This is a genomic window from Streptomyces sp. NEAU-W12, from assembly GCF_026242095.1.
Classification (GTDB): domain Bacteria; phylum Actinomycetota; class Actinomycetes; order Streptomycetales; family Streptomycetaceae; genus Streptomyces.
The window spans coordinates 288,069-329,685 of the sequence record NZ_JAPJDM010000004.1; the positions used below are offsets into that span (position 1 = coordinate 288,069).

At 72.5% G+C, this 41,617-nt stretch carries 35 protein-coding genes, 1 tRNA gene and 4 pseudogenes (1 of these 40 running past the window's edge); 24 read left to right on the plus strand and 16 right to left on the minus strand.

What is annotated here, in order from left to right:
* Nucleotides 1-1,195, minus strand: the 5' portion of a protein-coding gene (gene egtA, locus ORI94_RS07290) for an ergothioneine biosynthesis glutamate--cysteine ligase EgtA (RefSeq protein WP_266073539.1). The gene continues 194 nt to the left of window position 1, outside the view; the window shows 1,195 of its 1,389 coding nt (coding positions 1-1,195); the start codon lies at nt 1,193-1,195; the stop codon falls past the left edge of the window.
* A 335-nt stretch (nt 1,196-1,530) separates the two neighbouring features.
* Between egtA and ORI94_RS07295 the strand changes: the two are divergent.
* Nucleotides 1,531-2,386, plus strand: a pseudogene (locus ORI94_RS07295) (TIGR02452 family protein).
* A gap of 4 nt (nt 2,387-2,390) precedes the next feature.
* Here ORI94_RS07295 and ORI94_RS07300 read toward each other — a convergent pair.
* Together ORI94_RS07300 and ORI94_RS07305 are read right to left on the minus strand one after the other, a co-directional pair.
* The gene (locus ORI94_RS07300) at nt 2,391-2,837 is read right to left on the minus strand and encodes a type II toxin-antitoxin system PemK/MazF family toxin (protein WP_266073540.1); all 447 of its coding nucleotides are present in this window, start codon (nt 2,835-2,837) and stop codon (nt 2,391-2,393) included.
* Nucleotides 2,838-2,923: 86 nt separating this feature from the next.
* Entirely contained in the window at nt 2,924-3,352 is a 429-nt protein-coding gene (locus ORI94_RS07305; protein WP_266073541.1) for a pyridoxamine 5'-phosphate oxidase family protein, read from the minus strand.
* A 172-nt stretch (nt 3,353-3,524) separates the two neighbouring features.
* On the opposite strand from ORI94_RS07305, the gene ORI94_RS07310 reads away from it, so the two are divergent.
* The gene (locus tag ORI94_RS07310) at nt 3,525-4,064 is read left to right on the plus strand and encodes an isochorismatase family cysteine hydrolase (RefSeq protein ID WP_266073542.1); all 540 of its coding nucleotides are present in this window, start codon (nt 3,525-3,527) and stop codon (nt 4,062-4,064) included.
* A gap of 94 nt (nt 4,065-4,158) precedes the next feature.
* Nucleotides 4,159-4,953: pseudogene (locus ORI94_RS07315) on the plus strand (serine/threonine protein kinase); the annotation flags it as partial.
* A gap of 470 nt (nt 4,954-5,423) precedes the next feature.
* Here ORI94_RS07315 and ORI94_RS07320 read toward each other — a convergent pair.
* Nucleotides 5,424-5,819, minus strand: coding sequence for a peptidase M23 (locus ORI94_RS07320; RefSeq protein WP_266073543.1), 396 nt, complete (start codon nt 5,817-5,819; stop codon nt 5,424-5,426).
* Nucleotides 5,820-6,100: 281 nt separating this feature from the next.
* Here ORI94_RS07320 and ORI94_RS07325 point away from each other — a divergent pair, with 281 nt between their 5' ends.
* Together ORI94_RS07325 and ORI94_RS07335 are read left to right on the plus strand one after the other, a co-directional pair.
* Complete coding sequence (locus tag ORI94_RS07325) at nt 6,101-6,529, plus strand: VOC family protein (protein WP_266073609.1); 429 nt, start codon at nt 6,101-6,103, stop codon at nt 6,527-6,529.
* A 213-nt stretch (nt 6,530-6,742) separates the two neighbouring features.
* Nucleotides 6,743-6,937: pseudogene (locus tag ORI94_RS07335) on the plus strand (LysR family transcriptional regulator); the annotation flags it as partial.
* A gap of 334 nt (nt 6,938-7,271) precedes the next feature.
* Here ORI94_RS07335 and ORI94_RS07340 read toward each other — a convergent pair.
* Both ORI94_RS07340 and ORI94_RS07345 read right to left on the minus strand, forming a co-directional pair.
* Entirely contained in the window at nt 7,272-8,792 is a 1,521-nt protein-coding gene (locus tag ORI94_RS07340; protein ID WP_266073544.1) for a catalase, read from the minus strand.
* A gap of 655 nt (nt 8,793-9,447) precedes the next feature.
* Nucleotides 9,448-10,086, minus strand: a complete 639-nt coding sequence (locus ORI94_RS07345; protein ID WP_266073545.1) for a TetR/AcrR family transcriptional regulator — start codon at nt 10,084-10,086, stop codon at nt 9,448-9,450.
* 273 nt (nt 10,087-10,359) lie between these two features.
* Here ORI94_RS07345 and ORI94_RS07350 point away from each other — a divergent pair, with 273 nt between their 5' ends.
* The 4 genes from ORI94_RS07350 to ORI94_RS07365 are packed head-to-tail and all read left to right on the plus strand — an operon-like array spanning nt 10,360 to nt 15,206.
* A complete protein-coding gene (locus ORI94_RS07350) occupies nt 10,360-10,953 on the plus strand; it encodes a 2Fe-2S iron-sulfur cluster-binding protein (protein WP_266073546.1) in 594 nt (197 codons plus the stop codon).
* A complete protein-coding gene (locus ORI94_RS07355; protein WP_266073547.1) occupies nt 10,950-11,936 on the plus strand; it encodes an FAD binding domain-containing protein in 987 nt (328 codons plus the stop codon). Before ORI94_RS07350 ends, ORI94_RS07355 begins: the two co-directional genes overlap by 4 nt.
* Nucleotides 11,933-14,080, plus strand: a complete 2,148-nt coding sequence (locus ORI94_RS07360; protein ID WP_266073548.1) for a xanthine dehydrogenase family protein molybdopterin-binding subunit — start codon at nt 11,933-11,935, stop codon at nt 14,078-14,080. The genes ORI94_RS07355 and ORI94_RS07360 overlap by 4 nt, the downstream gene beginning before the upstream one ends.
* Complete coding sequence (locus tag ORI94_RS07365) at nt 14,073-15,206, plus strand: XdhC family protein (protein ID WP_266073549.1); 1,134 nt, start codon at nt 14,073-14,075, stop codon at nt 15,204-15,206. Before ORI94_RS07360 ends, ORI94_RS07365 begins: the two co-directional genes overlap by 8 nt.
* A 106-nt stretch (nt 15,207-15,312) precedes the next feature.
* Here the strand turns inward: ORI94_RS07365 and ORI94_RS07370 are convergent, their stop codons facing one another.
* A complete protein-coding gene (locus tag ORI94_RS07370) occupies nt 15,313-15,876 on the minus strand; it encodes an NADPH-dependent FMN reductase (protein ID WP_266073550.1) in 564 nt (187 codons plus the stop codon).
* Nucleotides 15,877-16,062: 186 nt separating this feature from the next.
* On the opposite strand from ORI94_RS07370, the gene ORI94_RS07375 reads away from it, so the two are divergent.
* The 3 genes from ORI94_RS07375 to ORI94_RS07385 all read left to right on the plus strand — a co-directional run bounded on the left by ORI94_RS07375 (nt 16,063) and on the right by ORI94_RS07385 (nt 19,647).
* Entirely contained in the window at nt 16,063-16,728 is a 666-nt protein-coding gene (locus ORI94_RS07375; RefSeq protein ID WP_266073551.1) for a TetR/AcrR family transcriptional regulator, read from the plus strand.
* A gap of 136 nt (nt 16,729-16,864) precedes the next feature.
* Nucleotides 16,865-17,959 (plus strand): LacI family DNA-binding transcriptional regulator, encoded by a 1,095-nt coding sequence (locus ORI94_RS07380; RefSeq protein WP_416237787.1) that lies wholly within the window; start codon nt 16,865-16,867, stop codon nt 17,957-17,959.
* A gap of 251 nt (nt 17,960-18,210) precedes the next feature.
* Nucleotides 18,211-19,647 (plus strand): benzaldehyde dehydrogenase, encoded by a 1,437-nt coding sequence (locus ORI94_RS07385; RefSeq protein WP_266073553.1) that lies wholly within the window; start codon nt 18,211-18,213, stop codon nt 19,645-19,647.
* Between the two features lie 32 nt (nt 19,648-19,679).
* Here the strand turns inward: ORI94_RS07385 and trxA are convergent, their stop codons facing one another.
* Entirely contained in the window at nt 19,680-20,072 is a 393-nt protein-coding gene (trxA, locus tag ORI94_RS07390; RefSeq protein ID WP_266073554.1) for a thioredoxin, read from the minus strand.
* A 120-nt stretch (nt 20,073-20,192) separates the two neighbouring features.
* Between trxA and ORI94_RS07395 the strand changes: the two genes are divergently transcribed.
* On the plus strand, nt 20,193-21,644 hold the full coding sequence (locus ORI94_RS07395; RefSeq protein WP_266073555.1) for a dihydrolipoyl dehydrogenase family protein: 1,452 nt from the start codon (nt 20,193-20,195) through the stop codon (nt 21,642-21,644).
* 97 nt (nt 21,645-21,741) lie between these two features.
* Here ORI94_RS07395 and ORI94_RS07400 read toward each other — a convergent pair whose 3' ends face one another.
* A complete protein-coding gene (locus ORI94_RS07400) occupies nt 21,742-22,386 on the minus strand; it encodes a peptide deformylase (RefSeq protein ID WP_266073556.1) in 645 nt (214 codons plus the stop codon).
* Between the two features lie 144 nt (nt 22,387-22,530).
* On the opposite strand from ORI94_RS07400, the gene ORI94_RS07405 reads away from it, so the two are divergent.
* On the plus strand, nt 22,531-23,997 hold the full coding sequence (locus ORI94_RS07405; RefSeq protein WP_266073557.1) for a PepSY-associated TM helix domain-containing protein: 1,467 nt from the start codon (nt 22,531-22,533) through the stop codon (nt 23,995-23,997).
* A 91-nt stretch (nt 23,998-24,088) separates the two neighbouring features.
* Here the strand turns inward: ORI94_RS07405 and ORI94_RS07410 are convergent, their stop codons facing one another.
* Both ORI94_RS07410 and ORI94_RS07415 read right to left on the minus strand, forming a co-directional pair.
* Nucleotides 24,089-24,463, minus strand: coding sequence for a tetratricopeptide repeat protein (locus ORI94_RS07410; RefSeq protein WP_266073558.1), 375 nt, complete (start codon nt 24,461-24,463; stop codon nt 24,089-24,091).
* 50 nt (nt 24,464-24,513) lie between these two features.
* On the minus strand, nt 24,514-24,870 hold the full coding sequence (locus ORI94_RS07415) for a MarR family transcriptional regulator (RefSeq protein WP_266073559.1): 357 nt from the start codon (nt 24,868-24,870) through the stop codon (nt 24,514-24,516).
* Between the two features lie 71 nt (nt 24,871-24,941).
* On the opposite strand from ORI94_RS07415, the gene ORI94_RS07420 reads away from it, so the two are divergent.
* Both ORI94_RS07420 and ORI94_RS07425 read left to right on the plus strand, forming a co-directional pair.
* Nucleotides 24,942-25,907: a pirin family protein gene (locus tag ORI94_RS07420; RefSeq protein ID WP_266073561.1), complete on the plus strand. Its 966-nt coding sequence runs from the start codon at nt 24,942-24,944 to the stop codon at nt 25,905-25,907.
* A 269-nt stretch (nt 25,908-26,176) separates the two neighbouring features.
* Nucleotides 26,177-26,491: pseudogene (locus ORI94_RS07425) on the plus strand (helix-turn-helix domain-containing protein); the annotation flags it as partial.
* Between the two features lie 8 nt (nt 26,492-26,499).
* Here ORI94_RS07425 and ORI94_RS07430 read toward each other — a convergent pair.
* Nucleotides 26,500-28,104 (minus strand): fatty acid--CoA ligase, encoded by a 1,605-nt coding sequence (locus ORI94_RS07430; protein WP_416237790.1) that lies wholly within the window; start codon nt 28,102-28,104, stop codon nt 26,500-26,502.
* Nucleotides 28,105-28,800: 696 nt separating this feature from the next.
* On the opposite strand from ORI94_RS07430, the gene ORI94_RS07435 reads away from it, so the two are divergent.
* Nucleotides 28,801-29,355, plus strand: a complete 555-nt coding sequence (locus ORI94_RS07435; protein ID WP_266073563.1) for a flavin reductase family protein — start codon at nt 28,801-28,803, stop codon at nt 29,353-29,355.
* 188 nt (nt 29,356-29,543) lie between these two features.
* Complete coding sequence (gene serS / locus ORI94_RS07440; RefSeq protein ID WP_266073564.1) at nt 29,544-30,821, plus strand: serine--tRNA ligase; 1,278 nt, start codon at nt 29,544-29,546, stop codon at nt 30,819-30,821.
* Between the two features lie 85 nt (nt 30,822-30,906).
* Here serS and ORI94_RS07445 read toward each other — a convergent pair whose 3' ends face one another.
* Together ORI94_RS07445 and ORI94_RS07450 are read right to left on the minus strand one after the other, a co-directional pair.
* The gene (locus ORI94_RS07445) at nt 30,907-31,077 is read right to left on the minus strand and encodes a hypothetical protein (protein WP_266073565.1); all 171 of its coding nucleotides are present in this window, start codon (nt 31,075-31,077) and stop codon (nt 30,907-30,909) included.
* A gap of 57 nt (nt 31,078-31,134) precedes the next feature.
* Nucleotides 31,135-32,130, minus strand: coding sequence for a DUF2156 domain-containing protein (locus ORI94_RS07450; protein WP_266073566.1), 996 nt, complete (start codon nt 32,128-32,130; stop codon nt 31,135-31,137).
* Between the two features lie 174 nt (nt 32,131-32,304).
* On the opposite strand from ORI94_RS07450, the gene ORI94_RS07455 reads away from it, so the two are divergent.
* Nucleotides 32,305-32,396, plus strand: a tRNA-OTHER gene (locus ORI94_RS07455).
* Nucleotides 32,397-32,487: 91 nt separating this feature from the next.
* Here ORI94_RS07455 and ORI94_RS07460 read toward each other — a convergent pair.
* Nucleotides 32,488-33,045 (minus strand): carboxymuconolactone decarboxylase family protein, encoded by a 558-nt coding sequence (locus ORI94_RS07460; protein ID WP_266073567.1) that lies wholly within the window; start codon nt 33,043-33,045, stop codon nt 32,488-32,490.
* A gap of 227 nt (nt 33,046-33,272) precedes the next feature.
* On the opposite strand from ORI94_RS07460, the gene ORI94_RS07465 reads away from it, so the two are divergent.
* From ORI94_RS07465 to ORI94_RS07475, 3 genes are all read left to right on the plus strand, one after another.
* The gene (locus tag ORI94_RS07465; protein WP_266073568.1) at nt 33,273-33,518 is read left to right on the plus strand and encodes an acyl carrier protein; all 246 of its coding nucleotides are present in this window, start codon (nt 33,273-33,275) and stop codon (nt 33,516-33,518) included.
* Nucleotides 33,519-33,550: 32 nt separating this feature from the next.
* Complete coding sequence (locus ORI94_RS07470; protein ID WP_266073569.1) at nt 33,551-38,065, plus strand: type I polyketide synthase; 4,515 nt, start codon at nt 33,551-33,553, stop codon at nt 38,063-38,065.
* Between the two features lie 191 nt (nt 38,066-38,256).
* Nucleotides 38,257-39,126 (plus strand): maleylpyruvate isomerase N-terminal domain-containing protein, encoded by an 870-nt coding sequence (locus tag ORI94_RS07475; RefSeq protein ID WP_266073570.1) that lies wholly within the window; start codon nt 38,257-38,259, stop codon nt 39,124-39,126.
* A 61-nt stretch (nt 39,127-39,187) separates the two neighbouring features.
* Here the strand turns inward: ORI94_RS07475 and ORI94_RS07480 are convergent, their stop codons facing one another.
* Nucleotides 39,188-39,553 (minus strand): PaaI family thioesterase, encoded by a 366-nt coding sequence (locus tag ORI94_RS07480; RefSeq protein ID WP_266073611.1) that lies wholly within the window; start codon nt 39,551-39,553, stop codon nt 39,188-39,190.
* A gap of 199 nt (nt 39,554-39,752) precedes the next feature.
* Here ORI94_RS07480 and ORI94_RS07485 point away from each other — a divergent pair, with 199 nt between their 5' ends.
* Together ORI94_RS07485 and ORI94_RS07490 are read left to right on the plus strand one after the other, a co-directional pair.
* A complete protein-coding gene (locus ORI94_RS07485; RefSeq protein ID WP_266073571.1) occupies nt 39,753-40,748 on the plus strand; it encodes an LLM class flavin-dependent oxidoreductase in 996 nt (331 codons plus the stop codon).
* A complete protein-coding gene (locus ORI94_RS07490) occupies nt 40,745-41,521 on the plus strand; it encodes a thioesterase II family protein (protein ID WP_266073572.1) in 777 nt (258 codons plus the stop codon). Before ORI94_RS07485 ends, ORI94_RS07490 begins: the two co-directional genes overlap by 4 nt.
* Nucleotides 41,522-41,617: the final 96 nt, after the last annotated feature.

Here is a 41,617-nt window from a genome sequence, read left to right on the forward strand (position 1 = left end):
CGGCCACCGCTTCCACGACGTCGGTGGTGGCACCCAGTCCGGGCAGGGCCCGCAGCGCCGCCGCGAAGCAGACGGCGGCCACCTCGCGCAGCTCCGGGTCGGCCAGACCGCCGCGGGCCGCGTCCCGCCACAGCGGGTTGTGCGGCGCGGGCCTGCCGCAGGTCCGTTCGGCCAGCGGCTTCACCGCACGGTAGGCCGTCTCGGCGGCCTCCGGATCGTCGAACAGCGCCCCCGCCACGGCCAGCGGCACGATCCAGCCGTCGTCGCCGGGCTGCGCGTCGATCATCCGCAGCTCCAGGTGACCACGCGGCCTGACCGGCGGGAACAGCGTGCTGACGTGGTAGTCGAGGTCCTCCCGGGTGGGCGCCCGCGGCACCCCGGACCTGGTCCACCCGCGGAAGGTCAGCCCCTCCGGCACGTCCCACGGTCCGCTGTCCTGCCGCACGCACATCACCGGCGCGTCCAGGACGTGCCGGGCCCAGGCGCCGCGCGGATCGGAGTCCAGCACGGGGCCCCCCGCGCGGCCGGTGCCGATCTGCGTCCAGCGCAGCTGCCGCGTGGACAGCCAGCCGGTGGGCCGGTGGCCGGCCAGCGGGGAGTTGGCGAACGCGGCCACGAGTACCGCGCCCAGCTGGTGCGCCAGCCACCAGCGCCGTACATGACCGAGGGTGCCGGGTTCCTCGTACCCGGCGTCCAGGCACACCTGCACGGACGCCGACGCGCACATCATGGCGCGGCCGGCGGGGCCGGTGCGGTCGAGACAGGTCTCCATGGCGTCGTAGCGGGGTTCGCGCAGGAACCGGCGCGGAGTGTGCCAGGGGTCATGGCCGAGGCCGACGAGGCCGAGCCCGTCCTCGCGCAGAACCGCGCGGACGGCGTCGAGGTCGGCGCGGACGGTGCCGACGCACTCCATGAGGGAGGCGGCGGGCTGCGAGCTGAGCTCCAGCTGGCCTCCGGGTTCGACGGTGAGCGCCGAATCCAGGTGCACGGTCCGCAGAGCGGCGTAGGCCGCTTCGAGTCGTTCGGGTGTCACAGGGAGCCGCGGGGTGCGCAGTTCGTGGACGAGCCATTCCACCTCCACACCGAGGCGACGTGGTGGTCCCGTCTTGAAGCAGATGCCTCGCACGAGAGCCTCCACCTCGGCCTCGGTGACGGCTGGGCGTGGCTCGGTACAGCCCTGTGTCGAATCGGACATGGGGGAATCCTCCTGAGATGCCATCATGTCGCCCGCCCGGCGTCCTTCGGCCGGTCGGGCATCAACCCGTCCACCCAAAACCCTCCCCGGGCTCAGCACAAGAGCGCCTGGCGAGGCCTTCCGGGTCGGTGACCTGTCCGTCCCGTCCGTCTTCGAGGGCTCTTCCAGGGGCCCTTCCACCGCCTCCCCCGGACCTTCCGGGGGAGGGAAACTCCGTTGCGTCGCCTCCTCAGCATCGCTCACGATGCCCGTATGGGCACGACGAGGGAAAAGCCGGCGCGCCCCACGGGGGAGAGCGCGGGGCACGCGGTCACGGCGCGTACGGGGGGCGCGGCGTGAGCGCGCGCCTGCGCGGCGTCGCCCGCGCGACCGAGCGGATCGTGGTGGCAGGGCTCTACCGGGCCCCGGCCGACGGCCGCGAGGTGCACCTGGCGGCGGCGATCGGAGCCGCACGGGAGGGTACGCGGACGTACGGGCCGGAGCCGCTGCGGGTGCCGTCCTCGGCGTTCCGGCGGGCGGGGGTCCGGATCGAGGCCACCGGGGAGAGCAGCCTGGAGGCCGCGCGCCGGCCGGCGGCAGACCGGTACGGCTCGCCCGGCGGGCCCGCCGTGCTGAACTTCGCCTCCGCCCGGAATCCGGGGGGAGGCTACCTCAAGGGGGCCCAGGCCCAGGAAGAGGCGTTGTGCCGCGCCTCCGCCCTGTACGTCTGCCTGCTGCGGGCGGCCGAGTTCTACGGACCACCACCGGAGCCGCCGCGACCCGCTCCACAGCGACCGGGTGATCCACTCACCCGCCGTGCCCGTCTTCCGCGACGACCGCGGCCGGCTCCTCGACGAGCCGTTCACGGCCGGCTTCCTCACCTCGGCCGCCCCGAACGCCGGCGTGATCCTGCGGACGGCACCGGATCGCGCGGCCGAGCTGCCCCGCGCCCTGGCCGTCCGGGCGGAGCGGGTGCTGGAGACCGCCGCGGCCCACGGCTACCGGCGGCTGGTGCTGGGCGCGTGGGGCTGCGGGGTGTTCCGCAACGACCCGGCGCAGGTGGCGGCCGCGTTCCGGGAGCTCCTGGAGCCGGACGGACGGTTCGCCGGGGCGTTCGAGCACGTGGTGTTCGGAATTCTGGACCGCACACGCGAAAGGGAGGTCCGCACGGCGTTCGAGCGGACCTTCACCGGTCCGGCGACGCCCCCGTGAGGAGTCAGTTCCAGCCGTACCGCTCCCGCAGCCGGTGACGCACCAGATTGAACCGCATCCGGTCCAGGGCGCACGCCTCGCGGCGCATGCCGTCCTCGTGCAGCCGCAGCACCCGGTCGACGGCGACCCACGAATCGCGGCCCGAGCGGTCCCACGGTCCGCTGCCGATCGGCACCCAGTCCCGGTCCCCGTCGCGCTGCCTGCTCGACAGCTGCACCGCGAGGAACGTTCCGGTCGGCTCCCGTGCGACGACGAGCACGGGACGGTCCTTGCCCCGGCCGTCGTTCTCCTCATAGGGCACCCAGGTCCAGACGATCTCCCCGGGGTCGGGGTCGCCGTCGTACTCGGGCGAGTACTCCGTGCGCACCCGGCCCACCTCACCGGCTTCGGTCTCGACGGTGGCGGTGGAGCCGAAGCGTCCCGGGACGTCCTCAGTGCAGTACTCGGTCACAGGCGTACGGTACGGGACGCCCCGGGACCGTGATCAACCGCCGTGCGGCAGCGGTGGCCCCGCGCCGTTCGAACCGTTCGGGCCGTTCACGCGGTGCCGCGGACGCGCAGACCCGTGAGTTCCCGTCCCGAGACCATCCCGGCCTCGATCCGCACGAACACCCCGTCCCGCATCGGCCTCCAGGTGTCGGGGCCGGTCCGCAGCAGCCGCTCGTGCTCGGCGGGGCCGGTCACCACGGCCGCCCGGCCCGTGATCACCACACTCCAGCCGGACCGGCGTCCGGGCTGGAAGTCGTCGGCCTCGAAGGCCACCACGACACCGTCGATCGCGCGCACCAGGTCGGAGTCCCGCGAGGTGCACAGCAGCACGGAGCCGTCCGTGTCCAGGGAGAAGTTGACCGGGAGGACGGCGGGCAGGGCCTGCCGGGTGTACACGACGCGGCCGACCGGCACCTCGGCCAGCAGGCGCAGGCACTCCTGGCGGTCGAGCGCGCGGAAACCATCGCTGGGGAACATCAGTCCATCGTCGACGGCGCAAACCCACCGGACTAGGGCCGGACGGCCCTGATGAGGCATACCTGCGCTTGAAGGCGCTCCCAGCGGGTACTCCGGTTCCGGTGGGGTCCGGCAGGGACGGCCGGGCCCTGCCGTGAGACCCGATCGAGTTCCGTCCGAGAGGGCCCCGCAGATGGGCAAGACCGCACTGATCGTCATCGACATGATCAACACCTATGATCATGCGGACGCCGAGCTGCTGATACCGGCCGCACGATCGGTGGTCCCCGTCATCTCCGGGCTGTTGCGGCGGGCCCGGGAGCGGGGCGTGCCGGTGATCTACGTCAACGACAACTTCGGAGAGTGGCGGTCGCACCACGGCGAACTGCTCGACAAGGCCCTGTCGGGACCGCACGCGGATCTCGTCGAACCGCTGCGACCGACGGATTCCGCCCTCTTCGTGGTCAAGGCCCGTCACTCGATCTTCTTCGAGACCCCGCTGCACTACCTGCTCCACGAGCAGGGCGTCGACCGGCTCGTGCTGTGCGGCCAGGTGACCGAACAGTGCGTGCTGTACTCCTCGCTCGATGCCCACATCCGCGCCATCGAGGTGACCGTCCCACGTGACGCCGTCGCCCACATCCACGCCGACCTGGCGGACGCCGCCCTGCGGATGATGGAGCGCAACATGAACGCGGACGTGTGCGACAGCGCAGAACTGTGGACGGACTGACGGCGCCGGCCCGATACCGGCGCGCGCCTCGGCTGCCGCGCGTCTCCCGCCCCTGCAATTCCGGTGATTCCGGCGACCGATCGGGGGAGACGCAGTGGAAACGATCATCGTCCAGTTGCCGGAACCCGCGCAGCCGCCGGAGCACGGGCCGGGCCCGGCGGGCCGTTCGGGCAAGCCCGAACTGCTCCACCTCGGGCCGGGCGACGTCGTCGACCTCGGGCGGGGGCCGGCCGTCGGCGGGGGAGTGTCCATCACGCTGGACGATCCCGGAATCTCCCGCCGGGCCGGACAGCTGGAGGCGGCCGGTGACTACTGGCGGCTGTCCAACTTCAGCCGCAGCGTGTCCTACGTGGTGGAGAACCTGGAGGGCGCCGGCGAGTACATCACCGTGGCCCCGGGCCGGCTCGGCGCACCCGTGCCCTTCGAGTTCTCCCGGGTGGTGCTGCCCGCCCTGACCAAAACCGCCGCCTTCAAGGTGTTCGCCCCCCAGCACGCCTACCTCGGCGAGCGGTCCGCGCAGGGCCTCGGCGAACAGACGGTCCACCCCTTCGCGCTGGATCCGACGGCGAAGTACTTCCTCGTCCTCGTCGCCCTCTGCGAACCGCTGCTGCGCGATCCGTCCGACGCGGCGCTGCCCGGTGTCGGGGAGATCGCCCAGCGGCTGCGCCCCCTGGAGTCCTGCCGTGATCTGACCCGCTCCGCGGTGAACTACCACATCGACTACCTCGCCTTCGCCAAGCTGCGGCTCGACCCCGGCGAGGACACCGGAACCCCGGCCGACGGCGGCCGCACCGGGGCCAAGCGCGCCCGCCTGGCCTCGGTCGCCCTGCGCTTCGGCCTGGTGCGAGAGGAGCACCTCGCCCTGCTCCCCCGCAGGGGACAGCCGCGACCGGCCGACGCCGCGGACGCGCGCGGCGACGGCCGGCGCCCAGGGGACGTCGCCGGATCCCGGCACCGGTACCCGGCAGGCGCGGTCCCGGGGAGGCCACTTCCTCGGTGACGGCGTCAGCGTCCGCAGCAGGCCCGTCGACGGCACCACCCCGGGCCAGGCTCCTTCCGGTACACCTTCACTGCGCCCTGCCGGAACTCGGACGCAGACCGGATCCACCTGACGGCCCACCGGGGGAACGCCACCGGGTGGGTCAGCGTCACCTACGTCCTCCACACGGACAGCGGCCCGGTGGGCCACTGCTGACAGCGCGAAGCCTGTGGCGGGGCGCCGGTCCCCGGGGCCCCCCCCCCCCCAGGGCCGGCGCCGGGGGTGGGCCGGGCCCCGGGGGGCCCCGGGCGCCCCGCGCGCCGGGGGGGGGGGCCCCCCGGCCCGGGGCCCCCGCCACAGGCATGTCACGGCGCGGCGGTTCAGCAGCCGGGCACGCCCGCGATCTTCTGGCCGCCCCGCAGGTACAGGTTGTTCACCCAGGCGACGTCGCTGCCGGAGAGTTCCATGACCTGGGTCCACCAGTGGTTGGTGCCCACGGCCGGGTCGGTGACCGTCTCGCCCCGGGTCTGGCACACGGCGTCCAGCCAGTACTGCGAGCGGACCGCCAGGATGTTGGACCGGGTGTTCGGCCACTCGCGCAGGTTGACGTTGGTGGCCCAGACGTACACGTTGGTGAGCGCCGGGTCGTCCGCGGCCGGTGCGGCCACGACGAAGTCGCGCTCCGCGGGCGAGGCCAGGGCGGTGCCGGCGAGGCCACCGACGGTCAGGGCGGTCGCGGCAAGCACGGTGACGGTGCGGCGCGTCAGGCTCTTCATGCTGTCCCCCGGACATGTGATGGTGATGGTGTGGGTTCGCACGGTCCGGATCGGCGGTCGGCCGACGCGGTCCGTGCTCAGCACCCTAGGGAGACGCGCGGCCGACGGGTCCCTGACAGATGTCAGGACGGTGTGGCAGGGCGACGCCCCGTCACCGCCCGCGGAAAACGCCTCGACGAGCTTCGGCGCAGGTGTCTACCATGCCGGTGCGGCATCGCGTGTCGGTCATCGGTCGGGTGAGGCATGGAGGCGCCGCGGATGCCCGTGGAGGCATGGAAAGAATGCCAGTCGAGTTCGACCACACCATCGTTCTCACCCGCGACCGGGAGAAGTCCGCCCGTTTCCTCGCCCGGATCCTGGGCCTGGAGGTCGGCGAGCCGGCCGGGATGTTCCTGCCGGTGACGACGGCCAACGGCGTCACCCTGGACTTCGCGACCATCAACACCGACATCCCCATGCAGCACTACGCGTTCCTCGTCTCCGAGGACGAGTTCGGCCCCGTCCTCGCCCGGCTCGTGGACGACGGGATCCCCATCCAGGCCGATCCGCACGGCCGTCACCCGCGGCGGATCAACCGCAACGACGGCGGCCACGGCGTGTACTTCCTCGACCCGGCGGGCCACGGCCTGGAAGTGATCACCCGCCCCTACGGCACCGACCCCGACTCCCCCCTCAACGGCGTCACGGAGGAAGTCCCCGGGGCGGTCTGATCCCTCCGGAGCCGGGCGGTCGAGTGGACCGGGCCGTTCGGCCCGCTCAGCCGGGTGCCCCGCACGCCCGGGCCGGCGGGACGACGCCGGCGGGCGGCCTGCTGCGGGTGACGACGCGGGCGCCCCGGCCGTCGACGGCACGGACCTGGAGCGAGCCGCAGCCGCAACGGGTCCACACGGTGCTGCCGGCGGCGGTGCTGTGCCGTGACACCAGCGGAACGGCTCGGCGTCGCCCTGATCCCGCGGCTGGCCCAGCTGGCCCCGCACCTGCCGATCACCCGCGTACGCTGCGCGGGCAACCCGCACCGCAAACTGCTGACCTGTACCCGAGGGGGCGCACACGCCCGCCCGGCGGTCGAGGCCGCGCTGCGGGAACTGCGCGAGCTCGCGCCGACGGCCGTCGCCTGAGGACGGCGCTCCTGCGGGTGCCGGCCCCGGGGCGTGCGGGTGCGGGGCGTGCGCTGTCGTGGCACACGCCCCGCACCGACGGGGCCTCGGGAGGGACTGCAGGGCCTGTTGCGGGAGGGGTGCCTGCCGCGCGACGCCCGCAGGCACCCCTCCCGCCGCACCGGACGAGAGCCCGGGTACGCCCGCCCGGTACGAGGGCTTCCGGGCGGTACGCCGGGATCACGCTCCCCCGAGCTCCCGGCCTCGCTCGAGCAGGGGCCCCATGACGCCGCGCGGCCGCCCCTCGGGCGACGACGCCACTCTCACCACAGGCCCCAGCCCTTCGCGGGAGGCGTCAGGCCTTGGCCTGCATGGAGCTCCGGGCCGGGTTGGCCTGGGCGGCGGCTTTGGGGTCCTTCTCGTCCGCCTTCGCGCGCACGCCCCGGGCGATGCGGTCACCGATGGTCTTGTCGATGTTCGACCAGTACTCGAAGGCCCGCTGGAGGACGGGCTCGCTCACGCCGTTGAGGAGGTGCCCGACGACGTTGTCCACCAGCCGGTCGCGTGCGGCGTCGTCCATGACCTCGCGCACCAGGGTGCCGGGCTGCCCCCAGTCGTCGTCCTCGGCGTGGCTGACATAGGCGGTGCGGGTGATGGCCCCGTCGGTCTCCCAGCTGGGCGGGGTGCCGTACTTCCCGGTGTCGGCGGCGGGACCGCCCTTGGAGTTCGGCGCGTAGACCGGATCGGTGGTCTTCCGGTAGGCCATCGCGCCGTCCTTGGAGTAGGTGTGGACGTCGACGACCGGCGCGTTCACGGGGAGCTGCTGGTAGTTGGCCCCGATCCGGTGACGGTGGGCGTCGGCGTAGGAGAAGAGCCGTGCCAGCAGCATGCGGTCCGGGCTCGGGCCGATGCCCGGGACCAGGTTGTTGGGCTGGAAGGCCGCCTGCTCGATCTCGGCGTGGTTGTCGGTCGGGTTGCGGTCGAGTGTCATGCGGCCGACCGGGATGAGGGGGTAGTCGCCGTGCGGCCACACCTTGGTCAGGTCGAACGGGTTGAACCGGTAACCCGCGGCTTCCTCGTACGGCATGACCTGCACATACAGGGTCCAGCTCGGGTACTCGCCGTCACGGATGTGCTCGAAGAGGTCCCGCATGTGGTAGTCGGTGTCGGCGGACGCCATCTGGTCCGCCTCGTGCTGGGTGAAGCACTCGATGCCCTGGTCCGTCTTGAAGTGGTACTTCACCCAGAACCGCTGGCCGTCGGCGTTGATCCACATGTAGGTGTGGGAGGTGTAACCGTTCATGTGGCGCCAGGTGCGCGGGATGCCGCGGTCCCCCATGAGCCAGGTGACCTGATGGGCGGATTCCGGTGAGAGGGTCCAGAAGTCCCACTGCATGTCGTGGTCGCGCAGGTTGTTGTCCGCCCGGCGCTTCTGCGACCGGATGAAGTGCTGGAACTTCATCGGATCCTTGACGAAGAACACCGGCGTGTTGTTGCCGACCATGTCGTAGTTGCCCTGGCTGGTGTAGAACTTCACCGCGAAGCCGCGCGGGTCGCGCCAGGTGTCCGGGCTGCCACGCTCGCCCGCGACGGTCGAGAAGCGGATGAGCAGGTCGGTACGGGTGCCCGGCTGGAAGACGGCCGCCTTCGTGTAGGCGCTCACGTCGTGGGTCACCTCGAAATAGCCGAAAGCGCCGCTTCCCTTCGCGTGCGGCTGGCGTTCGGGGATCCGCTCCCGGTTGAACTGGGCCATCTGCTCGATCAGGTAGGCGTCCTGCAGCAGTACCGGACCTCCCGCGCCCGCGGTGAGCGAGTGCTCGTCACTCTCCGCCGGGGCGCCGGAGTCCGTCGTGGTGGCAGGCGAGGTCTCCGTCATGGGTCTGCCTTTCGTCGTTCGGTGGTGACGTGCCGGGCTCCGCACGACACGGACCCGGGTCTCTTCGGCACTGTCCGGAGGCCGTGGCGCAGGAGCCCCGGTGCTTCCCCCCCCCCGGGACCCGGAGACCCGGAGCGCCGGCTCCGGACCGCCCGGCCCCGGTAGGTCGCGTGCCCCGGGGCCGCTGAGCCAATCCGGTCCGGGACCCGGTCCGGCGGAGTCCTGGGGCAACCCGTGTATCCCGGTCGGGCGGGGGCAATCACGGTGGACCGCGGCCGGGCCTTGGGCGGCCGCCGTGCGGGCACGGCGTGGGGGAGCGGGGCCGAGGTCCTTCGTGGAGGCGCCCGCACCGTGCCCCGCGGACCCCGCGGGAGTGCCGTGGCCTGCCGTCCATCTCAGCCGCAGGCCGAAGGGCCCGCAATGCGAGAGGGGCCGTGAGGGGAACGGGGCATCTCCCGCGGCGCAGCCGACTGTCTCCAGGGCCTCCCGCGGGCCGCCGGAGTGAGGGCGATGCCGACGAGGGCGGCGGTCATGCCGGCGGGGCCGATACGCGAACCGGACCGTGTCCCCGGCCTGAGCACCCGCCACGCGCACGGCCTTCGGCCGCCACCTCGAGCAGAGGGCCTCCGGTCCCGTCGTCGCCGGCCGTCCGCGCCTACCGCCGTCCGGGCGCCCCGGCGCGCAGCCCGTCCATGACGATGTCCAGCACCCGGGTGGCCCTCGGCTGCCAGTCCGCCGCGGGATCCAGCTGCCAGAGGCCGCCGATCGCTAGCAGCATGTCGTCCACGGACACTCCGGGCCGGATGGTTCCCGTCTCCTCACAGGCGCGCAGCAGAAGGTCGGCCGCCTCGATCACGGGGCTGGGTCCCGGCTTCGCCGGGCCGCCCGGCGCGCCGGTGGCCTGCCTGATGGCGTCGGCCAGCCCGGCCTTGGTCATCGCGAACCGGGCGAGCCGGTCCATCCACTCGCGCAGGGCATGGTCGGGTTCCCGGGTCTCCAGCAGCCGGGCAGCGCTGTCGGCGACCTGGCGCATCTCGTGGCGGTAGATCTCCAGGACGAGGTCTTCCCGGCTGGGGAAGTTCCGGTAGAGCGTGCCCTGACCGACGCCCGCCCTCTTGGCGATCACGCTCAGCGGGGTGTCGGCCGACCGGGTCAGCTCGACCAGGGCGACCTCCAGAATGCGCTCGCGGTTGCGCTGCGCGTCCGACCGCAGGGGCGCCTGCGCGTGCGGGGGTGCGGGCTTGTCCTGAGGCTTGCCCTCACCGCCCGGCGTCTGCCCCGTGTCCTGACCCATTCGTCCGTCCTCCTTTCGGGCATGGCCGAAACCTGTCCTTGCTAAGCGGACAGCTGTCCACTAAATTTCCGGTAACGGACAACCGTCCGCTTCGGCGCATCGTATCGGTGACCGCGGACGGTGCGGGAGAGCGGGCAGGTGTGCCCGCGGACGGCCGGCGCCGGCGCTCCCGGTCCGTGTGCAAGACCCCCTGCCGACCTTCTGACCGATTCCTTTCCGTCCGCCTCCCGAGGGCCCCGCAGGCCTGCACGGATCCGCGAAAGAAGGCTGCTCATGCCCCCCTCGACGTCCAGCAACGTCACCCTGAACATCAACGGCGAGAAGCACATGCTGTCCGTCGACCCCCGCACCACCCTGCTCGACGCCCTGCGCGAGCGCCTCGATCTGACCGGCACCAAGAAGGGCTGCGACCAGGGGCAGTGCGGCGCCTGCACGGTCCTGGTCGACGGCCGCCGGACCCTCTCCTGCCTGCAACTGGCCGTGGCGGAGGAGGACCGGGAGATCACCACCGTGGAAGGCCTCGCCGAGGAAGGCCTGCTGCACCCCGTGCAGCAGGCCTTCCTCGACCTGGACGGCTTCCAGTGCGGCTACTGCACACCCGGCCAGATCTGTTCCGCCGTCGCCGTCATCGAGGAACACGCAGCGGGCTGGCCCAGCGCCGTCACCGACGACATACGGCCCGAAGCGGGACCGCCGCCGCTGACCCCGCAGGAGATCCGCGAACGCATGAGCGGCAACCTGTGCCGCTGCGGCGCCTACGTCTCGATCGTCGAGGCCGTCGCCCGCGCCGCTGCCGAAAGCCCCGGGGGCGCCGGCGCCACCGAAGCCGTCACAACCGCCGGAGCCACCGAGGAGGCTGCCGCATGAGGGAGTTCGACTACCGGCGCGCCGAGGACGTCCCCGGCGCGGTCGCCCTGCTCGACGCCGACCCCGACGCCCGCTACCTCGGTGGCGGAACCAACCTCGTCGACCTGATGAAGACCGGCGTCGAACGCCCCGCGCGGCTCGTCGACGTACGCCGGCTCCCCCTGGATCACATCGAGTCGACCGGTGACGGCGGACTGCGCATCGGTGCCACCGTGACCAACAGCGATCTCGCCGCCCACCCCGAGGTCCGCCGACGCTACCCGGCGCTGGCCCAGGCGGTGCTCGCCGGAGCCTCCGGGCAACTGCGCAACATGGCCACCGTCGGCGGGAACCTGCTTCAGCGCACCCGCTGCGGTTACTTCGCCGACGTGACCAAGCCCTGCAACAAGCGCCTCCCCGGCAGTGGTTGCCCCGCCGTCGAGGGCGAGCACCACAACCACGCCGTCCTGGGCGCCTCCGAGCACTGCATCGCCGTCCATCCCTCCGACATGGGGGTGGCACTGACCGCGTTCGACGCCGTCGTCTCGTATCGGACCGTCGACGGAGCAGGCGAGGTGCCTCTCGCCGACTTCTACCTGCCCGTCGGCGACACCCCGCACCGGGAGACCGCCCTGCCGCCGGGCGCGCTCATCACCGGCGTCACGCTGCCGCCCGTGCCGCCGGCCTCCCGCTACCGCAAGGTGCGCGAACGCGCCTCGTACGCCTTCGCAATCGGCTCCGTCGCCGCCGCCCTCGACATCAGCGGCGGTGTCGTGCGCGAGGCGCGGCTCGCCTTCGGCGCGGTCGCGTCCCGGCCGTGGCGGGCGTACGCGGCCGAACACGTGCTGAACGGGGCCCCGGCGTCCGCCGACCACTTCGCCGCGGCCGCCGACGCCGAACTGGCCGGGGCCCGGACGCTGCCCGGCAACGCGTACAAGGTGACCCTCATGCGCAACCTCGTGGTGGCCGTCCTGTCCGAACTCGCCGAGGAGACCGCCCGATGACCGCCACCACAACCGACCGGGCCGCTCTCACGGGCGCGGTGGGCACCGCGCACACCCGCGTGGAGGGCCGTGACAAGGTGACCGGAGCCGCCCGCTACGCGGGCGAGATCCCCTTCACCGGCCTCGCCCACGGCTGGCTGGTGCTGTCCACCGTGGCCCGCGGCCGGATCAGCTCCGTCGAGACCGCTCCCGTGCTCGCGATGCCCGGTGTGCTCACCGTGCTGCACCACGGCAACGCCCCGCGCCTCCACCTCGACTACGTCGGCCTGCTGGGCGTCCCGCCGGACCCTACCGCCGCCGTCTTCCAGAACGACCGGGTCCCGCACGCCGGCTGGCCCGTCGCGCTCGTCGTCGCCGAGACCTCCGAGCAGGCCCGCGAGGCCGCCGAGGCGCTCGTCGTGACGTACGAACAGGAGCCGCACGACATCGAGTTCCATGGGAACCGCCCCGAGGCGTACCCGGTGGACGGCCACATGCCCGGGGTGACGGAGAAGGGCGACCTGGAAGCCGGACTCGCCGCGTCCGCCCATGTCGTGGACGTCGAGTACACCACCCCCGAAGAGCACCACAGCATGATGGAACCGCACGCGGCGACCGCCCTGTGGGACGGCGGGCGGCTCGAGGTCGTCGACTCCAACCAGGGCACCACCTGGGTCGCCGACGAACTCGCCCGGATGTTCTCCCTCGACCCGTCCGCCGTGCGGGTGCGCTCCGAGCACATCGGCGGCGGCTTCGGCAGCAAGGGCCTGCGCGCCCACCAGGTGTCCGCGGTGATGGCCACCACCGCGCTGCGGCGCCCGGTCCGCGTGGTCCTGACCCGTCGACAGATGTTCTCGCTCACCGGCTACCGCAGTCCCACCGCCCAGCGGATCAGGCTCGGCGCCGACGCCGACGGCCGGCTGCGCGCCCTGGAGCACCGCTCGCTCAGCCAGACGTCGACGGTCTGGGAGTTCGTCGAGCCCAGCGCCGGCGTGGCACGGGTGATGTACGACGCCCCCGCCCACCGCACCGCGAACGAGGCGCTGCGGCTGAACGTGCCGTCACCGACCTGGATGCGGGCGCCGGGCGAGGCCCCGGGAGCCTTCGCGCTGGAGGCGGCGCTCGACGAACTCGCCGAGCGGTGCGGCGTCGACCCGATCGAGCTGCGCCTGCGCAACGAACCCGACCGGGGACCGGTCTCCGGGATGCCGTTCAGCGGCCGCAACCTCGACGCCTGCTTCCGGGAGGGCGCCCGCCGCTTCGGCTGGGCCGACCGCGACCCGCGACCCGGCCTGCGCCGGGAGGGGAACCTGCTGATCGGCACCGGCACGGCCGCAGCCTCCTTCCCCGCGGGCGCCGGCCCCTCCACGGCCGCAGTGACGGCAGAGGCGGACGGCACCTTCACCGTGCGGATCGCGGCGGCCGACATCGGCACCGGGGCCCGTACAGCGCTCACCCTGGTCGCCGCCGACGCGCTCCGGGTGGCGCCCGCGCGGATCCGGATGCGGATCGGTGACAGCGACTTCGGCCCCGCGATGATCGCCGGCGGTTCCATGGGAACCCGCTCCTGGGCCTGGGCGATCACCGTCGCCGCCGACGAACTGCGGGAACGCCTCGCGCCGGGGGCCGGCCTTCCCCCGGAGGGCATCCCGCCGGAGGGCATCACCGTACGCTCCGACACCACCGCGGCCCTCGGTTCCCTGGCGCAGGTGGAACGGCACTCCTTCGGGGCGCAGTTCGCCGAGGTCGCCGTGGACGTCACCACCGGCGAGGTGCGGGTGCGCCGCCTGCTCGGAGTGTTCGCCGCCGGGCGGATCGTCAATCCGCTCACCGCGCGCGGCCAGCTCGTCGGCGGAATGATCTGGGGCATCTCCATGGCCCTGCACGAGGAAGGGATCCGCGACCGGGCCTCGGGCTCCCACTACGGCGGTGACCTCGCGGGCTACCACATCGCCAGTCACGCCGACGTACCGCTCGTCGAGGCGTACTGGGTGGACGACCCGGACCCCGACGACCCGGTCGGCATCAAGGGCATCGGCGAGATCGGCATCGTGGGGGTCGCGGCGGCGGTCGCCAACGCCGTCTGGCACGCGACCGGAGTGCGGCACCGGACCCTGCCCATCCGGCCGGACCGGGTCCTCACCGCGGGCGGGCCGCATGTTTGACATCGCCGACGAGCTGCGCCGATGGCTCGCTGAGGGAAGGGAGTTCGCCGTCGCCACCGTCGTCTCCGTGAGCGGCAGCGCACCGCGCGGGCCCGGCGCCGCGCTCGCCGTCGACGATGAGGGAACGGTGATCGGCTCGGTCTCCGGCGGCTGCGTCGAGGGAGCGGTGTACGAGCTGTGCGCGGAGGCGCTCGCGGACGGCGGGACGCGGGTCCAGCGGTTCGGGTACAGCGACGAGGACGCCTTCGCGGTCGGTCTGACCTGCGGCGGGACCATCGACATCATGGTCACCCCGGTCGGCGCGCACGCCTCCGCCCGCGAGGTGCTCTCCCCGGCTCTGTCCGCGGTGGCCGACGGCGGGCCCATCGCGCTCGCCCGGGTCGTCCGCGGCCCGGCCGGACTGCTCGGCGGCGCGCTGCTCGTCCGCCCCGACGGGTCGTACGAGGGCGGCCTCGCCGGGCATCCGGAGCTGGACCGTACGGCGGCGGCCGAGGCGCGGGCCCTGCTGGACGGCGGACGCACCGGCACCGTCGGCCTCTCGGCGGACGGATCGCACTGCCCCGGCGGGGTGACCCTGTTCGTGGAGTCGGCGCAGCCGCCGCCCCGCATGATCGTCTTCGGCGCGGTCGACTTCGCGGCGGCGCTGGTGCGGGCCGGCAAGTTCCTCGGCTACCGCGTGACCCTCTGCGACGCCCGGCCGGTGTTCGCCACCCGGGCACGCTTCCCGGAGGCGGACGAGATCGTCGTCGACTGGCCGCACCGCTACCTGCGCACCACCGTCACCGACGGGCGCACGGTGCTGTGCGTGCTCACCCACGACGCCAGGTTCGACGTGCCGCTGCTGGCGCTGGCGTTGGCACTGCCGGTGGCGTTCGTCGGGGCGATGGGGTCGCGCCGTACCCACGTGGACCGGGAGCGGCGGCTGCGCGAGGCGGGTGTGAGCGAGCGGGAGCTGGCCCGGCTCAGGTCGCCGATCGGCCTCGACCTCGGGGCGCGCACGCCGGAGGAGACCGCCGTGTCCATCGTGGCGGAGATCGTCGCGGCCCGCCGGGGCGGCACGGGCGCGCCGCTGACCGGCGCGCGGACACCGATCCACCGCGAGGAGCGTGCGGCGGCGGGGGTCTGAACCGAGGCACCGGGCAGGACGCATGCCCAGAGGGGCCGGATCCGTGGGGCCACGGCCACGGCTCCGGCCCCTCTGGGCGCCTCGGGCGCGGTCACGCCGGATCCCGTCAGGCGGCGGTCGCCGCGGTGGCGTGGCTGTTCAGGCGGACGATGACCTCGGTGAGCTGGCCGGCCACCTCGGAGTCGTCGGCGGGGTGGATGCCGGCGAAACGGGTCATGGAGCCGGGGATGGAGAGCTTGATGTCCTCGATCACCTTCCCGCCCGCGATGCCGAGGGCCTTGCGGGCCTCGTCCTGCGCCCAGACACCGCCGTACTGGCCGAAGGCGGTGCCGACCACGGCGACCGGCTTCTGGCCGAGGGCGGAGGCGCCGAACGGGCGGGACAGCCAGTCGATCGCGTTCTTCAGGACGGCCGGGATCGTGCCGTTGTACTCGGGAGTGAAGAGCAGCAGGGCGTCGGCGCCCGCCACGGCCTCGCGCAGCTGGACGGCGGCGGCCGGGACGGTGCCCTCGACGTCGATGTCCTCGTTGTAGAACGGGATCTCCGCAAGTCCCTCGTGGAGCACGATCTCGGAGCCCTCGGGCGCGAACTTGACCGCGGCCTCCGCGAGCTGACGGTTGTGCGAACCGGAACGAAGGCTGCCTACGAGAGCAAGGATGCGAACAGACATACGAAACTCCTGGGGGTGTGAAGGTGCGGTACGGGGGACGGCGGGCAAGGTGAACCAGCCGGTGGAACGCATGACGAGGGCACCGGTGAGGCAGTGCCGCAATCATCCGGACCGAGGTCCGGTTACGTTTCTAGCACTCTAAGCGGACCGCGGTCCAATTTCTTCCCGATGCTTTACGCTGGCTTCATGTCCGCTGTCCCGCCGCCCGCCCCGATGCCCCAGGAGCCAGTCCGGCCGCAGGAGTTGCTGCAGCTCGGTGTCGAGCCCGACGAGCCCTGCCTGCGGGCCGACGCCGCGCGCAACCGTGCCCGGCTGCTGGAGGCCGCCGCTCTGCTGGTCGCCGAGCGTGGCGCGGACGGTCTCACCATGGAGGCGGTGGCCGCGGCGGCGCAGGTGGGCAAGGGGACGGTCTTCCGTCGCTTCGGCGACCGCACCGGACTGCTGACGGCCCTGCTCGACCACTCCGAGAAGAAGTTCCAGGCAGCCTTCCTCGGCGGCCCCCCGCCGCTGGGCCCCGGCGCGCCGCCAGCCGAGCGGCTGCGGGCCTTCGGGGTCGCCATGCTGCGCCGCACGGCCGACGAGCTGGATCTTCAGCTCGCCGCCCAGCCCTGCGCCGACCGCCGCTTCACCAACCCGCCCCACCGTGTGCTGCACCGGCACGTGACGCTGCTGCTGCGCGCGGCGGTCCCTGATGCGGACTGCGACCTCCTCGCCCACACCCTGATGGCCCAGCTCGACCCCGCCCTGGTGCACCACCTGACCCGGCAGTGCGGGATGCCGCTGCCGCGGCTGGAAACCGCGTGGGTGGACGTCGTCGGCCGTCTGACGGCGCCCGCCGCGTCCGCCCGCTGACCGGGGCCGGCCGCCCGCGTCCGCCCGGCCGCCGGACCGGCAAGGCCGTTCTGAACTGCGGCGGACGCGGTGCGTCATGCACTCAACTCCCCCGGGCGAAGGGCCCGTTCACGCTTCTGCAAGGATGCGTTACGTCATGGTGCAGATACCGAACCCGCCCGCGCCCGCATCCACCGCACCGACGTGCTCCGTGCCCGCAGGTGCCGTGCCCGCGCAACCCGTGCCCGCCCGCCCGCTGCCGGGTGCGGTGCCCACGAGCGCCGACGTGGCCCGCCTGGCGGGCGTGTCGCGCGCTACCGTCTCCTACGTCCTGAACAACGCCGACGCCGTCCGGATCAGTGAGCCCACCCGCCGCCGTGTCCGCGAGGCCGCCAGGGAGCTCGGGTACGTGCCGCACGCGGCGGCCCGCAGCTTACGCGCCGGGCACAGCCGCATGGTGCTGATGCCCGCCCCGGTCTTCCCGGTCGGCCCGGTCTACAGCCAGTTCATCAACGACCTCCAGGTGGCGCTCGGCCGCCTCGACTACACCGTCGTGCAGTACGGCACCGTCGGCGTGCACGACGACGAGGCCGCCCGTGCCTGGGCCGAGCTGCGTCCCGTGGCCGTGCTGGTCCCCGGTTCAGGGCTCGGCCCCCGGGGCGTCGCCGTCCTCAAACGCTCCGGCGCGCGGGCCGTGGTCACCCTCGGACCGGAAACCGTCGAGGGTGCGCACGCCCTGCTGATGAACCACGACGTCGTCGGCCACAGCGCCGGAGCCCACCTGCTCGACCGGGGCCGGCGCCGCATCGGCGTCGTCGTCCCGCGCGAGCCCGGTCTGGAGGCGTTCTCCGCGCCCCGGCTCGCGGGGGTGCGGGCCGCCCTGCGCGGCACCGGCGCCACGGTCACCGAACTGCCCCTCGCCCACGACGAGGGCGCCGCCACGCGGCTCGCCGCCCGCTGGCGCGACCTCGGCCTCGACGCGGTGTTCACGTACAACGACGAGTACGCGATGCTGCTGATGCGGGCCCTGCAGGACGCCGGCGTCCGCGTCCCCGAGGAAACGGCCGTGGTCGGTGCCGACAACCTCATGCTGGGCCGGTTGCTGCGGCCCCGGCTGACCACCGTCCACCTCGAGGTGCCGTCCGGCACCGAGCTCGCCGAACTCGTCGACCGCGCGGTGCGCGATCCGGCCGCCGCCCCCGAGGCGCACAAGGTGCTGGGTGCGTCGGTGATCCAGCGGGAGTCCGGCTGACACGACACGGACCGGCGAGGGGCGGCGCGGGCCGGTGGGCATGCGGTGCGCGATCGACTCGTCGCATGATGGGGGAAGCCGGACCGTCCCGGTGGACGGGAGCCCACCTCCGTACCGGGGCGTGGGCCGGACGTCCTGCGCGCCCGGACGCGGCGTGAGCAGGATGTTGTGTGCTCAACCATTTGGTACGTGCGAGGACAGCCTGGGCCCGCGCCGGCGCGGGTCCCGGCGACCGATCGGAGAGCCGTCATATGCCGTTGCTCGACCCCACGACCTGGCAGGCCCGCCCCCTCTCGGGACCCGACCGCATCGTCACCGAACCCGCCACCGGCGAACAACTGGCCACCGTCACCCTTGCCACCGGTGAGGATGTGGGGGCCGCCGCCGAAGCGGGCCGCACCGCACAGGCCGAGTGGGCCGGGGCCCCGCACTTCGTGCGTGCCGCGGTGCTCCGCAGGGCCGGCGACCTGTTCGCCGCGCACGCCGGCGAGCTGCGGGAATGGCTGGTCCGCGAGTCCGGCAGCATCCCCGGCAAGGCGGACTTCGAACTGCACGTCGCCGCCCAGGAGTGCTACGAGGCCGCGGCCCTGGCCTCCCGGCCGGTCGGACAGGTGCTGCCCACCGAGGGGCCCCGGCTGTCCTACACGCGGCGGGTGCCGGCCGGTGTGGTGGGCGTCATCGCCCCGTTCAACGCACCGCTGATCCTGTCCATCCGCTCCGCCGCACCGGCCCTCGCGCTCGGCAACGCGGTCGTCCTGAAGCCGGACCCGCGCACCGCGGTCTGCGGCGGACTCGCGCTCGCCGCGGTGTTCGCCGAAGCGGGGCTGCCCGAAGGACTGCTGCACGTCCTGCCGGGCGGCGCCGAAACCGGCCAGGCACTCGTCGCCGACCCGCGGATCCCCGTCATCTCGTTCACCGGCTCCACCGGCGCGGGCCGGCACGTCGGCGAGGCCGCAGGCCGTCACCTCAAGCGGGCCCACCTGGAACTCGGCGGAAACTCCGCGCTGGTCGTGCTCGAGGACGCCGACATCGAGGCGGTGATCTCCACGGCCGCCTGGGGATCGTTCTTCCACCAGGGCCAGATCTGCATGACGACCGGACGCCACCTGGTGCACGCCTCGCTCTACGACGAGTACGTGGAACGGCTGGCCGCCAGGGCGAACTCGCTCGCCGTCGGCGACCCGCACCGCGACCGGGTCCACCTCGGCCCGCTCATCGACCAGGGGCAGCTGGACAAGGTGCACGCCCTCGTCGAGTCCAGTACGGCCGGCGGCGCGAAACTCGCCGCGGGCGGCGCCCACGACCGGCTCTTCTACCGGCCCACCGTCCTCGCGGACACCCACGACGACACACCCGCCTACGCGGAGGAGGTCTTCGGCCCCGTCGCACCCGTACGGCCCTTCGGCAGTGCCGACGAGGCCGCCGCCCTGGCCGCCGCGAGTCCCTACGGGCTCTCGCTGGGCATCGTCACCCGGGACGCTGCCCGCGGCCTGGACCTGGCGGAGCGCATTCCGACGGGGATCGTGCACATCAACGACCAGACCGTGAACGACGAGGCCGTCGCCCCGTTCGGCGGCGTCGCCGCCTCCGGCACCGGTTCCCGCTTCGGCGGAGACGCCAACATCGAGGCGTTCACCGACGTGCGCTGGACCACCGTGCGCGGGGACGTCGCCCAGTACCCGTTCTAGTCGCGGAACCGGGGCGGTCGCCCGCCCCGGTTCTAGGCGTCCGCCTTGCCGTCGCCCTGCGCGGCCTGCTGCTCGGCGATGGACTTGCGGACCTCGTCCATGTCCAGCTTCCGGGCCTGGCCGATGACGTCCGTCAGCGCGGCCTCCGGCAGCGCGCCCGGCTGCGCGAACACGGCCACCTGGTCGCGGACGATCATCAGCGTCGGGATCGACTGGATGTCGAAGGCCGCGGCCAGCTCCGGCTGCGCCTCCGTGTCCACCTTTCCGAACACCAGGTCCGGGTTCTCCTCCGCCGCCTTGTCGTACACCGGCGCGAACTGACGGCACGGTCCGCACCAGGACGCCCAGAAGTCGATCAGAACGAACTCGTTCTCCGTGACCAACTGGTCGAAGTTCTCCTTGGTGAGCTCCACGGTCCTGCTCATTGCGTATGTCCCTCTTCCTGATGTCGGGGCGGGATGCCGGTACAACCACGGCCGTCGGGTCACGTATTCCGCGCCCCTACCCATGTGGCCACCGGCCACACCACCCACCAGACTGGCGTCATGACACAGACGCAATCGCAATCGCCGGAGTCGGAGACCCTCCCCTACGACGTCGTCGTGCTCGGTGCCGGGCCCGTGGGGGAGAACGTCGCCGATCGCACGCGCGCGGCGGGGCTGACCACCGCGATCGTGGAGGGCGAACTGGTGGGCGGCGAGTGCTCCTACTGGGCGTGCATGCCCAGCAAGGCCCTGCTGCGCCCCGTCCTCGCGCGCGCCGACGCCCGCCGCCTTCCCGGCCTGAGCGCGTCGGTGCAGGGGGCGCTCGACGCGGACGCGGTCCTGGCCCGCCGCAACGAGTACACCTCCCAGTGGAAGGACGACGGCCAGGTCCAGTGGCTGGAGTCCGTCGGTGCCGACCTCCACCGCGGCGTCGGGCGGCTCACCGGTCCGCGCACGGTGACCGTCACCGCCGCCGACGGAACACGGCGCGTCCTCATCGCCCGGCACGCCGTCGCCGTCTGCACCGGCAGCCGCGCACTGCTGCCCGGCATGCCCGGACTCGACGAGGTCGCGCCCTGGACCAGCAGGGAGGCCACCAGCGCCCAGGCCGTGCCCGGAAGGCTGGTCGTGGTCGGTGGCGGTGTCGTCGCCACCGAGATGGCCACGGCGTGGCAGGGACTCGGCTCCCGGGTCACACTCCTGGTACGCGGCAAGGGCCTGCTGCCCCGTATGGAGCCCTTCGCCGGGGAACTGGTCGCCGAGGCGCTCACCGAAGCCGGCGTGGACCTCCGTACCGGCACCTCCGCAACCTCGGTGACCAGGGAGAACGGTGTCGTCGTGGTCGTCACCGACACGGGGGAGCGGATCGAGGCCGACGAGATCCTCTTCGCCACCGGCCGTGCCCCGCGCACCGACGACATCGGCCTGGAGACCGTCGGTCTGGAACCCGGCTCCTGGCTCACCGTGGACGACAGCCTCCGAGTGACCGGTCAGGACTGGCTCTACGCGGTCGGTGACGTCAACAAGCGTGCCCTGCTCACCCATCAGGGCAAGTACCAGGCACGTGTCGCGGGCGCCGCCATCGCCGCCAGGGCAGCGGGGGAGCCGGTGACCGGCCAGGCGTGGGGCGCGCACGCCGCCACCGCCGATCACGACGCCGTCCCCCAGGTGGTGTTCACCGATCCGGAGGCGGCCTCGGTGGGCCTCTCCCTGGCCGAGGCGGAGGAAGCGGGGCACCGGGTGCGCGCCGTCGACGTCGACCTGGCCTCGGTCGCGGGCGCCGGTCTGTACGGCGAGGGCTACAAGGGCCGCGCCCGCATGGTCGTCGACCTCGAGAGCGAGACCCTGCGCGGCGTCACCTTCGTCGGTCCCGGCGTGGGCGAACTCATCCACTCGGCCACCGTCGCGGTCGCCGCCCAGGTGCCGGTCGCCCGTCTGTGGCACGCGGTCCCGTCCTATCCGACGATCAGTGAGGTGTGGCTCCGGCTGCTGGAGGCGTACCGGGACGCCTGAGCGACCGGGGCGGGAGGCGGGCGGGGGCGGGCTCTCCTGCCCCGCCCGGGCCCGGCTCAGGGCTCCACCCTCTCCCCGAGCCCGAGCCCGAGCCCGCTCACGGGAGTTCGAAACCCAGTGCCCGCGCGGCCTTTGCCGGTGTGGGCTGCGCCCAGCGCTCCGCCACCGCCTGATGGGACGACAGCGAGCGCGGCTCGGCCCGGTCGAGGTAGAGCGTGCCGTCGAGGTGATCCGTCTCGTGCTGCACGATCCGGGCGGGCCAGCCGCCGAACACCTCGTCCACCGACCGCCCGTGCTCGTCCTGCCCGGTCAGCCTCACCTCGGCGTGCCGCGTCACCACCGCCTGGTACCCGGGCACGCTGAGGCACCCCTCGAAGAACGCCGTCCGCCCGCTGCCGACCGGCGTGCAGACCGGATTCACCAGTACCCGGAACGGCTGGGGCACCCGGGCGCGCGCCACCGCCACCTCCTCGGGGACGGGCGCCGGATCCTCGATCACCGCGATCCGCAGCCCCACCCCGACCTGCGGGGCGGCCAGCCCGACCCCCGGCGCGGCGTGCATGGTGACCCGCAGCGCCTGCACGAACCGGGCCAGCAACGCGGAGTCCAACTGGCCGTCGAAGGGGTCGGACACCCGCCGCAGCACCGGGTCCCCGGCCGCGACGATGGGCAACGGCCCGCCACCGGCGACGAGTCGCCCGACCCGGTCGGCCAGGGGCACACGATCGTTCGGAGTTCCCATCGCGTCAGGATGCCATGGGCCGGCCGGACGGCCGCCGTCACGAGTGGCGCAGGTCATACGCCCCCCAGGGAACCGGGTGTCCCGCCGCTCCGACCACTGGAGCAGCATCACGGCCGTCAAGTCGCCCCCGGGAGAAGCCCACCGATGACCACCACCCCCTCGACCACCACGGACGAGGCCCTCCGGCCCCCCACTCCCGCACGGCAGGGATCCGGCTGGAGCACCCTGCGCCCCCTGGTTCTGCGTCTGCACTTCTACGCGGGCGTGGTGGTGGCCCCGTTCCTGCTCGTCGCCGCCCTCACCGGCCTGCTGTACGCCGCGTCCTTCCAGGCCGAGAAGATCGTCTACGACCGTGAGCTGACCGTGCCCGTCGGTGACCGCGAACTGCCGATCTCCGAACAGGTCGCCGCCGCCCGCAAGGCTCACCCCGAGGGCACGGTCTCCGCCGTACGCCCCTCGCCCGAGGCGGGCGCGACCACCAGGGTGATGCTGTCCGACGTCGCGGGAGTGGACCCGAACCACACCCTCGCCGTGTTCGTCGATCCGTACACCGGGGAGGTGCGCGGTGCGCTCGAGCAGTACGGTTCCAGCGGCGCGCTGCCGCTGCGCACCTGGATCGACGCGTTCCACCGCGACCTGCACCTCGGCGAAACGGGCCGCCTCTACAGCGAGTTCGCGGCCAGCTGGCTGTGGGTGATCGCCGGTGGCGGCCTGGTGCTGTGGTTCTCCCGCCGCCGCGCCCTGCGCAGGATCCGCGGGACCAGCGGCCGACGGCGCACACTGGGTCTGCACGGCGGCATCGGCGCCTGGGTCGCGGTCGGCTTCCTCTTCCTCTCCGCTACCGGGCTGACCTGGTCCACGTACACCGGCGCCCACATCGCCGACCTGCGCACCTCGCTCGGCCAGGAGACGCCCGCGGTGTCGGCCGCGGCGGGCGGCGAACACGCGGAGCACGACACGGCCGGCGGCACCGGGGGCGACGCGGCGCACGGGGTCGGCCTCGACCGGGTCCTCGCGGCGGCACGGGCCGAGCGGCTCGACAACCCGGTGGAGATCGTCCCGCCCGCCGACGCGGACTCCGCGTACGTCGTCAAGCAGATCCAGCGCAGCTGGCCCGAGAAGCAGGACGCCGTCGCAGTCGACCCGGCCACCGGACAGGTCACCGACGTCGTACGGTGGGCCGACTTCCCGGTGCTCGCCAAGCTCAGCCGCTGGGGCATCGACCTGCACACCGGCAGCCTCTTCGGCCTGCCCAACCAGATCGCGCTGATGCTGCTCGCCGCCTCGCTGATCCTGCTGATCCTGTGGGGCTACCGGATGTGGTGGCAGCGCGGCCGGGGCTCGTCCTTCGGCCGGCCGATCCCGCGCGGTGCCTGGCAGCAGGTCCCGCCGTACATCCTCGTCCCCCTCATGGCGTCGACCGCCGCAGTCGGCTGCTTCGTCCCGCTGCTCGGCCTTCCGCTGGCCGCCTTCCTCGCCGTCGACGTCGTCCTCGGAGAGCTCGCACACCGGCGGGGCCGGAGAAAGGCGGGGGCCGGGGGAGCAGGGGAAGCCGGAAAGGCCGGGGGAGTCGAGGGCGGCGAACCGGCCGGGGCGACGCGGACGCGGTAGCCGGAGCGCACATCCGGGCGACCCGTACGTCCGGACGAACCGGCGCGCGTGACATCACTGCACAAGGCCGGGCCGTGCACGGGCCCGCTGCCTACGCGGGGTCGAACCCGAGGCCGACGCCGCCGCCGAAGTCGCCCGCCAGGGCGGCGGCGATCCGCAGGTGGGAATTCGCCTCCTCGCTCCGCCCCTGCCGCTCCAGGGTGCGGCCGAGCATCAGCCGGGCGTAGTGCTCCACCGGATCGCGCTCCACGATGACGCGCAACTCGGCCTCGGCACGGCGCAGTTGGGCCGAGTGGTAGTAGGAGCGCGCCAACAGCAGCCGCGGTCCGGTCTGCTCCGGCACCTCCTCGACCAGGCCACTCAGGACGCGCGCCGCGGCGGTGTAGTCCTTGGCGTCGAAGAACAGCCCGGCACGCTCCCAGCGCTCGGCCGGGGTCCCGTGGTCGTAGTAGTACGTGGTGTCCACTGGTGACCTCCTTCGACGCCGACAACGGACGGGGTTGCTTGAATATTCCACTACTGGCCCGGAGTGGCGGCCTCGGCGGTCGGCTCCCGGTTGGCCCACCCCGTGACGAGCGCCGGCCCCCGTCCGATGGCAGCGAGTTCATCGGACGGAATGCCGGCGTAGACCCTGGCGGCGATCGCCTCGGTCTCGGCGGCCGTCGTGTCGCACCGCTTCCTGCCGGCACCCGTGATCCGCACCGGAGAGCCCTCGTCCGGGGCCGGCGGTCCCGCGCCGATCAGCCCGTCGATCACGCCGGCGGCCTCCGGGCGGCCGGCCTTCAGGGCGCCGTTGACGTCCCCGGCCGGAGGGGCGCGGTCGACCGGCCCCTCGGCCACGGCGACGAGCCGGAGGGCCACCGAGTGCTGCAACGCCTCCCGCCGCCTTCCACGTGGCGCGGCACCTGATGGACGCATTGGCCCGCAGGGCTAAGTTGGGCGGCATGAGCAATCTCGAGCGGGAGGCCGTTCCCTCCCTGTGCGGTGGGCGCGGCTTCGTGGTGGCGGAGCCGGTGCGTGAACTCCTCAGTCCCCGGAAGGTCAGGCTCGGGGAGTCCAGCGAGGTCCGGCGGCTGCTGCCGAACCTGGGGCGGCGCATGGTCGGCGCCTGGTGCTTCGTCGACCACTACGGTCCCGACGACATCGCCGACGAGCCCGGCATGCAGGTGGCCCCGCACCCGCACATGGGTCTGCAGACGGTGAGCTGGCTGCACGAGGGCGAGGTCCTGCACCGCGACTCCACGGGCAGCCTCCAGATGATCCGCCCGCGCGAACTGGGTCTGATGACGTCCGGCAGGGCGATCAGCCACTCCGAGGAGAGCCCTCGCCCGCACGCCCGCTTCCTGCACGGCGCCCAGCTCTGGGTCGCCCTCCCGGACGGCCACCGTCACACCGACCCCCACTTCGAACACCACGCCGACCTGCCGGCCGTCACGGCGCCGGGGGTCGACGCCACACTCATTCTCGGCAGTCTCGACGGCGCCACCTCGCCCGGCACGGCGTACACCCCGATCGTCGGTGCCGACCTGTCCCTGTCCGGCGGTGCGGACGTCCGCCTGCCGCTGGAGCGCGACTTCGAGTACGCCGTCCTCGCGATGTCCGGTGAGGTCCATGTGGACGGCGTACCGGTACTGCCGGGTTCGATGCTCTACCTCGGCTGCGGCCGCGACGAACTGCCCCTGCGCGCCGAGTCCGACGCGTCGGTGATGCTCCTGGGCGGCGAGCCGTTCGAGGAGGAACTGATCATGTTCTGGAACTGGATCGGCCGCACCCAGGAAGAGATCGAACAGGCCCGCCGGGACTGGACGGAAGGCACCCGCTTCGGCGAGGTGAAGGGGTACGACGGCACTCCACTGCCGGCCCCCGAGCTGCCGGCGGTGCCGCTGAAACCGCGAGGAAGGATCCGTTGACCTGCTGAAATACCTGAGTCCTGGTGGGTGGTGGGCGGGAGGCGGTCAGGCATTGCCTCCCGTCCTTCGGTCGCTCGCGGGAGGACGGCTGAGCGGGGCGCGGACCTGATCCGGGATGGCGGGCAATTCCACGGTGTGGCCGTCTGTGCGCAGGGACCTCGGCGACCATGCGCACCACGCGCTTGCGCAGCTCAGGGGGGAGGAGGAAGGACGTGCCACGGCTCTGATCCGTACATGGAACCGGGTCTCCATTCGAACCGGAGCGGTTCATGCGCGACGCCCTGGCATGCGTCCATGAGCGACCGGAACATCCCTGGACCACACAGACCCTGGCCGCCGCGACGAGCGTCTGCCGGGCGACGCTGGCCAGACACTTCCGCTCCGCCTTCGGGCAGACGTCGGCCGCGTGCGTGACGCCACAGTGGCGCATGGACCTGGCGTCCGTCCGGCGCCGCGATACGGATGAGCCGGGCGAGCGGACAGCCGGTGCGGTCGGATACGGCTCGCCGCACACTTCCAGCCGTGCCTCCCGGCGTGCCCGAGGCATCGCCCCGGGCGAGTACCGTTCTCGGCTTCGCGGGTGATCGCAGGGTCAGCGGGTGTCCTCCGGGGTGGTGGCGTCGATCCGTGCTGTGAGTTCCTCGCGCACCGACCGGCGCAGTATCTTGCCCGAGGGATTGCGGGGCAGCGCGTCCACGAAGTGGTACGCGGCAGGAGTCTTGTAGTCGGCCAGTCGGCCGCGCAGGGACAACAGGAGTTCGCGCGGAGAGGCGGTCGAGCCGGGACGTAGGACGACGCAGGCGTGCACGGCCTCGCCCCAGCGCGGGTGGGGCAGTCCCACGACGGCGGAGTCCTGGACGGCCGGATGGGCGGCGAGCGCCTTCTCGACCTCGGCCGGATAGATGTTCTGCCCGGCGACGATGATCGTGTCGTTCATCCGGTCGCACAGATGGAGATAGCCGTCGTCGTCGAAGTAGCCGGCGTCACCCATGTGCAGCCACTCGCCGATCAGGGTCCGGTCGGTGGCCTCCGGCAGGTTCCAGTAGCCGAGCATCCGCGAGGGTGTGCGGACGCAGACCTCACCGATACCTCCGGGCGGCAGTTCGGCGCCGTCCGGGCCGATCACCTTCACCTCGTTGCCCGGGCATGGTCTGCCCACCGAGCGCAGCAGCGCGGCATCACCGCGGTGGTGGTCCTCCGGAGGCAGGCACACGGCGACACTGCCGGTCTCGGTGCTGGCGTAGATCTGGGCGAACTCACAGGTGAACATCTCCATGCACTGCTTCAGCAGCGCTTCGGACATCGGGGCGGCACCGTACGCGATCTTGCGCAGTGAGGTGAACGCCTCGGGGGTCGCGCTCCGTTCGCCCAGCATGGCCTGGAGCATGGCCGGTGCAGCGAAGGTGGTGGTGACCCGGTGGACGCGGATCAGCCGGACCGCCTCCTGCGGGTCGAACTGCGGCATGACCACGTTGGTGCCGCCGGCGTTGAAGGTGTGCATGAACCAACCGATGCCGGCGATGCCGAAGCCGGGCAGTGAGACGAGCGCGACATCCTCGGACAGCCAGTCGATCCAGTCGACCCCGTGCTCACGCATCGCGTGCGGCAGGGTGAAGAAGCTGCGGTGTGCAAGCACCGTTCCCTTGGGCAGCCCGGTGGTGCCGCTCGTGTAGATCTGCACGGCGGGGTCGTCGGGCCCGGTCCCCGGGTCCAGGTCGGCGTCGGGGTGTCCGGCGGCCCAGGAGCGGAGCCCGGCGCCCCGCTCCGGCGTGGCGGCGCCGTCCCTGTCCACGCTTACGATCGCGCGAAGTCCCGTCAGCCGGCCGAGGGCCTCGTCGGCGGTCTCCCGGAATCCGGCGCCGACGAAGAGGAGGGCCACCTCGGAGTCCCGGAGGATGTGGTTGATCTCGGGCGGGGTGAGCCGCCAGTTGACCGGTACCAGGACCGCCCCGATCTTCACACAGGCGAGGATCACCAGGTAGTAGTACTCGGACTCCTGACCGAGATAGGCGACTCGGTCTCCTCGCCGCACCCCGGCGGCGCGCAGCGCCCACGCCGCCCGGTTGCTTTCACCGTGCAGCGTGGCGTAGTCGGTGCTCCGGCCGTCGCAGACGATCGCCGGATGGTGCGGACGGATGCCGGCGTGCTCGCGGGAGGTGTGGTGGAGTGTCCAGCTTCCCGTTTCTGTCTTTGGAATGGGTCCTGTCCTTCGTCTGTGAGGGCCGCAGACGGCGGCACGCCAATGGGGGAGCAAGAGGCCTTTCCCGGGGACGCCTCGGCGGTGCCGGGATCTGAGGTGAGAGAGGTCTGCGGGTTCGGTGAGCGGTCGGCGGTGCGGGGCACTCGCGCGGGTGGATCCACCGGCGATGAAAGCAGTGCCTGCTGACGGGCGGCTGACGTTTCATGGAGCCGCGGCCGGTCAGGCGGGCGTCAGGGGAGGGTCAGTTCCGGCTGCCACGATCGGTTCGACTCGACGAGGGTCTCGCCCTCTGCACAGATGATCACGGATTCGACCGGTTTTCCCACCGAGGAGTTCACGACGGGCTCCTCGGACGGATGCACCACGGCTTCCCCACGGAGTTGCACAGCGGGATGCCTGGTGCGACGGCACGGGCCGCCTCCTGACCTCCACTCGCACGACTGCCCGACCCGGACCGCCGGACGGGTCTCCGCCGGTCGCCTTCCCCTCCGGAACGCGGCGGGGCCGGGCAGAGGCAGGCACGGGGTGTCGTCCAGGCCGGCCGCGCAGTTTCGGGCGCCCCGACGGGGGCGCCGTACCGCTCCATCTCATCGAATCCCCGGGAGCTGATTGATTCATGGACCACGAAACCCCCACCGGGACACCACACGGCCTCGCACAGCACCGCGCCGATCAGTGGCGGAGGGACGTGCGATGAGCACCGCAGCCGCCGTACGCGACGCCCGCAGGCCGGTGCGTCAGGACCCCGCGGAACGCCGGCGGGGCATGTACCACCTGGCGTCCCCGGTGTCGGTGCTGACGGTCGCCACCGAGGAGGGGATGCACGGCACCACGGCGAGCACGGTGACCCTGGTGTCCCGCCACCCCCTGCTGGTGGGGGTGGTGCTGCGGACCGGATCGTCCTTCGCGCGGCTCGCCGCCCGCGCGGGCCGCTACGCGATCACTGTGCTCGGCGCCGAACAGGCCGACGTGGCCCGCTGGTTCGCCGACAGCGGCCGCCCCGGGGGCAGCGAGCAGTTCGACGGACTGCGATGGCAGCCGGACTCGTACGCGAAGGCTCCGCTGCTTGCGGGGGGACTCGCCCATTACAGCTGCCGTTTCAACTCCAAAGTGGCGGTCGGAGACGGCGAGTTGCTGCTCGGCTACGTCGTCCGTGCCAGGACCGCCGACGGACCTCCGCTGCTCAGCTACGCGGGTGATCTGTACGCCGGTCACCTGAAGCCGGCGCGGGTGGAGCCCGTGTTCTGAAACGGCCCGGGCCGGGGGCGCCGTTCCCGGCCCCTGTCCGGCGCGGTGGCCCCGACCCGGCCCGTGCGGCCCCGTACGCCCGGGTGCGCCCGGGCGTCGCGCCGTACCCCGTACCCCCGTGCCCACCATGCCCCACGCCCGTACGTCAACGGCGTGCCCGCTACTTCGCGCTCATCCCAGGAGATCTCGTGCATGACCCCAACGAGCTGCTCGCTCAAGGGCCGGCGGCCGCGGAGCGGTTGGCCCGACGCCGGTACGTCCTTGATCCGGCGGTACTGGAGAAGGCGACGCGTGCCCGCGCCGAGACCCAGGCCGAAGTGACCCGGCTGAGGACCGAACTGAACGCCATCTCGCGTGCCCGCGGGCGCACGAGGCCGCCCTCGGAGGCGGAGAAGGAGACCGCCCGGGCCCTGCGGGCCGAGGTCCAGCAGGCGGAGGCCGCCGCTCGGACGGTGGCGGCCGAACTCCACGAGATGCTGCTCGGCATTCCCAATATTCCCCTGGACGCGGTTCCTTCGGGCAGCAGCGAGAAAGAGGTGGTGGAGGTGCGCCGGGGCGGGCCACCGCCGCGCGAGACCGGCGCCCGCCACCACACCGACATCGGCGAGTCCCTGAACATCCTGGACGCGCAGGCTGCGGCAGGCCTGTCCGGTGCTCGCTTCAGCGTCGGCCGCGGTGCCGGCGCCCGGCTGGAACGGGCCCTGGTCGACTTCTTCCTCGACATGCACACGTTGGAGCACGGTTACACCGAGTACTCCGTGCCCTATCTCGTCAGCCGTGACACGATGACGGGGACGGGGCAACTCCCCAAGTTCGAGCAGGACCTGTTCCGCACCCGGGTCGGTGATCGGGAGATGTTCTTGATACCCACCGCGGAGGTGCCGCTCACCAATCTGCTGGCCGGCCGGATCCTGGACACCCGAGACCTGCCGTACGCCTTCACCGCTTGCACCCCGTGCTTCCGCGCGGAGGCGGGCGCGTACGGGCAGGACACACGGGGGCTTCTGCGGCTGCACCAGTTCGAGAAGGTCGAACTGGTGCGGATCTGCGCCCTCGAGGACGCGCAGGAACAACTGGACCTCATGGTCGGTCACGCGGAGGAGTGCCTGCGTCGCCTCGAACTCTCCTATCGGGTGATGCTGTTGCCCGCGGGAGACCTCGGCTTCTCGGCCCGGATGACGTACGACATCGAGGTGTGGCTGCCGGGCAGCGGCACCTTCCGCGAGGTCTCCTCGGTCTCCGACTGCGGCACCTTCCAAGGGCGCCGCGCCGACATCCGCCACAACGGGAAGGGCGGTCGCAAGAACCCGGTCGCCACGCTCAACGGCTCGGCGCTGCCGATCGGCCGTACCGTCGCCGCCCTGCTGGAGCAGGGAGTGCGGGAGGACGGCTCGGTGCGCATCCCCGAGGCCCTCGTCCCCTACACCGGGTTCCGCGAGATCACTCCGGCGGGGGCGATGCGGTAGGCCGGTCACCGGGAGAGGAGACGCGGGACGGCCGGTCGGCGGGGAAGCGTGCGGTGCCGGTCGCCGGAGGACGTGAGGCGGATGCTCAGGGGACGGCGGGCAGGGTCTCGGTCAGGCGGGTGTCGAGCGCCTGGACGACCAGGTCGGCGGCCTTCGCCACGTCCTCGTCGTCGGGCGCCCCGATGATGGCCATCAGCTTCTCGACCATGGCGTGCTGGAGGGTCTCGGTCGTGGTGTTCCCGTCGCTGTCACTCACTGCTCTCGGCTCCTCGTCCGGGGGATCGTACGGGCGGTCGTGTTCCGTGAAGATGCCTCAGAAAGCTTTGCACGCACGGAAGATGTGAGCGAAGGAGGAGAGTGAGGCACGCGGGCCGTCGAAGGCGACGTACTCCGGGATCACCGTGTCCGGCGCCCACTTCTGCTTGTACGCGAGCTGCGTCTGCGCCGGGTAGAGAGCCGCCCCCTCCGCCCACAGGGCGTGCATCAGCCACTGGAACGCCGGGCTGTGGGAGTCGAGCTCGTGACGGGGGTCCAGACCGGTGAAGGGAGTGAAGCCGAAGTGCAGCCACCGCACCCCCTCGGAGCGGAACACCTCGATCGCATGCGCGTTGACGGCTTCCATCAGCCCGGGCGAGCCTCCCGGGATCCGCCGGCTCAGATCGTGCATCCAGCCCGCCCGTTCGCCGTAGACGGGCGAGTACGAGATGTACGCGACCGGGGCACCGTCGATGGTGCCGGTGAACAGCCTGCGCAGCGGTTGCACCGCGCCACCGATCTCACCGACCAGAAACTCCAGTTGGCCGGCTCCGTCCTTGCCGCCCAGCCATGCCTTGTCGATCGTCGCGAGTTGGTCCGACCAGTCCGCGGCAACGACCTCCTTGATCACCAGGCCGTTTCGGTGCGCCCGCGAGATCTTGTTGCGCAGCTGCATGAAACGGGTGCCGCGCAGACTGAAGTCCTCCAGGGCCACCGCCCAGGACGCGCCGATCTGATTGACGGTGAACCCGTGCCGGGCGTACCGCTCGGCGTCGGCGCGCTGGAGCTGGACACCGACGAGACTCAGACCCTCCTCCTTCATCTGCCGGCGAAAGGAGGCGAGCAGGGGGCCGTACGCCTCGTCGGCCGCGAACGGGCCGCCGAACTGGACCGCGTGACGGCGGGTGCGGCGGTAGACGATCACGCCGTCCAGGCCGGGCACGGTGAATGTGCTGTTTCCGCTGTTGAGCGCAAGGAAGGCGCTTGGATTCTCGCTTCCGGTATGTGAACGGACGGCTCTCAGAAGCAGATCGTCCGTGGTGGCGGTAGTCATTTTTGTTCTCCCTCCGGAATCGCCATGGTTCTGCGAGTAAAACACCGGAGGATCGTCCGGCGGAAGACCGGAAAAGAAGTCCCGAAGGACGTCAGGAGCGTGTCAGGGATCTGTCAGCTGCTTCCGTCATCGTTGTTCTTGTGACCGGCGGACGGATACGGAAACCGGAAACATGGAGAGGTGCCCGGAGTGGCTTATCGGGAGCCTGGAGCTGGTCTTCAGGCGGGGCTTTACGGCCTGCGCAGGTTCGAATCCTGCCCTCTCCGCCCTTGATGGTGCCACGTGCCCGCCTCCCGGGATCGAGTTTTGGGGAGCGGGCACTTTCGTGCGCCGGGACGGGTGTGCGGCCGCGCAGCCTCAGCCCGCCCGCATGAGCCGCGCCATGCGCAGGACGTCCTCGCCCTCGGGCGCGTCGATCTCCACGTCCACCACGGTGCACACCCGCGCCACCAGGAAGTAGAACCCGACCAGGATCAGGGTCTCCACCAGTTGCCCGTCGTCGTAGTGGAGGCTCGCGCCCGCATAGACCGCGTCGCTGACCTGCGGGCTGTCCGCCGCCGCAGCGGCGAACCGGAGGAGCCCTCGCTGGGCGGGGCTGAAGGCGGCCGCGTCGTGGTCGCCGCGGCGCAGCGCGGCCCGCTGCTCGTCGGTGACGCCGGCGGCCCGGGACAGCGGGACGTGCTGGGCCCACTCGTACTCGGACTCGTAGCGCATCGCGCAGGTCAGGATGACCAGTTCCCGGTCGACCGGGCCGAGGCCCCCCGCGGCCAGGAGCGCCGCGGCGACCCGGGCGATCGGCTCCACCGCGTTCGGTGCGTGAGCGAGGACCTTGAACAGATTGATGATGCGTCCCTCGTCGAGAGAGCGCAGGGATTCGGGAAGTGCCTCGGGGCCTAGGCAGGGAATGCGCGGCATCGTGGGTGCTCCTCAAGATCGAACGCGTCGGTGGTACGGCAAGAAAGTACATCGCGTCGACCGAGCCGGTAAACGGGCTGAGTTCGGGACCGGGTACGGGTGTGTGCTTGTCAGTGATGTGTCATCGGCATATCAGGAGTCATTGTTTGTATGAGGTGCATGGTGTTCGTCCGAAGGTCGGAGGAAAAGTGTCTCGGCCGGTTCCTGTTATGAGTGAATTGGCGCTCATGCCTGCACATGAGCGTCGGGAGATAATCGAGGACCTGGTGGTCGGGGAACTCAAGTCCGTACTTTTCATGACGGACGAGGATGAATTGCCGCTGGAGTCCGGATTCTTCGATCTGGGACTCACCTCGCTGAAGATGAGCGAGGTGAAGGCGACGCTGGAGCAGAAGCTCGAGTGCGAGATCCAGACGACCGTGCTCTTCCGCCGGCCGACCCCCGAGCAGCTGATCGACCATCTGACGGACTGAGGCGACCGCCCGGTCCCGGCTGGAGGAGAACCATGGCACAGACATCGGAGGGGGCCCAGGAGGAGCTGGCCGCCGCGCTGAGCGAGCTGCGGAGCAAGGACGAGCAGCTCGCCGGCCTGCTGCGCGAGAAGTACGAGCCCATCGCGGTGGTGGGGATGGGGCTGCGCTGTCCGGGCGGGAACGACGACGTCGACGCCTTCGCCGACTTCCTACGGGAGGGCCGCTCGGGCATCGGGCCGTTGCCTGCGGGTGAACGCAGGGAGATGACCCACGACGCCGATTCGGGCGCAGGCCTGCTGGACGGCCCCCCGCGCGGTGGATTCATCGAGGGCGTCGACCAGTTCGACGCCGCCTTCTTCTCCGTGTCGCCGAAGGAGGCGCCGTACGTCGCTCCTCAGCAGCGGTTGGCCCTGGAGACGGCCTGGGAGGCACTGGAGCACGCGGGCATCGACCCGCTCGCCCTGCGGCACAGCGACAGCGGGGTCTTCATGGGGGTCACCTCGCTCGACTACGTCTTCGAGGCGACCGACCTCGCCGCCGCCGACCTCACCCCGTACCTCGCGCCCGGACTCACCCACAGTGGTGTGTCGGGGCGGCTGTCGTACGTCCTCGGGCTGCGCGGACCCAGCATGTCGATCGACACCACGTGTTCGTCCTCCCTGGTCGCCGCCCACCTGGCCGTGCAGGCGCTGCGCGCGGGGGAGTGCGGCATCGCGCTGGTCGGCGGGGTGAACGTGATACACAACGCCCGCAGCCAGGCCGTCCTGGCCCTCGGCGGGATGCTGTCGTCCGACGGACAGTGCAAAACGTTCGACGAGGCCGCGGACGGATACGCCCGCGCCGAGGGCTGCGGGGTGCTCGTCCTCAAGAAGCTCGGCGACGCCCGGCGGGACGGCGACACGGTGCACGCCGTGATCCGCGGATCCGCCGTCCGGCAGGACGGCGAGAGCGCCGGCCTGACGGCCCCGAACGGCGCCGCGCAGGAAGAGGTCATGCGGGCCGCGCTGACCAGGAGCCGGCTGACGCCGGGAGACATCCAGTACGTCGAGGCGCACGGCACGGGCACCGCGCTGGGCGATCCCACCGAGACGGACGCGATCACCGGAGTCTTCGGGGCCTCGCACAGCGGGAGCGACCCGGTGCTCGTCGGGTCCCTGAAGACCAACATCGGCCACATGGAGGGCGCCGCGGGCGTCGGCGGGCTCATCAAGACGATCCTCCAGCTCCGCGAACGGACGGTCTACCCCCACCTCAACCTCACCGCCCCCTCCCCCTTCATCGCTTGGGACGACGCTCCCTTCGCGGTCCCCACCGAGGCAGGACCGTGGCCGGGCGACGGGGCGGGAGGGGCCCTGGTCAACAGCTTCGGCGTGACCGGCACCATCGCCTCGGTCGTCCTGGAGGGACCGCCCCGGGACCGCGCACCGGAGGCCACCGTCGCCGACGCGGCCACCGTCGCGGCGCGGACCGTCCCCGAGGCGCCGTCCAGCGACGTCATCACGCTCTCCGCCAAGAGCCGCACTTCGCTGCGCCGGCTCGTCGAACGGCACCTGGAGCACCTGGAACGGCACCCCGACGTCCCCGTCGCCGACCTGTGCCGGACCTCCAACACCGGCCGGGCGCACTTCCGCCACCGTGTCGCCGACGTGGTCCACGATCGCGACGACCTCGCGCGAACCCTCCGCAAGCGCCTCGCGGACCTTGGGAGCGCCGAGCCGGGCGAGCGGTCCGCGACCCCGAAGGTCGCCTACCTGTTCTCCGGGACCGGAACGCAGTATGCGGGGATGGGCGGGGCCCTCTACCGTCAGTACTCCGTCTTCCGGGACACGATCGACGCTTGCGACCGGGTCTTCACCCCGCTGACCGGCCTGCCCCCCGGCGCGCTGATACGCGGTGAGGACGATGCGCCGGGACGTGTCCACGAGGCGCGTCATCTGCAGCCGGCGCTGTTCAGCCTGGAGTACGCCATGGCACGGCTGTGGCTGTCCTGGGGCGTCCGCCCGTCGGTGCTCGTGGGACACAGCCTGGGCGAGTACGCCGCCGCCGCGACCGCCGGACTGCTCTCCCTGGAGGACGCGGCACGGCTGGTCGCCGCCCGCGGCCGGCTGAGCGGCCGCCTCCAGGGCAAGGGCGGCATGGCGGCGGTGGGGGCCCGCGCCGCCGACGTCGAACCGCTCCTGGAACGCTACCCGGACCTCGCCGTCGGAGCCGTCAACGGCCCGGCCCAGTGCCTGCTCACCGGCGGTACCGCGTCGCTGGCCGACGCCGGGCAACGCCTGGCGGAGCAGGGCGTGAAAGTGACACCGCTGCGGGGCTCGGCCCCCTACCACTGCGACCTCATGAGCGAGATCGCCGACGAGTTCCGCGCCGAACTCGCGACGGTGGAGTTCCGCACGCCCACCATGGCCGTCGTCTCCAACCTGACGGGCCGGGTGGCCAGGAACGGCGAGATGGGCACCCCCGACTACTGGATACGCCACCTGCTGGAGCCGGTGCAGTTCGAGGCGTGCGTCCAGGCGGTGGAACGGCGCGGACGCCACGTCTTCGTCGAGATGGGCCCCTCCACCGCCCTCACCTCACTGGCCAGGACCACCGCGACCGACCAGGAGCACGTCTGGCTGAGCAGCACCTTCCGCGACGACAGCACCGGCGACATGATCCGGCGCTCGCTGGCCGGGGCGTACCGGGCCGGGGTGCCGGTCTCGTGGACCAGCTACCACCGGGACGCGTCCCGCGCCCGGGTCCAGTTGCCCACCTACCCGTTCGACCGCAAGCCGTACTGGCTGCCCACCCCGCAGCGTCGGCAGGCCGAGGCCGCGTGGGCGGCCGAGCGGAACTCCCGCCCCGGGGCCGACGCCGTGCTGCCGCTCCTCCACGAACAGCACTGGGTCGCCCAGGCGGTCGGTGAACCGGACGGCAAGTGCGGCGTCCTGCTGCTCGGGGCCCCCGGGGAACTGCGTTCCCGTGTCCTGGACCACGCCCTGCGGGCGGGTGTCGAAGCGAGCTGTCCGGCGGGCCTCGATGAACTCGCGGTGGCACTGCGCGACGGCCCGCCCCGCGACGTGGTCTGGTTCTGGCGCCCCGCCCCGGAGGACACCACGGGCGTGGAGCGGCTGCGGGCCGAGTGCGCGCTCAACTACAGCGAACTGCTGGCCCTGCTGGACGTCCTGGAACGCGAGCGGTTCGGGGACGGACGACGCCTGTGGCTGGTCACCGAGGGCGCGCACATACTGCCCGGCGACCCGGGGACGGACGGACCGCCCGCGGTGTCGGCGGCGGCCACCCTGTGGGGGTTCGCCCGTGGCCTGGCCGCCGAGCGTCCCGCGTACCGGGTGAAACTGATGGACCTGCAGTCCGGTGCGGAGTCGGCGCGTCCGCTGATCGACGAGTGGTCGTCGACACAGGACACCGAGTTCGAGGTGGCCCACCGGGACGGACGGCGCTGGGTACGTCGGCTGCGCCCGGCCGGGCCCGCGCCGGATCAGGACCGCCCGATCGGGATCCGGCCGGACCGCACCTACGTGGTGGCGGGCGGACTCGGCACCGTCGGACTGCATCTCGCGCGGCGGCTCGTCGCGCTCGGGGCCCGCGATCTGCTGTTGCTGAGCCGCACCGGGGGGGAGGCGCCCGAGCTGGGCGACGGCGTCACCGTGACGGTCCGCCGGTGCGACATCGGCTCGGCCCCGGACGTCGACCGGATCTTCACGGAACTGGCCGACACCGGGCGGACGGTGGGAGGCGTCGTACACGCGGCGGCGGAGGGTGCCCACCTGCCGGCGACGGAACACACCTGGCACCACCTGGACACGGTCTTCACGACCAAGGTCTACGGGGCCTATCTGCTGCACGAGGCGACGGCCCGGTCGCACCGTCCGGACTTCTTCCTGCTCTGCTCCACCGCCGGCGCGACGATCGGCTCGGCGCTCGCTGCCGGTCCCAGCGCGGGCGATGCCTTCCTCTCCCACTTGGCGGCCCTGCGCGCCTGCGCGGACCTGCCCGCGCTCGCCGTCGACTGGGGCCCCTGGGCCCCACGCGATCCGGGCACCGCGCCGGTCAGGAACTGGGCGGCACAGGGCATCGTGCCGCTCGACGCGACGGAGGCGACGGGCCTGTTCCCCGGTCTGCTGGACGCGGGACGGACCCATGTCCTGGTGGGCCGCTGCGACTGGGACCGCTTCGTCTCGCACAGGCCCGCGAACGCGCTCTTCGACGAACTGGTCACCGACCGGGCCACGACCGGCGGATCCGGCGACCTCGGCGCCCTGCCGAAGACACCCGGCCCGGCCCGGACCGCCGCGATCAACACGATCGTGCGGAGCACGATCGCCGACGTGCTGCGCTTCGGCGACGCCGACGACCTCGAACCGGACGCCGAACTGGCCGTCCTGGGAATGGACTCCCTCAACGCGGTCGACATCCGCAACATCCTGGAGGCGACGTTCCGGGTCACCCTGCCCACGTCCGTCGCCTTCGAGCAACCCCGGGTCGATCTGCTGAGCGCATACATCGAGACGCTGCTGCCCACCGAGGCCGCTCCGCTCCCGTGACCGGGCCCACGGCACTCCGACGGGCCGGGTGACCGCGCGGAACCGGCGGCCCTCGCGGGCCGTGGCCCGGGACGGCCGGAGACCGCGCGCCGCACACCACACGGCACCGCATACCGCGCGACCCCGCACCGGGGCCGCGCGGTATGCGGCGTCCCGCCCGGGCCGGACGCCCGGAGCCCCGAGGAGACCCCATGTACTGGATCGACCACACCCGCCTGTGCGACGACATCCGCCGGCAGTGCGCGCACCTGTTCACCGCGCTGGGCCGTGTCGACCCGGAAACTCCGGTTCCGCACTGTCCGGGCTGGGACGCCGCGCACCTCGCCGCACACGTGCACGCGGCCTTCACCTGGGCGGCGGGCCTGCTGAACAGCGGGACGGCCGAGTTCAGACCCCCGCACGAGTTCCTGCGGGACATTCCCGACGACTCCGTGGCCCCCGGGACTCCGTGGCCCGTGTACGTCGACGGCCTGACCCGAGCCCACCGCAAGACACCGCCAGGCGAGCGCATCGCCGGGGAACACACCGGCGACCCGCTCGCCGAGTCGGCGGACGCCCTGCTCGACGCGCTCCTGGCCGGCAGTCCGGACCGTCCGGTGTGGACCTGTGTCGGCGAACCGCGGTCCCGGTTCTGGGCCGCCTGGGGCGCGCTGGAGGCGGGGATCCACCGTCTGGACGCCGAGGCGATGCTCGGTGTCACTCCCGAGCTCGACCGCGACGTGGCCGAACAGCTGGTCGGCTTCACACTCGAAGCCGTGGCGCACTCGTCCTCCACCCCCTTCTTCGACCCGCGGTTCGCACGGCTGCGGAAATCCGGCGAACGGATCCTGGTGAGAGCCGTCGGCTCCACCGGGGGGCCCGGAGAGTGGCTGATCCACCTCGTCCCCTCCGGCCCCGTCCTGCTGGAGCCCGGCTCCGGACGGCCCGACGTCACCGTGGAGGCCCCGGGCGAACTCCTGCTGCCCCTGCTGAAGCGACGTGTGCCGCTCTCCGCACCCGGTGTCCGGACGACCGGCGACGGCGACGTGATGGCGGACTGGCTGGAACACGTCGTCAGCTGACGCCCGACGCGTCTCGCGGCATGGCCGCCCGTACATGGGGCGGGGCCCGCCCTCCCGCCGGTCAGGCCGACCGCACGGCCTGTGACTGAATGGTCAGGCCGACCGCACGGCCGGTGTCGTCGATGAGGTCCGTCTGGACGACGATGAACGACGCACCCGTGTGCAGCGGCCGCGCCACCGCCTCCAGGGCGCCCGAGCGCACTCCCCGGAAGAAGTTCGTCTTCGACTCCACCGTGGAGGTCGTCGCGCCGGCCGGCAGGTTCAGGTACGCGCACACCGCCCCCACGCTGTCCGCCAGCGTCATCACCGCACCACCGTGGAGCACCCCCATGGCCGTGCACAGTTCGGGTGCCCACGACAGGCTGCCGCGGACCAGCGAGGCGCTTGCCTCCGCCAGCCGCACTCCGGTGGTCCTCGCGTACGGCATCAGGTCGAGCAGTTCGTCCAGAGGCGCGGCGGGCTGGGTCACTGCGGGCTCCTCGCGGTTGTACGGATGTCTCCACGGCCGGGGAAGGGCCGACTCTACTGCAGCTGACTGACCTTCAGCTGACCGTCAGTAGCCTGTCAGGCGGGGTTGGTTGGATCGGGGCAACCGTTCTCCTGATCGAAGAAGGAAGAGGTGCGCGATGGGCGTCGTCCGTCAGCCGGTCCGTACAGGGGTCCTGCTGCCCACCCGAGAGCAGGCGATACTCGGCGACTACAGTGCCTCGCCGCTCCTGGACTTCGCCCGGCGGGCCGAGGATCTCGGCTTCGACTCCCTGTGGACGGGGGACTCGCTCACCGCCCGCCCGCGGCTGGACCCCCTGGTGGTGCTGTCCGCCGTCGCCGCGGCGACCCGCGGCATCACCCTGGGGACGGCCGCGCTGACACCCGCGCTGCGCCACCCGCTGATCGGCGCCAACATGGTCAGCAGCCTCGACCACGTCAGCGGCGCTCGACTCGTGCTCGGTCTCGGATCGGGGTTCCCCGTCCCGGAGACCGAGGACGAGTTCGCCGCAGTGGGCGCCTCGTTCGCCGGCCGGGCGGGGCGGCTCGACGAGATCGCCGCCTTGTGGCGCACCTGTTGGGCGAGCGACCGCCCCGGCGCCCCGGAGGCGTTCGAGGGCCGCTACTGGCAGGCCACCGGCCTGGACCGGCTCGTCAGCCCGCCCCGTCCCGACGGCCCGCCCCTGTGGCTCGCGGGCAGCGACACCCCCCGGGTGCTGGACCGGGTCGCCCGGCTCTACGACGGCTGGATGCCGTTCCTGCCCTCGGCCGAGGCGTACGGCGTGGCCTGGCGGCGCATCGAGGAACTGCGCCGGGCGGCCGGCCGGCCCGAGGGCGCGGTCGCCCCCGGCCTGTACGCCACCATCAGCGTGGACCCGGACGAGCGGCGGGCCCGAGCCGGTCTGGAGGACTACATCGAGCACTACTACGGCCGCTCCCTGGAGCAGATGTCCGCCATCCAGGCATACGCCTGGGGGTCGAGCGAGAGCTGCGCGGAGTGGCTCGCGGGCTATGTGCGCCAGGGCGCCCGTCACCTCGTGATCCGGATCGGCTCGCTGCGCCCGGAGACCCAGTTGAAGGAGATCGCCGAGGTGCTGCTGCCCGCCGTCCGGCAAGCCGTACCGGAGGGAGCGTGAGCGCCACCGGGGGCCCGCCCCGGGCCCGTTGGTTCACCGGCTCGGAGGCCGGCCACGACGCGCCGTACACGGTCTTCGTGTTCCCGCACGCGGGCGGTTCGGCGGCGCAGTACCGCTCCTGGTCGGCCACCCTGCCTCCCGAGTTCGAGGCCCGCTTCGTCCAGCTGCCGGGGCGTCAGGAACGCCTGCGGGAAGAGGCCATGGACGACCTGGACTCGATCGTGGAGGTGCTCCAGGACCCCTTCGAGGGGGAGCTCGACGGCAGACCGTACCTGCTCTTCGGGCACAGCTTCGGCGCGCTGCTCGCCTACCGGCTGGCGGTCGCCCTGGTGGCCGACGGAGGTCCCGCTCCGGCCCTCCTCGGGGCATCCGGCTGGGCTCCCGGGCCCGGGACGGGACCGCCCCGGGAGAGCGTGGCCGACATGTCGGACGAGGAGTTGCTGGACCGGGTGGCGGAGCTGGGAATGATGCCGCGCGGAGCGGCCCTCGACCCGGCCGTGCTGGCGACCGTCCTGCCGGCCCTGCGCGGGGACCTCCTCGCGGCGGGCGGCTTCCAGGACGACCTGGCGCCCGCTCCCTGCCCCGTCGCCGCGTACGGCGGAACGGACGACCCGCTGCTCCCGGCCGGGGGCATGGACACCTGGGCGCGGCGCGGTTCACCCTTCCTCGGCTCCACCCTCTTCCCGGGTGGGCACTTCTACCTCTTCGACCACGCGGTCGCCGTCCAGCACAGTCTCGGCCGCCATCTGCGGCGCTTGGTTCCGACGGTGTGACACCGCACAGGGCGGGGGGGGGGCGGCCCCCCGCCCCCCCCCCCCCCCCGGGGGGGGGCCCCCGCCCCCCCCCCGCGGGGGGGCGCGCGCCCCCCC

Excerpts from the sequence above, each read along its gene's own strand:
- ORI94_RS07385 (WP_266073553.1), top strand. The coding sequence starts at position 18,211 with ATGCCGTTGCTCGACCCCACGACCTGGCAGGCCCGCCCCCTCTCGGGA.
- ORI94_RS07370 (WP_266073550.1), bottom strand. The coding sequence starts at position 15,876 with ATGTCTGTTCGCATCCTTGCTCTCGTAGGCAGCCTTCGTTCCGGTTCG.
- ORI94_RS07400 (WP_266073556.1), bottom strand. The coding sequence starts at position 22,386 with ATGGGAACTCCGAACGATCGTGTGCCCCTGGCCGACCGGGTCGGGCGA.
- ORI94_RS07420 (WP_266073561.1), top strand. The coding sequence starts at position 24,942 with ATGAGCAATCTCGAGCGGGAGGCCGTTCCCTCCCTGTGCGGTGGGCGC.
- ORI94_RS07435 (WP_266073563.1), top strand. The coding sequence starts at position 28,801 with ATGAGCACCGCAGCCGCCGTACGCGACGCCCGCAGGCCGGTGCGTCAG.
- ORI94_RS07360 (WP_266073548.1), top strand. The coding sequence starts at position 11,933 with ATGACCGCCACCACAACCGACCGGGCCGCTCTCACGGGCGCGGTGGGC.
- ORI94_RS07325 (WP_266073609.1), top strand. The coding sequence starts at position 6,101 with ATGCCAGTCGAGTTCGACCACACCATCGTTCTCACCCGCGACCGGGAG.
- ORI94_RS07465 (WP_266073568.1), top strand. The coding sequence starts at position 33,273 with ATGCCTGCACATGAGCGTCGGGAGATAATCGAGGACCTGGTGGTCGGG.
- ORI94_RS07345 (WP_266073545.1), bottom strand. The coding sequence starts at position 10,086 with ATGGGTCAGGACACGGGGCAGACGCCGGGCGGTGAGGGCAAGCCTCAG.
- ORI94_RS07450 (WP_266073566.1), bottom strand. The coding sequence starts at position 32,130 with ATGACTACCGCCACCACGGACGATCTGCTTCTGAGAGCCGTCCGTTCA.
- ORI94_RS07355 (WP_266073547.1), top strand. The coding sequence starts at position 10,950 with ATGAGGGAGTTCGACTACCGGCGCGCCGAGGACGTCCCCGGCGCGGTC.
- ORI94_RS07375 (WP_266073551.1), top strand. The coding sequence starts at position 16,063 with ATGTCCGCTGTCCCGCCGCCCGCCCCGATGCCCCAGGAGCCAGTCCGG.
- ORI94_RS07480 (WP_266073611.1), bottom strand. The coding sequence starts at position 39,553 with ATGCCGTACGCGAGGACCACCGGAGTGCGGCTGGCGGAGGCAAGCGCC.
- ORI94_RS07365 (WP_266073549.1), top strand. The coding sequence starts at position 14,073 with ATGTTTGACATCGCCGACGAGCTGCGCCGATGGCTCGCTGAGGGAAGG.
- ORI94_RS07460 (WP_266073567.1), bottom strand. The coding sequence starts at position 33,045 with ATGCCGCGCATTCCCTGCCTAGGCCCCGAGGCACTTCCCGAATCCCTG.
- ORI94_RS07485 (WP_266073571.1), top strand. The coding sequence starts at position 39,753 with ATGGGCGTCGTCCGTCAGCCGGTCCGTACAGGGGTCCTGCTGCCCACC.
- ORI94_RS07405 (WP_266073557.1), top strand. The coding sequence starts at position 22,531 with ATGACCACCACCCCCTCGACCACCACGGACGAGGCCCTCCGGCCCCCC.
- ORI94_RS07350 (WP_266073546.1), top strand. The coding sequence starts at position 10,360 with ATGCCCCCCTCGACGTCCAGCAACGTCACCCTGAACATCAACGGCGAG.
- trxA (WP_266073554.1), bottom strand. The coding sequence starts at position 20,072 with ATGAGCAGGACCGTGGAGCTCACCAAGGAGAACTTCGACCAGTTGGTC.
- ORI94_RS07320 (WP_266073543.1), bottom strand. The coding sequence starts at position 5,819 with ATGAAGAGCCTGACGCGCCGCACCGTCACCGTGCTTGCCGCGACCGCC.
- ORI94_RS07340 (WP_266073544.1), bottom strand. The coding sequence starts at position 8,792 with ATGACGGAGACCTCGCCTGCCACCACGACGGACTCCGGCGCCCCGGCG.
- ORI94_RS07305 (WP_266073541.1), bottom strand. The coding sequence starts at position 3,352 with ATGTTCCCCAGCGATGGTTTCCGCGCGCTCGACCGCCAGGAGTGCCTG.
- ORI94_RS07470 (WP_266073569.1), top strand. The coding sequence starts at position 33,551 with ATGGCACAGACATCGGAGGGGGCCCAGGAGGAGCTGGCCGCCGCGCTG.
- ORI94_RS07310 (WP_266073542.1), top strand. The coding sequence starts at position 3,525 with ATGGGCAAGACCGCACTGATCGTCATCGACATGATCAACACCTATGAT.
- ORI94_RS07395 (WP_266073555.1), top strand. The coding sequence starts at position 20,193 with ATGACACAGACGCAATCGCAATCGCCGGAGTCGGAGACCCTCCCCTAC.
- ORI94_RS07380 (WP_416237787.1), top strand. The coding sequence starts at position 16,865 with ATGGTGCAGATACCGAACCCGCCCGCGCCCGCATCCACCGCACCGACG.
- ORI94_RS07475 (WP_266073570.1), top strand. The coding sequence starts at position 38,257 with ATGTACTGGATCGACCACACCCGCCTGTGCGACGACATCCGCCGGCAG.